Origin of the sequence: Bacillus sp. TH22 (genome assembly GCF_016651015.1) — a bacterium.
Lineage (GTDB): Bacteria > Bacillota > Bacilli > Bacillales > Bacillaceae_G > Bacillus_A > Bacillus_A mycoides.
In genome coordinates this window covers 287,929-345,599 of the sequence record NZ_JAEKER010000002.1, presented here as the reverse complement: position 1 = coordinate 345,599, position 57,671 = coordinate 287,929, and the positions used below count along the sequence as shown (strand labels likewise).

Here is a 57,671-nt window from a genome sequence, read left to right as displayed (position 1 = left end):
AAAGATATTGGTACAAACGGATATGTGGGACAACTTGTTGATATGAATGGATATAGTGATAATGGAGAGGTTATTGTACAAATTATTAATTATGGAGATATCATTCCAGAAGAAGATTTACCACCTTCTAACAATCAGCATCACAAACGGCTTAATAGATTATCAAAAAGAAAAAAGCTCTGCACTATGCAGGCTTTCTTTATGATTTCACTGTTAAATTATTCATAAAATTTTCTATAGAATTCGCCTGGAATATACGGAAATAAGGAGATTGAACGTCGTAATGTTTGTCAGTAATGATAAGGATTGAAGGAAAGAATTTAGAAGCTTTCGGTTGCCAATATTCATTATGCCATTCTTGGTTATGGAAGTATAACTCATATCTATTTATCTTATCTTGCATTAGCTTTTTACTGTACACTGACTTTTGAACTTCAATAAAGAATGGCGATCTACGCCATATTGTAAAAGCATCCGGCTCCATATATTCTTTCCTATACTTTGGTTCAACTTGGAATAGTTTAGGATTTTCATAATGAACGAGTTGTTTGTATACGTCCACAATACCAAGGAAATGAGGGATTTTTTGACTCGTTTTTCTGATAGAACTGGGTTGTGGAAAATAAATGTATGGGTGCTGCAATACGTTAGCATCAACATAGCCGTCTCTTCTTAATCGTTTCATAACCGTATTACAACAAGTTACCGCATTCTTTAAGCCTTGAAAATGCAAGTCAATAATATCGTCACGGGACATGCATCTAAATCGATTCAAATCATTCAGGATTCCTTTATCTCTACTCTTCATCATCTAACACCCCAAATAGCGGCATTTCTTCCTGCAAAGAATTATGGAGTATCCTCTCTCCTTTAGACATGCGATACGGTTCAACAATTTGTTTCGCCTTACTTAATTCCAAATAAGGAGCTTGCACTTTCTTTAATCCATTTCGTTTTAAAATCATTTGGCCAGATTGCTCTAAATGCTCTGAACCAGGAGTACCCATGATATTACTATTAATTGCACTATCACATTTAAAGCCGATTCTAACGGTCATATTTAGCTTTAACTTACCATCCAACACTTTCGCATCTGGCCGCTGCATACTAAGCATAAGAAACACCCCAAGTGATCGGCCGACTGCTGAAATCTTTTCAATTGTAGTCATACACTCTTTTTCATCTTTTAGCATGGCCACTTCATCAATAGCAAGTAGAATATATGGTTTTTGATGATCTGGATTTAACTTGTTGTACGCATCAATATGATCAACCTCATATTCTTCCATAAGTTTTCTTCGTTCTCTAATTTCCTTCCACATCTTTTGAAGCATTATTTTCATTTCAATTTCTTCCATACAAACTTCTTTTACATGCTTCACTCTTCGCAAGAAATGAAATTCAGAGTTTTTTAAATCTCCAAGATACAAATGCAACGTATCAGGAGACATATATTGAATGAGTGTGGATAGTACAACACGTACCATACTACTTTTCCCGCTTCCCGTTTCACCTGCTATTAATAAGTGTGGTGTATTGGAATCAACCATATCGTACGTAATCGTTTTTCCAAATTGATCCCGGCCAACCACAACAGGAAGACGGTACCCTTTTAATAAGGGCTGCCATTCTTTATAACAGTAATTGTATGGTTTTAGTCCAGCATCTGAACGGAATACATGTAGTACAAACTTTTTCACATCCCCTTCAATCGTAAGATTCCGTCCTAATATTTGCTGAAAACAAAACCACTTCTTTTCAATCTTCTGTGGATCTAATCCGTTTGGTATGGTAAAAACATACCTCACGCTTTCTGCTGAAGAAGAAACATTATGTACCTTTGGATAAATAGGCACTTTTCCCCCACGCGTTTGATGTTCCGTATATAAACCTGCTTTTCCGAACACCTCCATAAGCTGATTCCTTAACCTTTGCGTACGAACCCACTCCTTTATAATCCCCATTACTCCCTTCCCTCCTTAAAACATGATTACGATACGAACAAATACATATCCAATCAAACAAACTCCACCAATTCGCGTTCCGTGATAAATACCTTCACTTACAAATTTAGCTGCTGATATATAGTCATGTCGCACCAAGTATTTTTCTAACATGACTGCTCCGATTAAAATCGTTCCCATAACTCCTAATGCAATGTAAGTATGTAATACCTGATCCGACATATGAAGGAATGCGAAAGGACTTAATGAATTGTATTTACGAATTTTCTTTTCTTTATCTTTGTATGACCGATCCATAAATTTGCGAAAAGGAATTGTTTCTTTCCTAGCACGCATTTAAATGCCCCCTTTATAAACAGAATTTAGAATGTAGATATTACATAGCTTCATCTACTTAATACCGTGGTAGTTTTACCTTGGTAGAAATCTTGATAAATACTATGGTAATCATTCGCAACTTACTTTGGTAACCTCGTATTCTTCTACCTTAATAAATACCGTGGTAGCTGCTTTGATACATCATATTGTGGACAGCTTGTACATTATGTAAAAAACTTTTGCCGTCTATGCGAATAGTTTTTTACATTTATGTCCACAATGTTGAAAATAGGTTCAGGAGGGATTTAAGTGTTTTGGAAATTCGGAGGGAAAAACCGAACGAAATTAGGTGATTTTTTAGATCGGAATGGCTTCACCCAAAATGATTTAGAAAAGATCGCGAAATTAAGTCGTCCTACAGTTTCAAAGGCGTGCAATGATAAAGAATACATACCTAGTCCAACTGTAATGAAAAAGATTTTAAAAGTTATTAGGCAAATAAAACCAAACGTTAAATCTACCGACTTTTGGGATATGTAAAAACTGGCTAACTAGAGTCAGTTTTATTTTTTTATAAAAACCCCTTCATAAGAGAACGTATATTCGTGTATAATAAGAACAGATGTTCTTATCGTTAAGGAGGCGTAAAGGTGTATGACTACTCAATTTTGCCGAATCGAATTGTTTTATGTGTAGATCTTCGAAGCTTTTATGCTTCAGTTAGTTGCATCAAGATGGGATTAGACCCACTACATACCAAATTAGCTGTAGTAGGAGATGTGAACAGAAATGGCTCTATTGTTTTGGCTGCAACACCACCACTAAAGGCATTAGGCGTTAAAAAAATGGCAAGGTTGTACGAAATACCACGGCGTAAAGACATTCTTGTGGTAAATCCAATCATGGGAACTTATATAAAATGCTCAAATTACATAACGAAATTAGCTCTACAATATGTTCCTATTGAAGATTTTCACCAATACAGCATCGATGAATTCTTTATGGATATTACAAATAGTATCCATCTGTTTGCGAATGAACCTTATGAATTTGCGCTGAAATTCAAACGTGAAATATATGAGAAAACAAGAATTGAATGCACGATTGGGATTGGACCTAATCCTTTAATGAGCAAGATCGCTTTAGATGTGGAAGCGAAGAAGACAAAAGACTGCGTCGCATATTGGAAGTACGAAGATGTCCCCATAAAATTATGGCCGATACGACCACTTAGTAAGTTTTGGGGAATTTCGAGTAAAACAGAAGTTAAGTTAAATCGAAAAGGAATACATTCAATTGGAGACTTAGCGCAATACCCGCTCAAATACTTAAAACAAAGTTTTGGAATTTTGGGCGAAGAATTACACTTACATAGCAACGGTATTGATTTTAGCCGCATTGCAGAAAAATACATACCAGCAACAACTTCAATTGGTAAAAGTCAAATACTCATGCGTAATTACACAATAGAAGAATTTCCGATTATCCTTCTGGAACATATCGAGGAAGTTTGTTATCGGCTAAGAAGACATAATAAACTTGCTCAAACCATACAATTTTCTATTGGTTATAGTAAAAATTATGCTGGCGGTTTCAGGAAAACTCACACTTTAAACCGACCTACCAATTTAACAATGGATATTTATCGAATATGTACATACTTTTTACATGAGTTATATACAGGTGAACCCATTAGATCAATTAATGTTTCTTTAACCAACTTAATCAATGAAGGCGAAGAACAAATCTCTCTTTTCGATAACATCATGCAACGGGAAAAAGAAATAAAATTAACTAAGGTGATGGATGAAATACGCACTAAATTTGGCAAGAACAGCATATTACGAGGAGTTTCTTATACAAATAGTGCTACAGCAAGATATAGAAACACATTGTTAGGAGGACATAAATCATGAACAACACTAATATGCCAAAAGGAAGAGGAATGGTAAAATGGACTCCATTTGCTGCGATGCCGGAACAATTTGCTGGTATCCGTGAGATCATTAAAGAAAAAAATAAAATAACGCGTCCAATATTAACACCAGAAGAAAAAGAACTTATTGAAAACTTATTATTATGCTCATTGCTTTCCGAAGAAGAAATATTGATTACATATTACGAAGATGGCTATCTGCTTACTAACTACATGACCGTGACTGATATTGATCCATTGAATTGTTCTATTATATGTACAGATGCTTTTTATAACAGGATTACTCTTAAATTTATGGATGTTGTTGATGCAAAATAAAAATAAAGGGTCTACTAGATTCTGGTGTAAATATATAATAAAGAACAAAAACAACAATAAATCTCTAACGGGATCTCCCCTTATACTATAAGATCAAATACTTGATGAATGAATTTATTCTGATTTTGAACTGACTGGTTGATATTATCCCCTTAAGGTAGACAGTGTAAAAAGACCATGAATACACATGGATGTTACACTTTTACTTGAAGGGGATTTTATTATGGTTAAAAAAGGGGATAAATTTCAAACTTATTCAGATAAATTAAAGATACAAGTTGTAAAAAATTATTTAAATGGTGAGGGTAGCCAATCAGCTATAGCGAAGAAATATAAGCTTAGAAGTAGAACACAGTTAATGAATTGGGTCCGGAAATATCAAAAAATAGGTGATATTTCAGACTTGCGGGGGCAAAAAATGGTGGTAATAACGGCTTAAAAAAAACTCTTAAAAGGTCGTCCTCGTACGAAGTTCGATAGTATGGAAGAAGAGTTGGAATACTACAAGGCGCAAGTGACTTACTTAAAAAAGCAGTATCCAAATCTATAGGAGATGTTCTTGCTCAAACGGCTAAGTACGAGATTATTGAAGAACTACGTTCTCGGTACAAAGTAACCTGGCTTGTCGTCATTGCGCAGTTAAATCGCTCTAGCTACTATAAGTGGCGTTCAACATGTAGTCAAAAAGGATAATACATTGCATGAACAGATTCAAGCAATTCACATAAAACACAAGGAATACGGTTATCCTCTCATGACAATCGCCTTACGAGAGGCTGGATTTTTTCAAGAAGCGCTTAGCTACTTTGACATCTCTCGTTTTACTAAATAAAAAGTCAATAGTATTCCCATCTGAATCGACTGCATGATACAAATACATCCATTGTCCTTTTACTTTGATGTACGTTTCGTTCACTCTTCATGATTCATTCGTTTGTTTGAGGTAACGTCGAATTCGCTTATCCAACTCAAGACCATATTGATGTACCCAACGCATAATGGTTGTGTGTGCTATAGATAAGCCTCGTTCCTCCATCATTTCCACCAAATCACGGAAACTTAGATTGTACCGTAGGTACCATCTCGTGGTTAATAGAATAATATCTGGTTGATAATCTTTCCACTTGAATAGATTTTGCTTTTCCACACTGATTACATCCTTTCTAGAGTACTAGTATCAGTATGTTCAAGTTTTATAGATTTCTTGCACCAGAACCTTATTACTCTCACTCTCCTCCTACACTTATTTTCACACTATTTAGTTAGCCTAAAGTCTTTTAATACCTTTATTTTAGAATCACTTGCACATGAGGCAAGAATGATTTAACGTAAAAGAAAATGTCAAGCACGGGTTATCGTTTCTTTATGTGTCTTTTAAAAATTGGTAGAAAAGCATATTGGTATAACTCAAGAATATCAAAATTCACTTCAACATACCTCTAAAAAAATATATATTGAAATCCTATTTGAATATGTCAAATAGGAAAGCTTATATTCTATAGTTAACAAAAATAAACCCTAACGGGTTTCATTTTTTTGAATTAAGCCGCTTGATTATCAGACATGGTACAATTGTAAACGACACCTAATATATCAAAGACTGTTTTCTTCTCATATCGATGAGATTTTCTCCCGTTTTGCTGTAGGAGGTTGAACAGGCGAATTAGAATCTTTGATAGCTCTTGGGTGTCTTTCTGTATAGCTTGGAAAAGAAGAAGAAAGTAATCTTTAATCATATATATGGCCTTATATTCACTCAGTTCTCGTTTCTTTTTCATAAGAAGTAATTGCCGCATTTGAAACATGGTAGAAGAACAGAGTAGAATGGCAATCAGTTTTCCATACAAATGGCATTCCAATCGTTCTCGTTTTATCTTTTTACAATGATGAATATGAAAGAATGATTTCCACGTTTTAAATAAAATCTCGATTTGCCAACGTAAAGAATACCAATCATGCACCTGCCCCATCGGGACAATATCTTTAGAGGTATTTGTCATATATACATTGATACCGCTAAGTCGTTTACTACGAGCAGAATACTTCATTCCTTTCTTTTTTTCTCTTACAGTTTGATCTTGTAATCGTTTTTGTTGTTGTTCTTTTGTTAGTCGATGAATAATCACACGAGTTGGGACTTTATCCGTCATTCCTACATAAGCGTTGGATATTTCATATGTTTGTCCTGGTTGAAGAGAGTTCATTAAAACCTCCATATCTATCTGGATATACTCTGTACCTTTCTTGATTCTGCCATCTTGAAAATAATCAGGATTAGGATTTTTTTGATAAATACGTGTATTCGATTTGATACGTGAGATATAATAAGCCTTTTTATCTTGTATATGTTGAAGATCTTTCAAATGGAAATAACCTAAATCTCGGATACATAAATCATTCGCTGTTACAGTTGGGGCACACAGGGAACCGTAGGTTCGATCATGTTGTTTACCTGGACCTGTATGAATATGAAGGAACTGTCCACTTAATAAATCATACTCAAGCTGAATCTTTACTCCCGCTGTATGGCTGCATCCTCCTGCACCTGGATAAACAAACGAAAAAAGATCTGGAAGTTGAAATGCAGTTGAATCTAAAATACGAATACGCTTGAAAACAGAAGTGTATGGAGAAGAAATCGGCATAGATGCGGCCAATTTTTTGCTTAGTAGTTCGACTAGTAGGTGTTGTAAAAGTTGGACGGCCGCCTTATTAAACCGCTGATTCAGTCCCTCAGGACTGATGAGTACTTCTGTTGATGCTTCTAAACAGCTAGATAACTGAGTTAAAGAAGTCATAGCTAAATTTTGACTCAACCATACACATAAAGCTACTAAATCTTTTGCTTGGTACTTACTGGTTCGTTGTACAAAGCCAACATCTCTAGCAAGATCCCGTAAGGTATTTGGAGATAAAAAACTTTGAATCTCTTGAGCAAATAGTTGTAATTCGTCATACACAGAAACAGACATAAAAAACGCCATCCTTTCCTATGATTCTACAGAAAGAATAGCGTATTTTTTCATTCTAGGGGGCATTTCTTTTTATTAGCTTGATAGCGATGTGGCTATGCCCCTTAAGGGGTATTTTTTATGCTGCAGGTTCTGTTGGAGCTGGTTGAAAAGGAGTTACTTTCCCGCCATCCATTTCACCATTCATCATGAATTGATTCATAAATTCACCAATCATTTTTTGCAACTCATCCATTGGAACAATGTTCTTTTCAGAAGTATCGAATGTGAATTTGATTGGTTTATCGATAGATTTGATATCAGAATGAATATTCATATCAAATTTAAATGTTTCTTTTTCATCTTTAGGATTTTTTGCTTCGAAATGAATTGCTGCATCCTGTTTTTTAATTATTTTTCCATCCATTGTATAAATTAAAGAAACAGAAGATTTACCAAGGTTTGCACCTTCCAATTCTTTCTTAAAGTCTGCAATTTCTTGTTTTGTTCCAGTGAAGTTTTTCATTGTAGACATTTCATCAAATACCTTTTCAATCACTGCTTTTAAATCTTTACCTGTTAATTTCACAGTATATACATCTTTTTCTTTTGTAAAGTTGTCTTCAGGAAGCGCTTTGATTGCATCTAATAACGATTTCTGTACTTTCTCTTGGATTTTCGTAGATTCTTTTGTATCTACTTCTCCTAAATCTTTCATATCCATTTTGATAACTTTTCCTTCTAGAGTAGAAAAACTATCACCAGGAATGCCAGCTAATTGTAATAGTGATTTTACATTATTCGCTTTTACATATAAAGCCTTTTTCCCTTCATCCATAAGCATTGGAATCGATATATCCATTTTCATTGCATCTGTTTTAATATTTGCACCAATTGCCAATGAATTTGGTATATACTTTTGAATATTATGTGCTTCATTTATCTCTATACAGTCAGCTGGACCCCAAATGCGTATATATATTTCATTATTCACATTAAATTCTGCATTAGTACTATGTTGAATTACCTCTAAATAATCAAAAGGTACATCTATTGAGGAAAAGTTTTTTAATTCTTGAATGGCTTCTTTAGTTGCTGGCGGCTCCTGGGTTTCTAATACAAAAATCTCATTTAATTTTTTTAGTATATGCATTAAAAATCAACCCTTTCATATTTCCCTTTCAATTTATCAAGCATTTTATACTATTATTTTAAAGTTTCTTTGAAAAATACAGCTTCTTCAAAAGATTAACAGAAAAACAGCCTACTCTTCGTATAAAAGTCGGCTTCTTTCTTATAGTTCGAGTTCTCCCATACGAAGAAGCTCAACTACTGCTTGTGAATGTCCTTTAACCACTAGCAAAAGATCATAGTTCTTATCTCCAACGCCATGCAATTGTTGTATCTTCCATATGAATAGCAGGAATATCAATTCCCAAATACTGTTTCTCACTCTCATCAAAAACAGACCAATTTTCGTCATCCAGAAATTCAGGGTCAATACTTTCAAAGTTAAACGCACTATCTTCGTTTACCATCTCGCGAAAATATTTTTGAAACGTTTTGCTATTCTCATATAAACGGATTGTTCCATACATCCATGGCATATCTACAAAAACATCTTTAATTTCACCTATCTCAATATCTTTAAAATACAACTTCATATTTGCACCTTCTTATTCATGAATTTCAAAGATATCTATCTTGAATATCTCACCATATTAAAGGAGGGTTATTTTTAATGCTTCCTCAAGCATTGTATTACAATCATTATAGATTTTCTTCACTGTACCCGATGGCTTATCCAATTCTAAATAAGTACCATCCGATAAGTTTTTACAAAACCACGCAATAATGGATTTTCCCCTTTCTTCATATCTTCTATCTCAAAATTTGAGATACCTACTTTTTTAAGTTCAAGAACCTTTTCCCGCTTCAAAGGTTCACTTCAAAATATAAACAGAAAAATAACCGACCTTTTATACAAAAGTCGGCTTTATCTATTATAACTCAAGTTCTCCCATACGAAGAAGTTCAACAACTGCTTGTGAACGTCCTTTAACCCTAGCTTTTGCATTGTATTATTAATATGATTACGGACAAGCCTTCTTGTTACTAAATAATGTTTCTTCAATTCTTGTTATCTAACCCACTCATTTTTCATTACTTTAAAATACAGCTTTTCAAATCCCCTAAAATACTTACTGTAAACGCCTAACGTTTCAATATATGTATTAATAACCTCGCTTAAATCAAAATGAACACCATCTTTAGCTAAGTAATAGCTATCATCCAGACTATATAAATCAAAATATTTAGCTTCCCAATACAACCCCCTGTTAACTAAAAGTCTGGTGGTACATTTAATTGATTCTTCAATCGTCAGTTCTTGTTTTTTTAGTTTTTTATGGATGACGGAAAGAGTTAATTTAACAGTGTATTCTTCATCAACTGTGCTACTAAACTCAAATAACTTCCCTTTAATATCATCTATCTTTGCGTTAGACATTAAGGATATCTCAATTATTTCATATGGCGGACTGTCACTTGCTTCAATCAATTTATCACACCATTGAATTACTTCAGCTTTACTCCACAACCCACAACAAATCCCTAAGCCATAAATACGAGTTAATTTTCGAATTAAATCCAAAGTTTCTCACCTGCAATTTCTCATATACTTTTTTGTTTAATTTTAACAGATTATTATTCATTCTGTAATTTATATATAATAAAGAACAAATCATCCATTATGAGTGCTTAACTTTTCTATCTTCAAAAACAAAGTCATCATCTTCATTAATACTTTCAATAACAACGTAGAAGTTAAAAGAAGCAGCATCAACTTACAAAAATGTGGTGTTAGTCGATTGGCATTCAGCAAGTGCCGGAAATACGGCATACTTTGAACCGGATGGCATACATTTAACGAAAGCCGGTGCAGAAGCATATGCTGCCCTTGTAGCAAAAGAAGTAAATCAATAGGGCGTACGGAAACGATTCTGATTATGAGGGGCTACTCTGGAAAAATATCCTCCAAGATAAGATAAATATAAACAAGAAACCTACCTATCTACGGATAAGTTTTTAGGTTCTGTTGCAAAGTTTTTGAAAATTTGAAGAGTACGGGTAAACTTTGTAAAATACTATACTATTGTGGGATCTGGTGCAAAAATGTTAATTAGAAATATATAAAAAAGCGCTTGGCTGCTTGTTTATCTCCTGATTTACTTAGATAAAATCAATTGTATTAGCCTCTGAATCTACTGCACGATATACGTGTGGATTTGAAATAAAGTTTAATCGTTTATTTGTTCTGTTATAATTTTAAGAGTAAATTATTCATCCATTAATTTACACCATCCATATCTGCAGTTATGGAAACCCTAATTACACATAAAAAGAGAGAAGAACATTGGTGGGTTCTTCTCTTTTTGTTTATTTTTTTAATATTACTATCCATCCGGTTTGTGCTTTTTCTTTTTATCTTCAAAATTAGGTAATAAAAGATTTTTGTTTTCCTGTAACTCAGTATTTAACCTGCTGTTCAAGGACAGTATGCTCCCGCACTGATTAAAGTTTCACTTTATAACCTGTTTGCAATATTTACACGTACCACGCCTCCGATAATAGTAAGCAATCGTAGCACCAAACAGAGCCACTCCCCAAATTGGCCATAATAACTCTGGACCTTCCAATGCCCATCCCCTATGATCTAGACCCCCTTTATTAATAACCCCCTGGATGTACATCAAACCTGCTGAAGTAACCATAATGGAAACCAGTGAAGCAGGAATAATCGCTAATGAAAGAGGTACACGCCTACCAGCAATAAATGGAAACCATTGCGGATAAATTTCTCCCCAGGGCTGAATAAGCCCTAACGTAAGAATTGTCCCTCCGAGAGCTACGGTAGCCAAGGACGCACCCATTAACCAAATTCCAGGTGAATCACGTTCAAAAGATTCAAGTAGTTCTTTGGTAGTTCCCAGTGGAATGCCCATCGCCCAACACCATCTTGTTATGGAATAACAGATAGGAATTATAATGGCAATGTAAGTGCACCATTTCCCCCAAGATGCTGCTGAGGATTGTGATGTCCATTTAGAGGGATTACTATTTCGGCCACAATACGGACAAGCATTTCGTGTTTGGCGTTGATATACTAAAGCAGTTGCACTCCATAGAAATGCTCCTAGCATACTAATATATTGATTTACAATCGTCCAGTACATCATCTGCTCAAAAAATTTCACTCCATGCGGAAAATCAAATGGTGCTCCAATCAAAAAGATAAATCCATATGCTGCTGACGCCAAGACACGGTAGTCAATAACTGCAAATAATAGAATTGCTACTAACATATACACAAACATAAGTAATACTATTCGTAAAAGTCCCTTGCCCCAGCCACGAATCATCATGACAGCTACAATGACTCCCATTAATCCAAATCCAACCATTATAGGTGCACCGGTTTCAGGCCTCAGACCAGCTAGCATTGAGTATTCAGATTGTGGATCTCCGATTCCAAATGGAAAACCCTTTCCTCCCAAGGCCCAATACTGACCTAATATCAAATACATCAACGACCAAACAACCGCCGTATACCCAATCCATTTGGGCCATAATGATAACCATCTAAAAGTATGAATTCCGGTTTCGCTTTTTTTCTCAGTATTTGACATCGTGAATGAACAACTCCTTTTATTAAAAAGTAATAATGCTAAAACCTTCTACAATATTTACACTGTCCTCGCCTTCTTTGATAGTAAGCGATAGTCGTTAGCCCAAATGCTATTCCCCATGGAAGCCAAAATAGTGAAGGCCCTAAATCTCCCCATTTTTGGATAAGTGCCAATGTCAGAATGGCACCGCATATAGGTAATTCACTGATACCAATTTGATAGCAAAAAATTCCGCTTTTCAGTCCTATCTTTCAATGTACCTTGTGAATAGTGATCATTCGGCCGTCGTATATGATTTAATTAAAAAAATCATATTCTTCAACTCCCCAGTGTATATTGATGAATAAGTTCATATTATGATAAGAAAGTTAATTTGAAACGGACCTCCAGAACTGTTTATAAACAGTTCTGGAGGTCCGTTTAGAAAAGAAATTCCATAATCACAGTTGTAAGGTAACAAACTGGAAATATTGAGCAATAAAAATACCAATTCCGCATAATGGAATTGGTATGAAAAATCTTCTAATCTATATTAATTACCTTCTTTCTCTATAGAATTATACTTGTGTTACACAAACTCACTTTTATGTTCATATTTATTTTTTAAAATAAACAGCACCAAAGTTTTCATTAAATCTCTTACACCAAATAGAAACTAAACCATATACACTTACATCTACCCCTTCAGGAATTTCGTAGTTTTGGTCTCCTTTATTTCCCTTTAATTTTCCCAATTCAATATACGGATAGTTTTTCACGTCTTCATTATTTTTCAAACGATTCGTAGGAACTAATACAACTCGCACATCCGGCCCATTAGATGTTGCAAAATTAGAAAGTCTTAAAACACGTTTTCCATCTGCTAATTGATGAATTTTTGCCGTTCCAGTTGTTTCATGGACACCGTTTTGAAACTGTCCTTCACTTATTACTCGATCACTTTGTTGCTTTGCTTCAATTGATTGTACCTCTTTTTGTGGCAATGCTTCATTCACGTGCTTATCAATAAATAATTTCTCTGGTCGGAACAATGACCATAAAATCCCCATTACAATTATCAAACCACCTATAAACCAGACATATTTTCTTTTCATAAAGTAAAAAACCTCCTGTAACATACTGTTTAGTAGTATGTTAGCAAGAAGGTCTTTCACTTTTATAACATAAATGTTACAAAAGTCTTTCAGCCGTCCTATTTTTTTCTGATACGATGGGAAGCGTAATCCAAAATTGACTTCCCTGCTTGCCGTCTGCGCGATCCCTCACAACACGTTCTTCCTTGTGCATTTCAATCAATAATTCTGCAATATCTAATCCAAGTTCAGGAGACTACTTGCAAGAGTCTTAGAATTTTTGTATCAAAACCATGAACAGTATAGTAGGAGCTATTCAGGAAACTAAAAAAGAGCAGTTATTGACACTCCCACCCCTAAAGGGGATGGGCTTTCCCGTTCGGAAAATCTGTAAAGAAAGGTATTACTTTTGAATTGTACAAATAGGGAGAGTAACTTCAACTGTTGTTCCTTTATTTACTTCACTCTCAATAAATACCTTTCCTTGATGTGTTTCGATAATTTTATAACAGACCATTAATCCTAAGCCAATCCCCTCTTCCTTAATACTGTAAAAAGGTTCTCCTAGATATGGTATACGTTCTTTTGGAATCCCACACCCTTGATCTATAAAGCGAATGCTTATTTGATCATTATCAAATTTATCAATTTGAATCAAAATTCCTCCTCCCGTTGGCATGGATTCAATTGCATTTTTTAAAATATTAACAAATACTTGTTTTAATTGATTTCCCTCACATGGAATCAATGGAATACCAGGTGTAAAATCGATTCTAATTTGTATATTATTCATCATTGCTTGAGGTTGCAGTAGCATTAAAACTTGATCCATTAGCACACTAATATCATTAGGTTGTATCTTTACCACCTGTGGTTTAGCTACCGTCATAAATTCATTTGTAATACTTTCTATACGCTCAATCTCTGATGATACTATATTTATATACCCCTGATTATTCTCATTTTCTGTTGATTTTAGTAATTGCATAAACCCTTTCATTGCGGTTAATGGATTATTAATTTCATGAGCCATTGCAGTCGCTAATTGTCCTACAACAGCAAGTTTTTCAGATTTCCGTAGTAACTCTTCTGTTTTTAACCGTTCAGTGATATCACGAGAGATACTTAAGAAAACTTTTTTGCCATTCAAGTTAAAAATACGGACACTAAACTCGGTTGTTATTGTTTTTCCGGTTGGAAAAATATGTTCATCTTGCAAAGTGAAAGAAGTCTGTCCCTCTCTAATTTTTTCTAACAACTGTATGATAATTGGAGAATCTTGTGGTACATTATTGGGAAATGGCATCGAGAGAAGCTCTTCTCTACTATATCCAAATCTGTTACATCCAACAGGATTTACCTCAATAAATCGACTTGGAAATTGATCCTCATTCAACTCTACAACATATACTGCATCAGTTGCTTGTTCAATTAGTGCACGATATTTCATTTCACTATCTCTTAATTGTTGATGTAATCGTTGCCGTTCTCTTTCTGCTTGTTTTCTTTCGGAAATGTCCCTACATATTGCAGATAAAGCTATCACATTTCCCCTTACATCTAGAATAGGTGAAACTGTCAGACTGACATCAAGAAGGCTTCCATCGTTACGTTGTCTAACTGTTTCTAATCTCGTAACTACAGATTCTCCAGTTAGAATTTTCTGTATATTTCCGAGTGATTCATCCATTAAGAAATCAGGCACACAAGGTAATCTTTTACCTATGATTTCGTGTGATGACCAACCAAATATCTTTTCATAAGCTTTATTAGCTTGTAAAATATGTCCCTCCCGATCAGATATGGTAATCGCATCTACATTATGTTTTATAAATGATTCCAGTAATTCTTTAGTTGCCCTTAATTCTGATTCTACCTTTTTCCTTTCGGTTATATCGACTGTAGAACCAACAACTTCAATAACTTGTCCATTTCGTTTAATCGGTCTAAGCGCAATAAGAATAATAGTTTTATCATTCGGCCAGGGTAATTCAAATATAATTTCTTTCCCTTCCCACGCCTGAAGATAATACTTCATTAATTGTGGAACTAAATGGGGAGGAATAATAGAAGCATCAATAGTACGTAAGCTTTTTCCTACCACCCGTTCAGAATAAATTCCGTTTTGATAATAAAACTGTCCATCACACAAAGTGTGTATAAAATGTTTATCCGTTTTTTTGAATTTAAAGATACCCCCTTGAAGCTCATGTACGGTATCTTTGAGTTCTTGCTTCGATTTTTTTAATTTTTGATTCGTTTTAGATAAGTCCTGTGTTAAGTAATATAATCTTTGGTAAGCTTCCATAAGAAAAACACCAATTAAAAGTCCTAAAGCTATAAATACTAATCCTGGAGTGTAAAGCACTGTAGTAATAAAGAATACACCTACTAACCACTTCATACCCACAAAAACAGAAAAGTATAGAGGTGCACTTTTAAATGGATGAAGGCTTTTGAAATAAGTTTTAAAAATAGTAAATAGAATACCCATACCGAAATAAGCCATCACAGGTGGTTCCCAATACCCACCAATGTAAAAGATGCGCATTATAATAATACTAATTAATGTAATCCAACCAGCAATGCGACCAAAGTAAATAAAAGAAAGGATAAGAGGAACAGCCCGGAGATCGTAGGAAAATCCCATGTACGGAAACGAAAAGAACATCAAAGTAACTGCGATGATCCCTCCATAGAATTTTTCAAAATATCGCCTGGAATGAATCGTAAACACTTGAATAAATATTGCTGCGCTAACAAGTAAAGAAAAAATAGAAAGATTGATGAAATAGTCTTTAATAATCATGTAATGTCCCTCCTTGCATTAAGTATATTCGACAAAAAAGCAGAAAATCCTACAAATAGTATAAACGGTTCAGGTGCAAAAACTTCAAAATACATGTAAGTAATCTTTAAATCTTGGACATACTGATACTATTACTCTAAAAAGCTGTACAATCGGTATAAATATTGAAGAATTAGTACTTCATACAAAGAAATTCCCCCTAAAGGATATTGACACGAGATTAACATATTGCAAAATCGAATTGAAATACAGACAAGAAATGAGATTAACATATCAACAAACATTAACATGTTGACATTAGGAAGCATTAAAATGTTAACCTCATGTCAACTCCCCTTACTATTAATGATGACTAGAAACTAACAATACATCGATAAATCATAGGTTTACTAGAATGAGAATTGAAATACAAAAATCCAAAGCATTTAAAAACCCTCAATATATAAAGAAACATTCTTTATATATTGATAAGAGAATTTCGAGCGGAAGATTAATAGAACATATAGACTGTAAAGTAAAATTACATCCAGTGTATCTGATTGTATTTAATAAAGTAATATCAGAATTACTTTGTAACATGCAACTTAGAGATTCCCGATTTACCATTAGATGCATAATTGAAGATTTAGTACTTCATATAAAGATATTCTTCTCATGGAGTATCGATATGACATTAACATTTCGCGAAGTAGGATCTAAATACATACCGAGAATGGGATTGACACATCAACAGACATTAACATGTTAATCCTCAGAGAATAAAAAATATCAATGTTATGTTAACTATCATTGGTTTTAATAAAGACAAGACATTAACAACAGATCTATAAAACTACAACTTTATTAGGATGAGAATTAAAATGCGAAAATCCACACTAGTTAAGAACCATGTTTTATAAATCGCTAGAAATTCCGCGCTGAAAATTATTAAAAAATGCAGACTATCAAGCAAATTACTGTCCATTATAGTGAATTCATATCAATAGAATACTATCTTAATTTGAGAAAAATTACTTTGTAATATAAGCTTTAGAAGTTTTAAATCCACTCTTGGGTATGTAATTGAAGGAACAATGTTTTAAGTATTGACATAAGATTGACATTCTACAGAAACAGGTCCGTATACGTACTAGAAATGTGATTGACATATCAAGAAACATTAACATGTTAATACTTAGAACAACACAATTGTTAATCTTATATCAACCATACTTAATTCTATCAATGACAAGACATTAACAAAACATTGATTGATGTAGATCCTTATTAGTAGCGCTATTAATATACCAGGTTCACAACGATTGAATATTATTTACAATTAATAAAGGCCGCATAGATCCTATTAGTAAAAGCTTTTTCTTTGTGATTTACACTTACAAAATAATCATTGAAGCTAATCAACAAAGCGAATAGTACTTTATAGTGTTTCAAACGACTAACAACCAATAAATTAACTATCCTATACAGTCATCTAATTAGAATTTAACGTTCATAGAGACCTATAATAGTTATTATCGAAAATTGCTTTACTAGTCTTGGGATCAGTTAAAAAGAGACACTGCCTCTATTAGTCAAACAGATATCCGTTCTATACTCTCAAGTGTTATGAATGAAACAGGCTCATACTGCAATTATTAGTAATATGGACTCTTTTTATCATATTTATACCTATTATTTTTGAAAGTTCAATGCTATATCCTCATAATTTATTTACAAATCGGTTATATTTACTTATCATTAATATTAAGTGAATAAAAATGTCAATCTCATAGCAACAATTTATAAGGATATAGGGGGCAAAGTTACCTAATTAATCCTATATAACATTGATGCATTTTAAGTCCCAGTTAACAAAACATTATCATTTAGCGGGAATAAACCACACTTTGTTAATGTGCTGTTAACACTTTGAATGTAACATATTAATGTTATCTTTCATGTTAATACTAGATAAGGAAGGGATTCCTATTAATATCGTCGAAAAACACTTAACATATCAATCTCACATTTCATGTTAATGTCATTTATCAGCACAATTACATACTGTTAAGGAGGTAATATTATGATTAAGCAGGAAAATCAATCAGAACAAACCATGGTAGATGATGAGAACTCATTACACGAAGACGCTTTTGAAAAAGCCTGGCGAATAACAGAGTTTTCTAAGTTAGTAGGTAGACACCATAATACTGTTTATAATTGGTTCAATACGTTAGAAGAGAAGGGATTGCACGGGACACTTAGAACCAATAATACAAATGAAAAGCTATATAATTCATTGGATTTAAATATAGCTCTTTTCATAAAACAGAAAAGGGATGAAAAGTGGTCTTTAGATGCCATAATCGAACTTTTGCCGCATCAATTCGAACTAAGGCCAGTATCTCCTGAAAACCACTCTAATGAAGTATTATCTCAAATTGATTTTCAAGACGCAGCTGAGACAATTGAAAAATTGGTGGAACAAAAAGTTCAAGCACATTTACAAAACATCGAAATACAATTCCAAGAGAAATTTGAAAATGTATTAAAAGCATTGCCTCAACCTGAAGATCCAATTGCTATGAAAGAACGTCAAAGACAAGAGAGACTTGATAACATAATAATTGAACATAGAGCTCGTAAAGAGTTAAGAAGACAAGCTGAAAAACTCTGGAATGAAAAGCCTGAGGAAGAGCGTGTGAAAAAAGTTGGTTGGTTTAAAAAAGAGGAAGATCTAGCAAAAAAACACCTTTTTATAGAGAATTATTTAAACGAAAATATGATAGAGTATATGAAATCTATTATGACATCAGAATAAAAAAGAGGCCCGGGATATTCCCAGACCTCTTTTTTTTATTTTGATGTACCAAACATTTTGTCTGGATCCATAAATGCAGCTAATTCTTCATCATTCTCAGCATCTGCTGATGGTTCCTCATTACTAGTTCCCATATCGATGTAATCACCAAAATTAATACTGAAATCATCGTCTTGATCTTGCATTTCAATTGTACTAATTTGAGATTTTTTAAACTGAATTTGACTTTGCTTCTCTTTAAATTCATTGAATTCTTCAACTAAACCTTTAGACAAACGGGACGGTAATGCATCAGTTTTATAGAACGTATACACACTGCCCATAAAATCATTTTTACTAATTAAATACCCATTAAATACCGTACCGTTGATTGGTAATGTATTCGTAACTTCTACTTTTGCATCATCCATAAATGAATCATCAATATTCTTTTGTTCGTCTAGAATTGCAAGCATTCCAAAATGATGCACCTTAGAAGCCTCCAACTCACCATCATCGTTCTTTTTCATTAATTCTATAGGAGGGTGGAAAGAGCTTCCTTTCAACGATTCTGAGAACATATCTACTATTTCTTTACTATTTTCAATTTGATTCATATTGCGAGAAATTTTATTAATAACTAGACAGCCAGTTTTCTCTAATAAAATACGTTTAAAGTCCTGAGAATCTAAAATAACAGATGTTCCTGCGCCATTAGAAGCTGTATTTAATTCATGGATGATTTCACCAATGCGCTGATTAGCATAGTCTCGTGAATTAGCAATACCTTTTTTCTCATTTTCGTTTAATCCTTTAAATTCATCATAGAAATGTTGGTTATCCGCGAAAACAACGAATGCAACACCTTTTGCTGGTTCATTTGCTAACTTCCAAATCTCTTGAGAGAATTTATTTACTTGTCTTAGTACATCAGGCCCATCGGCTCTTACAGGGAGTGTCACAACAATACCCATTTTAATAAAATCTTTACGCTCAATTGCATTATTGAATGCAATTCTTGCATACTTTTGTTGATTTGCTATTAATTCCTCTCTAGAAATTTTCATTGCCATACTTTTAAGTTCTTCAGCGATTATAGGTTTATTATGAAAAGCCGAGAATTCTTCAATTGCTTTAATGATTGTAGAAGTACCTGTTCCACCGCCTAATCCAGCAAAAAATAGTACCAATTCATCTGTTGGTCTTACACGCTCTGTGATGAATTCTTTTAACTTTTCTTTCGCTTCATCATTTGATTCTAGTACTTTTACAGCACGTTCTGGATTCTTCCCTAGTCCGCCTAATTTTAGTGATACTTGGTTACTTTTAGGCACATTTTTTAATTCTGCTAAATCACCATCGTTACTATTTAAAGCAAGACAGTTGTACACAGATGTTCCATCCGTATGCTTATATTCAGCAAATTTATCTACCATTCTAGTTCCAGCTTGACCAAAACCAACCATTGTCATTTTTACTGCTACTTCGTTTTTCAGAAAGTTCTTCGCCATTATTTTATCTCTCCTTTTTCTTATTTATTGGTTTGTTTACGTCTTCCTAGTTCAATTAACACCTGCTGTCCTCTAATTGTTGAGATTAAAAATTTATAAGGATGCATAATCTTTTCAGTTATTAATGACATTGAAGATAATGTACTAACACTTACTTCAGCTGATCTTCTTGATATATTGGTTCGTTCAACCTCTAATGAATACGATTTTCCCTTTAATTTCTTAACTCTCCTATCAATTACAACATTACCTACTATTTCATTTATTGAGATACCCCTCATATATTTCGTCTCTTGGTATTGTTTATTTACCTCAGATCCTATGTAATGAAATACATTATAAAGTATTTCGTCTTCTTCAAGAATGTCTGCAAACATGTTCACAACTTCATCAGGAAATTTAATTACTTTATACTTTTCGCTCAATACCTCGTTCAAGTTGCCTCCCCCTTAAAACGTTGGTTAATTATTCCTACGAATATATTACATTATTATAAAGCGTATATCAAGTCATTATATGCAGCACTTACATATAAAGCGTATAAGTCTTAAGTTAGGCCGAAATGTTGATATATAAACATAAATATATACGACGTATATGTACGATGTATATTGTATATATCAATTATAGGTTTCATGTAATTAACAATACCGTCTATAAAACTACAAATTCATTATTTAATTTGACATTCTTTTGAATAATCCTTTATAAAAAATATCAAACTACAAACATTTTAAGTAAAAAAACTTCACAAAGTATTCATACGCTTTATTTATAAGCTGTATTTATAAGCCCTTTCTATAAGATGTATATATAAACCTTTAAAAACAAAGGTTTTGTAGTTCCTATATCAATTTCATATTAACATATTTAACACGTTTTCTTTATACACAGCTTATATATAAGCTTTATATGTAAACTGTGCATGTAAAGGGTGTATATAATATTAAAAATCATTGCTTTTTTCATATCAAATGGTTTGATATGAACTTACTAATTTAATAAAGAGATCTTCCTATTCATTTTTCTTTATTTACGTTTTTTCTACCCTTTATATCTATTGATAAAGGCGATTTGTCAATGTCATGTTATAAGTTCACTTCTCTGTTATTAACTCACATAATTGCAAATTCAGTATCTCTAGTGTTAGGTTCTAGACATTCACTTGTTAATCTCATATGTACACCATCTTTATAATTAACATGTAGAGTCATAATATTAATAAATTCAACTAAATTTATTATATTTTTATTTAAATATAGATTTTCTAATTGAATTATATATATTACTGTAATACAGCTACTAACTTAACAAAGCAATAGATACACCAAATGGCGATTAGTTCTGTTCAAGAAATTGGACCTGTTGTTTATTCTGGCAAGAAAGAGGAAGGGGGGATTGCTGACAAAATGGAAAGTAGCTCAGGATACATTAGAAAGTGAAGAAATGTTGTCGCTTTTAAATAAAGTCACGGTGTTTATAAAAAAGTTGCGATGTTTTGCCCCTTTGGATCTGTTTATCTAAAGGGGTGTTTTTATAGTGAAAAGAATGTCTGAATTGAAAGGAGGATTAAAGAACTGTTGAGTAGCAATAAAGTTACTCCACTAAAGGGCCATATTCTCGAATAACACATTTGAAGGAAATTATTATAGATGAAGCTATTGAGAAAGCTTTAACTCAAATTAACTGGTATTTTATCCTAAGTAAAATGATACAATGTCAAAAAAACATCGAGCAAAGGGGAAGAGAAAAATGAGGTTTTGTATGGACTTTGGTGATACGAATTTTATTGGCGTAGCGAACACTAATAAATACGAATCATTTGTAGATGAAGATTGGGAGTTAGATAATCTCTTGCAACATTTTGGAGACGAGATGAAGCAAGGGCATATTTTAGTTTTTCAAATGACTGAGGAAGGAATTGAACATTCTTGGAGAGTAGAGGTTAGAAAAGGTACAGAAGAAATAACTCATAAATGCTTTAGGAAAGCAATAGGGTATATAGAAGTAACGGAAAATCAACTATATTTAGTGGATTATGACTGCCTTACAATGGCTGCTCAGTTTCAAAATCACAAATTACCTGATCAAAATTGTTCCAAATATAAGATTGAAATAGAAAATGGCTTATATAAGGTTGAGGTGGTTCAATATTATAATGTAGATGAAGATGAATATGTAGGAGCAAGCGAAACGGATATTTTGTTAAATTTCATAAAGGTATCGGCCAGTGACCCAATAGCTGAAAGGGTATTTTGGTGTGCATATTAAGTTGATAAGAGGGGACGATACCCCTTTTTGTTGAATTAACGGGATAGCTTTAGCAAAATAACTAAGGTGTCATTTTTGCATTTTCCATTATTCCGCAATCGGGCGCGATTATGGAGCAATACAGGCAGAAAATGATCAAACTTTTTTATAAAACCGAAACAAAAATCTGCTGGAGAAAAATCCATTTTGATCAATCTTTTTTCAAAATGGATTCTTTTTATTTATCGTAAAACTTGGGATTGCGAGGTATTTTTGATTAAACTTTATTTCAAACCAACAAATGTTAAATGGACTAATTTTGTACATTGGAACCGTTAAAAAAGAGGAAACCATTTCCAAAGTGGTTTCCTCCTTTTTTGCTTACATAGACTCGATTATCAGTTGTCTTTCATACCATTTGGTTAACTTATCATTAACACTGTTTGAGATGCGTTTCATTTTCTTATTACAGAATCTCGATAGTGTAGCAGGGGATAAGCCTAACTCATCTGCTATTTCGCGCATCGTCCTATTTTGATGCATATGTTGGTGCATAATTTTCTCTCTAATTAGCTCTTCAGTACTTACTGCACTATGAGCTACCGTATTTGTAATCAAATTATTTTCTTGCTTATCCGGAGTATCAGTTACCTTTTTCTTTGCCAAACTCCCGATATTATCCATTAATTCTTTTGGTGGTAAAATGATGATTCCTAATTTTGAGTAATAATTCTTAAACCAGTTTCGTTCTCCAATTCTTGATTCATCAATTTCCTCAGCGTATCCCCAATGTGAAATAACTTTTTCTTTTTCTAAATCTATTAATACATTTTCTAATTGCTCACGAATACGGTGTGGACGCCCCTTAGCTATATTAATGCCCATAACAGATAATAGTCCTTTTTCTCCACCAATTGAATATGGTCTTTTCAAATTACTGTACTGTTGTCGAATTCTCCACTGCCAAGATAAGTAGCGAATGAGTCGCTTATGGAATTTGTGACGATAACTATTATACTCCAATGCTTTTTTAGATAATAACGCTGTTGTGCTACTAGATCCGTATAAATACATCGACAAAAAGCTACCTGGCTTTATTCTACAAGATTCAATACCTACGTAATCATTGGTATTTTTATCTCTCCAAAGAACTACAGAATCTAAAACGAAAAGTCTTTTAATTATTTCACGTTTCATTTCAAATTGCTCACCAGTTTCTGCACGATCATTTAAAACCACGACTTCATTATCGTCATTTAAATAAATAAAGATACTCGCCAAAGCAGCTATACGTTGTGCAATTTTAATTTTATCTTCTGCACGATAATACTCTATACCATTTGCTGATGCTTTTGGAATATTACACATATCTAGTACATTTTCATAGCTGAAATCAATAAAATCATCTGGAGATTTCGCTTGATTCAACCACTGTATTGTAATTGTATCTAAACAGTCTGCGGTAAGATCATCCATGTTACTAATAACACCATCGACTAGTATTGACCATCTTTCTGCTTCATTGGTGTTTACTAGCCTTAAATCTTCATCCTTGTGTGATGATAGCTGAGCAACTCCGCTTGTATTTTTAGTTTCTAATGGTAAAACAGATACTGCTCCTACTTCATCTTCTTCAAAGTGATTCTTGGCTATACCATCTCGTAGTTGATAATATACCGCATCATTACTTACAGGATAGTAATCCTCTTGTAGATCAATTGAATGCTCTTTTAACTTTTCATCGGTTGTATTAGATATTATAGACGTTTCAACTTCTTCAGACGTACCTCCAAATTCTTGCTCTATTATTTTATCGAGTACATTTCGAATCTCAATTTTATATTTATCTAGATTTGCGTATATATGCAATAATGAAATCCCTTGTTCTTGTTTCTGGCCTAACCAAGAGACAAGAGCTGAAAATGAAGGGGATATATTAGCTGAAGTTACTACTTTGTCATGATTTCCCTGTACTTCCTCATAATATCTATTCCACTTTTCCCATAGCTGCGTGTTCTTTTCATACATTGGTGCAGCAAGTAAAAGGGCATCGCTAAACAACACTAATACTTTCTCCATATTCAAAAACCTCCTTACTAAGTTCCCACCAATTAGAATTATAAATTATAGAACTTGAGACGTTATAGCTATATGGTGGCAACATAGCATATAAGTTGAAACGTTATCAGAATAATCTATATCGAGAAATGATTTATCGAACAGTATTTGTCCTATCAAGTAAACATTCTTGTACTTGTATTATATAAGACTGTACTTATTTGTAAAATTACTACTTTACACTACAATCTCCATGCGGGAAACCCATTTGGTATTAAATAGTGTAAATCATACTTTTAAAGTGAAACGTAATTGTCCCTTTTCTTACAAATGAAATAAAACATTATAGCGTTATGATAACAATTACTTTCTTACCAAGAAACATCGATGATTTGCTGGTTTCATCTAAAAAATTATTTGTATCATTCTATACAATGATACAAATACCCTTACTTTTATGAAACGTCATAGCTACATTGTGGCAAGTACTCCTTAGAACTTGAAACGTTTTAGCTTTATAGTGGCAAGTATATTCGAAACAAAAAATACCGATAAACTGTTGATTTCCACTTCACAAGCATTAACGTTATTTCATACTTCGACACAGATACCTCTACTTTTATGAAACATTATAGCTGCATTGTGGCAGTTACTATTGAAAACTTGAAACGCTTTAGCTTTATGATGGCAAGTATATTCTGAACAAGAAATACCAATGAATTTTTGGATTTCATTTAACAAGAATTAACGTTATTCTATATATCCGCACGAATACCTCTACTTTTATGAAACCCCTTAGCTACATTGTGGCAGTTACTATTGAAAACTTGAAACGCTTTAGCTTTATGATGGCAAGTATATTCTGAACAAGAAATACCAATGAATTTTTGGATTTCATTTAACAAGAATTAACGTTATTCCATATATCGGCACGAATACCTTTACTTTTATGAAACATCATAGCTACATTGTGGCAGTTACTATTAAAAACTTGAAACGTTATAGCTATATGGTGGCAACAACTCTTTAAATCTGAAACATAAACGCACTAAAATCTGTTCATATAAAAAAAAATATTTTTTATTTAAATTAGTGCTAAACATTGATATAAAGCCATTCTTTAAAAAAACTAAAAAATCCCAATGAAATGCTATAGCTATATGATGGCAACAACTTTTTTTAAAAAAAACCTATGAATCCATATGTAACAAGGGTTTAGGTACATTTCAAGCGCAATGAAACATTGATTTCAAACATGAAACGCCATAGCTTTATGATGGCAACAATCTAAAAAAAACATGAAACGTATATAGCTATATGATGGCAATAGTCCCTTGACGTAAATTAACATGAAAACGCTATATCACAACATTTATGAATGAATTCTACACATTATTTAGTCATTTCAAAATATGAAACGTTATAGCTATATGATGGCAACAACTTTTAGACAAAAGTACTAAAAAACCTATCATATCAAGGTTTATGTGCTGTTTCATTCATTTCAGATACGTTTCATATTCAAAATACCTTATAGCTTTATGGTGGCCAAAAGTTTTTTTTTGTGAAACGTTGAATCCCTTGTGCCTCTAAGGCTGAGGCTGCGTTTCACATTTTTGATTTTCCTCTTAAAGAGACACATTTCACCAAGATTCGATTTGATATAATCAAAATTGAATTTTTATATCCTATTTAGGTAAAAACTGAAACTCATAATAAGAGGAGGTGAAAAAGATGGCTAAACCTTTCGTTATAAAGAACAAACGTAGTTTAAATGGTGAAACAACAACTCCAGTATTAGTAACAATTAAAGCATGGCAAAAATTAGTGGAAGCTTTAGAAGGCAAATACTATAGCTTTAAAGATACATATCTAGAAGATATCGTAAATTCAATGTCTTACGAGGAACGAATTGCAGATGAAGAAGGGTTTGTTGAAAAAGCCAAACCATCTTTTTCACTTCAAATGAAAAATCTCTTCACTAAAGCAAATGGTAGAAAGCATAAGCTATATGGTATTACTAATGCAGATCTAGAAGTATTTCTATTTCTACATAAAAAATGTAATACCTATGGTGAACTTTCTCATGTTTCCATTCACATGCTTTGGGAGGACTACAAAAACTATAAAGAAGCATTTTCACATATTCATCATTCACAATTCTATGTTGCGTTGAAAAAGCTAAGCTTACACAACATCATTGAAATTGAGAATGAGTACAGTGGTAAATATAAAATTACATTAACTGATTTTATGAACAAGGAAACGAATAAAGCGAATCCTTACACGTTTATCAGCCCAATTGTATTTACAAAAGAGTTCTTCGATTTATCCATTGCTGCTAAAAAGCTATTTATTGATATCGCAATGCAGCAAAAACGAGAAACTACTTTGAAACGTTCACTATACAAATTTGATGAACAAGGACAACAGACTCATTTTGGCGGTATGTATCGCTTCTTACATAAGAAATACCCACATCAGATACGTTCTGTAATGGCTGAATTAACAACTAAATCTACTGCTACTGGATCTTCTTTGTTTAAAATTTGCAAATTAGAAAAAGGGAAAAAGAATAAAAAGCAGTATACAACACTGCATTTATCTGTACACCCTGATTTCCTGTGTAATAAGGAAATAGGGGAAGAGTATCGCGATCCATTTACACCAAGACTTACATATAAACGTAAAGCTAAGTTCATTGAAGAATCATTAGTTGAAATGAATATTGCAGAATTTACAAAAGATATAAACCAATTTGTAAATGTCTTAAAACATTCCTGTCATCGTCAAATCCGCCAAGTGATTCGTGGATTACGTGAAATGATTGATAGACAAGAGGGTTTCCCTAAAAACCTTGTTTATACACTAAGCAAATTATTAAAGCAGTCTTCTCAATATCGCGTATTAGATACGGCTGCTAAAACAGGTATTTATTCTCTGATTACACATAATGTGCCGAGAGAGAAACAAGAAGATGCGGTATTTAAATTTGGTACTCACTTCGCTATATATTCATTACAAAATGTTAAGAAGTTATTCTGTAAAGCGCATGACCTTCTTCATGCTACATATGCGGTTCCTGTGACTGAAGAAGCATACCATCGTAATTATATGCAGTATCAAGAAGAAACACTATTTAGGAAGTATGCTTTTGAGCAAGGAGTAAATGTTAACGCATATACTGCATTAGAAATTAAAATTCGTGAATTATTAAAATCTAATGGCCCTAAAGAACATCATATTCCAAGTGATATTCGCGAACTGTTCATTGAAAAAATAGATAGATTGCCTAAGGAAAAAATCCGCGTAATTGAAGTTCCTAAAGACTTTAATTTAATCGATTTTCTTCATTCCTTAGAAGCTTATTACCGTAAAAATAGTGAAATACCATACACGGTAGATCAGCTGCTTCCTGCAATATAAAATTACATGCTCTCCTTTTTTGAAAAATCAAAGAAGGGGGGCTATTCGTGCTGAAATTAGAAATTATATTCGTACTATCCAAACATAAAAGAGAGAGATTCTTAAATTTGAGTTAGAATACCTCTCTTTTTTTATACACTTCTATACAAAATTCCTAAAATATAATCAGTAATTCACAATTATACTTTACTTTTTTCTGAATATTCGTTCTTTTGCCGGCATTTAATCTACTAAAAATCGTAAATATATATATTAATTCAGTGGATATCTTAATAATATTGTCCAAATGTGTACAATAAAATAGCTCAAAGCTTTATATATAAACGTTTTATATATAAAGCTACTTAAAATCAGAATGTTTTTTGTTAATAATGTTGATTTACTGAATTCTGTCTATAACTTACTTCTAAATGTTAATAAAATGTGGGTTATTTTATAGCGTATGTGGAAATCATGTTAATAATTTAAGCTAGACTACCATTAATCTTATATACACTTTCACTCATCAAAATGATGCTGATTATATGTAGGTTAAGTAATTCAACTTTATGATATTTTGTATATTTAGAGCGACGTAAAACGCAATAAATACATTTCCAATAAGTGTTTTTTTCGATTTTTTATGGTTCTATGACTTTGCAGACACTGTTATTACTGAGTTTGTAAGCCATTTTTCATAAGTATAATAGTTTTATCTTTATATTCTTTTTATATAAAAGATATATATTATATTAGGTTTTAACGTACTATCCGAAAAATGCACATCTCTTACTTATCTAAAAAATAATAGTCTTTCACTAAGTAAAAAATAAATTTAAATACGTGAAGATACTGATAGTATTATTTTAGAAAAGATGTGTAATCAGTATGAAAAGGAAAATTAGTTCAAATAGAATCATTATCAGTATGAGCTAAAGGGAAAAGATGTATTAATTGCTCAGACAACAATTATACGCTGGGTTTATCCATATAGACCTTAATTAGAAGAGACAATACAATATCATCTTAAATGAACAAACAACTCATGAGGAGTCGATAAAACCTATATTAGAGTAAAAAGACAACTTATTTTGTCGAACAAGTCTGTCTAAGATCAAAAACACTTTATGAATAAAGTGTTTGGTTTAGTTTCATAAGCTAAAAATGTAGAAAAAATTTCTACTCTATGTTTTTATAATTTAATTTTGTATCAGAACCATACAAAATTAAATTATAAAAATTATGGAAAACATTTGAAGTTTACAAGATTCCCTTTGTATATTGAAAATATGCCAAGCTTTCTAAAGAAATGACAATAAATATAGAATACTATATTTAATAAATCTTGTTTTAGAAATTAAAATTAAATAAACCTTGCAAAGTCTCAAAAAATAAAAAAGTTATCTCTGGCATGGGAATGGAGGGATTTTATAGGGTTTATTACTCTTTAGAATGTCATAGATAATATAACACAACTTCCTAGCTACAGCTCCTATACAAACATAATAGTGTTTTCCTTGATTTCGTTTCTTTTCATAAAAAGCTTTTAATACAGGGTCATGTTTATAAGCAGTAATAGCCGCTTGAAATAATGCTCTACGTAGATGGGAGGAGCCACGTTTGGACATAGACATACCAGTTGATTCGTATTGACCTGATTGAGAAATAGTGGCATCAATACCGGCATAAGCCACAAGTTTAGAAGGCTTGTCAAAGCGGCCTATATCCCCAATCTCACTTAATATGGTGGCACCTAATATAGGACCAATACCCGGAATAGTAGTGATTGGTGTATCTAAGTCACTTAATAGTTGAGACATTTGATTCTCACATTCTCTCAACTGAGTTTCAATAAAGCGGATTTGCTCCATCAACATTTTTAATTGAAATGAGAAAGCATCTTTACAAAAGGTGACACCAAATGAGTTTGAGGCTAATTCCATCAGTTGATTGGCTGTTTTTTTTCCAAGTCGGCAACGACTTGCTTGCTCAATTATTAGTGTCAAATCATCAATAGACAGTCTTTCATAATCGCTAGGAGATGTATAGTCAATTAGGAGCTGTGAAGACGTTTTGCCAAAGACATTAGAGAAAATACTTTGATATTCTGGAAAGGTTTGATCTAACACGACAAGCGCCTTGCGTTTTAAATCACTTATATTACGTACAAGAGAATTACGAAACCGGCTTAGTTGTTTTAAAGCGAACATTTTCTCGTCTACGAGTGGAGTTTCAAGGAAGCGGCCAAATCGTATGACATCGGCAATCATAGTGGCGTCAATGGCATCTGTTTTTCTCTTTCTAATTTCTGTTCCCTTTCGCCATGCATTGGTTTGGAGTGGATTCAGTACAATCACAGAAAAACCATGATCTAGTAGAAAAGAATAGACAGCTATCCAATAGTGACCGGTGGCCTCCATCCCGATTGACAGTTCTGTCGGAGAACTAATGTATCGGTAAAGCCAAGTTAATAAAGCTTGTCCACCTTCTTTATGATTGTGGAAAGGAAATGGCTTGGTAATAGGTTTCCCAGTGGAATCAATGATGGAAGCATAGTGCTTGTGTTTGGCAATATCAATACCTAAGTAGAACATAGTATACACCCCTATTTTGATGATTTTTAGATAGTGTTATCCTCCCCTGAACTAATAAGCGCTACTACCTCGTAAGAGATACGAAGAATGACCAATGGTCATCAACATCCAACTCATTCGTAAACTACTTATTAGACAGAGGTACCAATCTTTCAATCGAATACAAGGATTCAAGGTGGTGATCGGCAACACTCTATCTACAAATATAAGTATCTCATAAAGCTGGATACTCTTGGGTTTATAGGTGAATCCCATTCCTAAAAAACCTAACTTAATCATACGAGGTGGTGATATAGTGGCGATTACACAGAGAGAATTAAAAAAAGAAAAAGATATGGTAGCAAACCTATTAAGAGCCAATGGTCAGGATTATAACCATTGGCTTCATTTACATCATCAGAAATACATTGAAGAAAATCAAGATTTAGTAATGAAAGCTTTACAGGCTTATAAAGCAACATCAACAGAAGTAAAGGAAGACAGCAAGGCGAATGAATCAAGTCAGCTTAGTAATGTATAAGCATTTAAAAATGAAAAGGGAGTGAATGTATATGTCAATGTTGGAAACAGTAGCTCAAATGTTAGTGTTAGGTGATGCGATGGATGGCCTAGTTAATACAGGGGTTTCATTTATTACATGGATGCAAAGAGGAGCACAGGTTAGTACAGCAATTGTATTCTGTTTTGGCGCTTATCTATTAATATGGGGCGGTGAACGAGGAAGACATAAATGTGTTTGGTGGTTTATTGGTGGGGCAGTCGGACTCGTTATTGTAATGGGATGCCAATACTTAGCAGAAAGCGTAAATACTAATGTTAAATTTGGTCAAATCATGTTCCCGTTTCTTTGGATGAAATAGTGAAAAAATATAAATAAGGCAATGAGGAAGCTATGCAAAGGGTATGGCTTTTTTTGTTGCCTTTTTTCATTGGAATTTAAAGTGAATGTGAGAAAGGAGAAGCCATGTTTGTTATTTTTAAGAGTAGCAATGGAACAGAAATTGAGTCGGGTAAGCAATATTCGTTTCATGAAGCTTATAACTTAACGAAACGATTAGAACGTGTTTATAGAGAAGCTGGACGCCAAGAACATATTGATTTTGATTTGTTAGATGCTCATGCTAATGAAATTTATAACGGTACGTTATCACTTGGTTCGAGATATGCAGATCATATTTTTGATCACATTTCAAAAAAAATGAATGTGATGCAGTTAGATCCGGAACAAGAGGAACAAAAGAAGGAGCTGTTAGAAACGTTAGAAAGGGAAATCAATGATTCTCCTTTTCATGAAGAATATGAATATCAAGAAGAATTACCAGGAAAAAATGAGGAACCCTCCTATAGTCCACCACATGAAGTGAAAACACAAGTAAAGCCTGGAAAGGAAAATAGAAAAGGATTCAAGATTATTGCGAGTGTCATAGGAAGTGTGGTGTTAATTGGAGCTGGTGCCATATTTGCCTTTAAGTTATTCTCTTCCGAGCCAGTTTCGAGTGCAAATGCTGGTTCGGAACAATATGTGGTAAAAGGATTACAACAGGCAGCCATTCAACAGTATGGAGAAGCTGTTAAATATTTCGATAAGGTCAATTACACAGAATTAGATAAAGATAGTCAGAAGGCAGTTCTATTTACTTATTTATTAAATGGAAAGGCAAATAAGGCATTACAATATGAGCCGAAATTTGCAGAGAGTGTGGTTGCTTATTTTATTGGGATAGACAACATGAATAAAATCAATGAAATTGATGTCAAGAATGATGTGATCGACTTTGAAAAGGCAGCAGTTAATAAAAAATATGAAGAGGTAATTCAGCTCAAAGGGAAAGTCAATATGGATGGTAGGCGTGAAAAGCTCATTGTTGAAGCCTTTGTAAATCTAAAAAAATATGAAGATTGTTATTCTTTTGCCAAAACACAAGGAAATAAAAGCTTGATGAAAGAGGTTAAAGAATTAGAAAAGAGAGATGTTCAACAATCTACGATAAGCGAAGAGGAAAAGAAAGTTAAGATTGAAAAAATTGATAAAGATCTAAAGGACATCTAAGGGGGAAAAAATAACATGCCATTAAATTATGAGAATCTGTACAAAAAAATGGGGATTGTTTTTCTTGGTGGTTCATTGATATTGGGCACTACAGGTTGCAGTTGGTTTGGAAGTAAGGAATCATCAAAAAGTAAGTCAGCTATTACAAAAAAAGCAGATAAAAGTAAGCCAGAGGAAAAGAAAGAAAATCTGAACAAACAAGATTTCGAAGCAATTACAGAGAATGCAATTCAAAGTAAGGATAATGAAGTTGCTTATGTACTCGAAGAGCTGGATAAATCAAAAATTAACTTTAAAGAAAAATCTATTGTAAGTAATCTTCAAAATGGGGATGACACCACTTCTCGTGTTCTAGCACTCTTTGATAAAGAAACGACAGATAAATCAATTCAAGATACAGCAAAAGATAATGTGATTGCAGCTATTACGGATAATAAGCCACAAGTCACCGTAAACGGAGATCATTTTGCATTTGGCGATCAAAATATTGATTCTCAAGTAGCGAGTATAGGGGATATTCTTCCAACAGAGAAGAAACCAGACGCAATTGTGAACCCACCAATTACACCGGAAGGTGAGAATGGTAATACGGAAAATACAGGGACAGAAAAACCAAAACCACCTATAGAGCCACCAACAGAACCGGAGAAACCAACAAATCCAGAGAAGCCAACAGAACCGGAGAAACCAACAAATCCAGAGAAACCAACAGAACCGCAGAAACCAACAGATCCAGGTAAACCAACAGAACCGGAAAAACCAACAGATCCAGGTAAACCAACAGAACCGGAAAAACCAACAGAACCGGAAAAACCAACAGAACCGGAAAAACCAACAGATCCAGAGAAGCCAACAGATCCAGAGAAACCAACAGATCCGGAAAAACCAACAGATCCAGAGAAGCCAACAGATCCAGAGAAACCAACAGATCCAGAGAAACCAACAGATCCAGAGAAGCCGACAGAACCAGAGAAGCCGACAGAACCAGAGAAGCCAACAGATCCAGAGAAACCAACAGATCCAGAGAAACCAACAGATCCAGAGAAACCAACAGATCCAGAGAAGCCGACAGAACCAGAGAAGCCGACAGAACCAGAGAAGCCAACAGATCCAGAGAAACCAACAGATCCAGAGAAACCAACAGATCCAGAGAAACCAACAGAACCAGAGAAGCCAACAGATCCAGAGAAGCCGACAGAACCGGAAAAGCCAACAGATCCAGAGAAGCCGACAGAACCGGAAAAACCAACAGATCCAGAGAAGCCGACAGAACCGGAAAAACCAACAGATCCAGAGAAGCCAACAGAACCGGGAAAACCAACGAATCAAGAAAAGCCAGTTCTGAAACAAAATGAAAAGATGGTAGCGAGTAAATAAAGAAAAAAACAACTGATATTGTCAAAAAGGTACTCATAAAAAGAGTACCTTTTTAATTTAAAAATAAATGTAATCTGATTTTTTAATGAAAGGGGTCATATAGATGTTTGTTAATAGTTCAAATTTAGTACAAATTTCAAGTCTAGATAAAAGTTTAATGGTGGTAGGTCGAGTGGGAACAGGGAAAACGAGGGAATTGAAGAAAATGGCTTTAAGTTTATCAAAAGTTTTAGTGTTAGATCCATTGAAGGAATACGAAGAATTAGAGAAGCAAACAGAGGGGCATGTGACTTTACAATATTTAGATTGTGAATCAAATGAGGGATATAGGAATTTTAAAATTACAGAAGATGTGATAAATATAGCTAAACAATTTGAATATGTAATTGTAGATGAAACCAATTATTTATGTCAGGAAGATTTTATATACTTTCTTCAACAAATGAAGGATTTCGATATAAAAGTAATAGCGAGTTTTCAACAAATGCCAACAGATGCTCAAATTACTAAGAAATTTCGATACATCATATCTTTAGATGTAACGAATGATTTTGACAAGATAACAGAGTATGAAAAATATAATTATGATTCGGGTTTTGGTTTTAAGAAGTAAAGAAAAAATTAACTAGTTGTTTAATTTCTATTTAGGGAGGAATATAGAGGTGGAAAAATGGATATCACGTGGGGCTAAGGTAAGTTGGGGAATTTATATATTATTAGCAGCAATAGGTATTGGTCATATGATTTGGGGAATCAATGCTTTTGGTGATGCGTGGACAAAAAAGCATACGGTAATAGCGTTCATAGTTTTTGGTACATTTTATATCTTAATACTGATGCTTGAAATAGGAATTATGAATAAGAAGTTGACTAAAAAAGCATTATTATTGGAAGTACCATTGTTGATTGTAATTACAATTGGTTTACTTGACATAATGATGCTTTTAGAAGAGCATCCCATACGAGGACTTACGTTTTTAGTAGCACTTTTGATGTCCACACCGTTTGTATTTATCTTTCTTCGAATGGGATACAAACAATGGAAATTTTATAACGAATTAGAGGTTTTATTAGAGAAAGGAGAGCAAAAATGACAGAACTACTTACACAATTGATGATTATAATTGGAATGATGGTTCTTGTTTTTATTGTGTATACAGTCTCTTTACAACAAGTTACACAAGATATTGTACGTGAACTACTAAATCAGAAAGAAATAGAAAGAAAAAGTGTGGAAAATAATAAAAAAGATACCATTCAAATGAAAAGTTAGAGTGAACTGAGGTGATTTTCTGATATGTATAATGAAAAGATATCAATCAAATATAAATTAGCTGAAAAAGAAGTACTCATTCCATTGAGTGCTTTTTTGTTTGTTGGAATGTTTTTAATCGCTAATTTTTTACTTAACTTATCTTTAGAGCTGATAGAAACAACATTTAGTGATTTATTGCACCCCAAACCATTTCATATGGAGATAGGATTTCTTTTTCAAATGCCGATTGCAGAGCATCCAATTTACTACATGCTTGTTTTCCTTGTAGTGATTGGAACCATTGCAAGAACGGTGTACAAATTGAAATCTTCCTTTAAAAACTTAAATAATCATCAGAAAGGATCTAGTCGTTTTACAACAGTTGAAGAGTTGAAAAAGCAATACCGAGCTGTACCAGAACGAGAGGAATCATTTAAAGGTGGCGGTGGTGTTGTTATATCTCGATTAGGTGACAAGGTATTTATTGATGATAGCCCGGTAAATAATTTAATCATTGGTACAACACGGTCTGGTAAAGGGGAAACTTATGTATTTCCTACAATTGATGTCTATTCTAGAGCGGAACATAAACCATCCTTAATTTTTAACGATCCAAAAGGTGAGCTCTTCAGTGCATCGAAAGAAACACTGGAAGAACGAGGCTATCACATTGAAGTTTTGAATTTGTTAAACCCACTCGATTCTATGAGCTACAACTTGTTGCAGCTCGTCAAAGATGCCTATAAAGATGGGGATTATTCAACGGCACAGGCATTATGCAAAACACTCTCACACACTTTGTATTACAACCCAACTGTAAAAGATCCTTTTTGGCAACAGTGCGCTATGAGTTTGTGTAACGCCATGATTTTAGCAGTCACAGATAAATGTATTGCGGAAGGTACAGAAGAAAAAATCACAATGTATGCAGTTGCAAATATGTTATCAGAACTTGGTTCGAAAGAGGTAATCGTAGATCCGGAAGCAGATCCACAAAATGCATTAGATTTATACTTTGAAGGCTTACCAGCGGATAGTGTTGCGAAAATGCAATATGCAACCTCAAACTTCTCGAAAGGAACGACACGAGGCGGAATTTTCACCCAAACAATGAACGGACTTTCTATTTTTACATTTGATGAAATCGCTAAAATGACAGCGAAAAATAGTGTGGATTTAAAACGTGTAGGTTTTGGAAAAACGATAAAAGGAAAAGTCACACCTAGAAAACGAGTAGAAATTGTATTTCCAGATGGTTCAAAGGAGTCTATTAAAGCAGATATTAAAGGACGTTTTGCATTAGATTTTAAGAAAGTAATAAAAATTGGCGATACCATTCAATGTAATGAAAAGGGAAATAAGAAAAAGAAAACATCTATTTCCATTACGAAAATAGATGAAAAGACGGGTCATACAGAATTTGAAGTAATAGAAGAAAATGAAGATATACAAGTAATAACAGTAGATTATTTCGATAAACCAATTGCTATTTTTATGATTACACCTGATTATGATACTTCAAATCATGTCATTGCTTCTATTTTTGTAAGACAGCTCTACTTCATATTAGCTAAGGGTGCATCCCTTGCTAGGGATAATGAGTGTCATCGTGAAGTAGTTTTTTTACTTGATGAATTTGGCAACATGCCGAGTATAGAGGGAATGGCAACGTTAGCAACGGTTTGTTTGGGAAGGAATATCCGTTTTAATCTTATCATTCAAGCATATTCACAACTGAAAAATAAATATGGTGAGGATGCAGATACCATTGATGGAAACTGTGGGAACACCATCTACATTCTAACAAACGATCAAGAAACAGCCGAAAAAGTGTCCAAAAAACTGGGGAATAAAACAATTAACCTACCTTCCCGAAGTGGAAAAGGTCTTTCTACTGATAAAAATAAAACGGAAGGTCTAGATCAACGACCATTGTTAACACCGAATGAACTAATGAGTTTTAAAGAAGGGGAAAGTGCCGTTATTCGTGTGATAAAACGTCAAGATAATGAGCGGAAACGAATTAGACCACGACCAATTTATAATACAGAAGAAACAGCCTTAAAATATAGATGGGAATATCTCGGAGTAGAATTTGATACAGGTAAGTCCATTTTAGACATAGATATTGACTCCCTACATGATGATGTAGAACCTAAAGAACTCATTGTTGATTTTCTTGGAGAAAGAAAGGAAGAACAAAGTGAGAAAGAAACATCAGAACAAGAACAAGAAGTTTTTTCACCAGTAGAGACACCGCAGCCAGTAGAAGAACCAACAATGATGGGAATTGATGAAGATATTTCGGAAGAGGCATTTCAGCAGGTAGATAGCCCGTTTGATTCCCTCTCCATTGAAAATTGGAAAGAAAAAACGGTTAATGAATTTTTCGAATCTGATTTAGCGGTTTTGAAACTGGTTGATAAGTTCTTTTTAGCACAGTTAGGGAAATCAATAGATGAGGTTGGAAATCAAGAAATGGGCGAGTTTTACAGTGAATTTCAAATGTTAGCTCACAATGACCACATCGACAAAAGTGTTTATCAAGCAGTCGAAAACAAGATTAATCGAATCTTGCGTGATTTAGAAGAAAAAGAACAAGTAACAAGTTAAAAAGCACTCAAATAATTGAGTGCTTTTTTGATTCCAAACATAAAGGAGGAAGAGGGAATGTGTGTACCGACAATAACGGATAAAATGCAAATGATTTTAGATAGTTACTCGCCGTTTGTAACAGAAGAGAATGAGGTCATTCTTGGTCTAGAAGATGCGGTTCTTTTCCTTTCAGTAGATCGGGAACAAAAAGGGAAATTGATTATTCGTATCGACAGACTAAATGAAAGGGTGAATTGGACAGCAAAGGAAGTATTAGGGCAGTAGTAAGCAAGAGAGGAGGATAAATGGTGAAAGATGAAGAGATTTTAAAAACTATAGAAGCGTTCTCGGATTATCTTCAAGTAGGAGACATCGTGAATTATGTATTCCGTTGGATAGGATGGTTCATAATTGTAGGTTTATCTTTAATTGTAGATGCTTTAGAAGGTGTCACAGATGCCATACTGGGGATTAAAGGATTCTTTAATTCACCGGAAATACAAAATTTTGTTGATATGTTATATCCATTGTTTGTCGTTCTTTTAGCCATATCATTTTTATATATTGGCTACATGTTCATTATGAACAAACAAATGAACCGTTCTCAAATTATCATCAATATTTTTGTAACACTGAGTGTACTTTGTTTATTAAGTACTGGTATGACAAAGGTTGATAAGTTCACCGATGATGCCATAGCAGTTGTAAAATCAGAACAAAAGGGTTCTTTAAGTGATGAAATTATTAAGAAAAACATAACGGATATTGCAGTAATAGATCAAAATGGATGGAAAAAGAAAGAAGATATGAATCCGAAAAATAATATTCCTGAAAAGAATATTAGACAAATAGATATTACCGAAAAAATAGATAAGGATTTTGCGTTCACAAAGGATAAAAATTTATCGGATGATGGTCAGAAAATTTTGCAGAATAAAAGAGTAATGGATGCGTTAGGAGTTGCATCTTTAGCTGAATTAAAAGATGGATGGTTTGATTTCTTTCCCGAAAAGTATTATCGCTGGCATTGGAATTTTTGGAACATATTCTTTACTTTACTGATAACTGGCGCAACTTTGTTATTAGTAAGTATTAAGTTAGCTAGATTATTTTACGAATTGGCATTTAACTACTTGTTAGCGAACATATTAGCACCAGCGGATGTTGCAAATGGTCAAAAATTAAAAGCGGTGTTATCGAATATCCTCAATATATTTATAGCAACGATTATGATATTCCTATCTTTGAAGCTATATATAATGGGAACGGCGTTTCTCCATGACAAATTAAATGGTGTACCGTATCTGATTGCATTAGCCGCATTTAGTATGGCAGTTCTAGATGGTCCAGCAGTCGTAGAAAGGTTATTCGGTATAGATATTGGATTAAAGAGCAGTTGGGGCATGTTAGCAGGTGGTATAGCAGGCGGTTTCGCACTTGGTAAAGGAATTGGCGCTCTTGCAAACTCAAAACCAATGAAGAGTCTAGGGAATATGATTGGAAAAGGGGCGAAAGGTGCAGCAGAAGGAACGGGTGTTGCAGCAGCTAAAACGGCAAGTGCAGCAGCGATGGCAACAGGTGGCATGGCTGGTCTTATAAGTGGCTTGAAAAAAGGGAATGAGTCTGAAAATAAAGAGTCCTTGCAAGATCAAATGAAAAAAGCGGATCAAAAAAAAACACAAGGCAATGATGTAGCAAATAAGGAAAAGGAAAAAGGGGACTTAAATAAGGAAGAAAATAAAGAGAATGGTGGTGTTCCATCTATTCAAGAAGATATGAAAAAAGAAGGGAATGAAAACCCTGGGATGGCAAATGGGCAAGAATCGGGAACAACAAGTCTTCAAGATGAAATGAAAGAAGCTGGAAAAGCAAATGGAGCGAGTGAAGGAAATCCAACAGCAGGAACAGCAAGAACAGCAAGACAAGGAGCGAGTGGAGGAAATCCAACAGCAGGAACAGTAAGACAAGGAGCGAGTGGAGGAAATCCAACAGCAGGAACGGTAAAACAAGGAGCGAGTGAAGGAAATCCAACAGCAGGAACGGTAAAACAAGGAGCGAGTGAAGGAAATCCAACAGCAGGAACAGTAAGACAAGGAGCGAGTGAAGGAAATCCAACAGCAGGAACGGTAAAACAAGGGGCAAGTGAAGGAAGTCAAACACCAGGAACAGTAAGACAAGGGGCAAGTGAAGGAAGTCAAACAGCAGGAACAGTAAGACAAGGAGCAAGTGAAGGAAGTCAAACACCAGGAACGGTAAGACAAGGAGCAAGTGAAGGAAGTCCGGCACCAGTAGAAACATCAAGACCAGCACCAAGCGGAAATAGCCCGGCACCAATGGAAACATCAAGACCAGTATCAAGTGGAAATAGCCCGGCACCAATGGAAACATCAAGACCAGTATCAAGTGGAAGTAGCCCGGCACCAATGGAAACATCAAGACCAGTATCAAGCGGAAATAGCCCGACACCAATGGAAACATCAAGACCAGTATCAAGCGGAAATAGCCCGGCACCAATGGAAACATCAAGACCAGTATCAAGTGGAAGTAGTCCGGCACCAGTGGAAACGCCAAGATCAGTGCCAAGTGGAAGTAGCCCGGCACCAGTAGAAACATCAAGACCAGCACCAAGCGGAAATAGCCCGGCACCAATGGAAACATCAAGACCAGTATCAAGCGGAAATAGCCCGGCACCAATGGAAACATCAAGACCAGTATCAAGTGGAAGTAGCCCGGCACCAATGGAAACATCAAGACCAGTATCAAGTGGAAGTAGTCCGGCACCAGTGGAAACATCAAGACCAGTATCAAGTGGAAGTAGTCCGGCACCAGTGGAAACGCCAAGATCAGTGCCAAGTGGAAGTAGCCCGGCATCAGTAGAAACATCAAGACCAGTACCAAGTGGAAGTAGCCCGGCATCAGCCGATATTGTAACGGTGACACATAGTAGCCCGATTATTCCTTATGAAAGTGATAAAGAGGTGGCGGCTAGTAGAAGCCACGAAACACGGACATTAGGACAATATACAACGGATAAAGTTAAACATACGACATCATCCATGAAACAAAAAGTAAGAGGAGTGCAAGAACGAATTAATACTTCTGAGACGGTACAGAATACAAAGCGTTTTTATCAAATGGGTCAAAATACGGGTAAAAGTTGGAGAGATATCGTGAGCAAAAATAAAAAGAATACGGATAAAGAATAAGCGTAATCGTACGCTTATTTTTTATTGTCGAAAAGGAGGGAATCCCGATGAGAAGCTATCGGATTCCGAAGGAAATCAGTACAGAATTACGGATTAATAAAGTGCTTTATTTAATAGATTTCTTTTTATTAATTGGTTTATTAGTTGTAACGATGATTCTTAGGAACTTCGTACATGAGACCTTTCAGTTACCATTTATTATTTTCATGGTAGCTATTGCAATTATCATGATATGGCGACCAAGTACGAATCCTCAAAAACGAATGTATGAAGTGTTGATTATTACATTGCTAAGAAGAAAAGGCGCATATTGTGCCATTGATAACGATCAATAAGGGAGGGATCACATATGGCGTTATTCAGTGAAAAAGATGTAGAGAAAGAAAAGCCGAAACAAATAGAAAGACCGAAAAAAAAGGCATTTCTTTTTAACGAAAAAAATGTAAAGGAATCAATTTCTGAACCAAAAGAAATTGTTAAGGTAGTGCCCAACGAAAAGAAAGAGGAAGAGGAAGAAAAACCAAAAGTAGAAACAAAAGTAAAAAAACAGAAAAAGGAAAAGCCGAAGAAAGATGTTTTGAAAAAGAAAAACCCAAAACTTTTAGGCTTTTTCTCTAGAAAAAAGAAAGAAGTACCACCAAAGGTAAAGAAAAATATTGCGGAAATTATGCAAATCGTAGACATGACGGAGGATGGAATATTTGAGCTAAAAAATGAGGGGTTTTTAGAAATTCTTCAAGTCGAAGGTGACGATATGTTCTCTAAGAATAGCGACGAACAAGCATTTGTTATTTTCTCACATGCTTATTTTTATCAAGCCTACAAACAGTCAATTAAACTTGTTTTTTTAAACTTCCCATGTCAAACAACCGAACAACAACGATATATAGAGAAGAAAATTAAAGAATGTACCAGTCCTTTGTATGAACGAATTTTAAATCAGAAGTTAAAAGAACTTCAGTTTTTAGAATGGGGAAGAACAAATCGGGAAGCCTTCTTATTTATTTACGGAGAAACGGAATTGATCGTAAAAGAACGTGTGGATGCAGCAAAACGATATATCAAGCGCTCTACCGAACTATTAGAGGTGGATGAAGAGAAGAAGTTAGAGCTTATGTTTAAATTGTTTAATCAAAACGCAAAATTGGGAACGAAAAATATATGGTAGTGAGGGGGAAACAATATGTTTGCGTTCAAAAGTAAAAAGTCGAAAAAAGAAAAACAAGAAGAACTAAAAAAGAAAAAAGGTTACAACCCTTATTTAGTAGCTAGAGTTCAGCCACAAGGGGGAATCAGTTTTAAAGAAAGTTATGTGCAAACAGGTGATGGATTTGCTACTTGTATTCATATCTATGATTATCCAACAGAGGTAAATGATTTCTGGCTAGAGCAAATTATGAATATGCCAAATGTGATCACAACATTAGATGTAATGAGTGATGATCGAAAAGAAGTCGTTGAATCGATTAATAAATCCATGAGTGAACAAAGTGTAAGGCATGATACAGCAAAGGATAATATAGATCGGATTGATGCAAAAAATGAATTTTTAGAGCTGGAAGCTCTCTATACGGATTTGAAACAAGGTGAGGTCATGAAACGTATTCATATCCGTATCTATGTTTCCGCTAGAACTTTAGATGAGCTAGAAAAACAAGTAAAAGAAATCATGGAAACATTAGAGTCTTATAATTTTCGAGGAGCTGTCTTTTTAAATGAACAAGAGTATGAATGGGATGCACTCGTAACGAGCTTTGATACACAAAAAAATTATGTGAACCGAAGAAAAGGAAAAGAAATTCCGGCAGTCAGTTTGGCTGGTGGATGTCCATTTCACTATTCTTATTTGAACGATCCATACGGTACGTATTATGGGACAACGAAAACAAAAGGAAATGTTATTTTTGATATTTTTCATAAAGACAAACAAAGAAAGAGTTATAACGGTGTAATGGTTGGAAAACCTGGTGCTGGAAAATCAACCTTACTAAAAAAGAAAGCCGTGGATTATGCAAGTAAGGGACATTTTATCCGTATTTTTGATATTGTAGGTGAATTTGAGGAAACAGTACGTGACTTAAATGGAAAAACAATTGCATTAGATGGATCGCAAGGTCAAATTAACCCACTTCAAGTGTATAAGACAGCAGAAAGTGAGGAAGTTAGTTTCATTCAGCATTTATCCAAAGTGACAACTTTTTATCGCTTTATTGCACCAGAAGCAAAAGATGATGAAATTAAAGAGTATGAAAATTTGCTTCGAAAATTATATATTCGTATGGGATTATGGAATGATAAAAAGGGAGCAACAAATGAAATTACAACAAGAAAACCGAAAGAATACCCTATCTTCTCTGATTTTTTGAATTTTGTTCGTAACGAGTTATATCAAGATGTAGAAAGTAAAAAACACCATGAAAATTTAGGAGACAGTAGAATCCATCGTTTAGAATTAATTGAATTAAATCTTATGAACCTAGTAGAAGTGTATGCACAATTATTCGATGGACATTCTACAATTGAAGATTTCAAGAAAGAACAAGTTGTATCTTTTTCCTTACGGAATATATCCAGTTCTAAACCAGAAGTGTTTCAGGCGCAAATCTTTAATGTGTTAAATCTTCTTTGGGATGAAATGATTTCAAATGGTGCTCCTCAATTAAGAGCCTTTAACAAAAAGCAAATTGCTTTTGAAGATGTCATTCGATATTTCATTATTATTGACGAAGCACATCATATTATCAACACGCGAAAAGAGAGTGCTCACGCTTTACAATTTTTAATTAAATTTAGCCGAGAAGACCGAAAATATTTTGCTGGTCTTTTATATGCAAGTCATACAATTCGAGATTTTGTACCCGAAGGATCTTCACAAGAAATGATTGATGAAATTAAAAAGCTATTTGAACTTACACAGTACAAATTTATCATGCAACAAGATAATAACAGTTTAGATATGTTACGAAAAGTATTTGCAGGACAGTTAAGTGAAAGTGAGATTGCAGCCATTCCGCATTTGCCAACAGGGGATGTCATTTTAAGTATTGGGGCTGTAAAAAACATTCATTTTCATGTAGAAGTAACAGACGAAGAATTGATGTTATTTGGGGGAGGTGCTTAATACCATGCATCTAGTTTTAAAGATTATACCAAGGAAATGGCTCATCACTTTAGCATTAATTGTGATGGGTCTTTTTTCTTTTCTTTTACTTGGAGTTATGAGTATTTTTATTGCGGCAATGGGTGGAGAGAGTGGAACAGACGCAGGTGATATTACGTATACAGGTGAAGGGCAAGTCATGAATGTTTCACCCGAAGTTTTGAAATGGGAGCCAACCATTCGGAAGCATGCGAAAGCCTTTGGTGTGGAACCGTTTGTCGCTTTAATGCTTGCTCAAATGATGCAAGAGAGTGGAGGGCGTGGCAGCGATCCAATGCAGAGTTCCGAAGGCGCATTTAATACGAAATATTGTAAATCACCAAACTGTATTACAGATCCAGACTACAGTATTTGGGCAGGTGTACAGGAGTTTAAACATGCGATAGAAAGAGCCGGAGTAACGAGTCCAGGAGACATGGATCATATTAAAACAGCACTTCAAGCCTACAATTTTGGAACAGGATTTTTTGATTTTGTTGGTGCAAATGGTGGTAAGTATACGAAAGAATTAGCAATCAAATTTTCACAACAACAGTATCAAAAAGTAAAACATACTGGTATGTATCATTGTTTAAGACCGGAAGCCGTTCCATTTGACGCGTGCTACGGCGATATTTTGTACGTTGACGCAGTTTTAAAGTATTATCAGCCGGGTTCTGTCGTTTCTGGTGGAGGAGGAAATCCAGGAAGCGGAGGAAGTAGCGGTTCAAAAGTTGCCGATGTAGGTCGCCAATGGATAGGGCGTTCTACCTATGTATTTGGTGGAGGACGTAACACAAATGACATTGCAAGAGGGATTTTTGATTGTAGTAGTTTTGTACGCTGGGCATTCGAACAAGTAGGGATGTATACCAGCCCAATAGGAGAGGTAAGTACGGAAACATTAAATAGAATCGGTACAAAAGTATCAGCAAATGATATGAAACCGGGTGATGTTATTTTCTTTGATACCTACAAACATGACGGACACGTTGGCATTGTAATTGATAAAAACACATTCATTGGATGCCAAACAAATAAAGGTGTTTCCATTGAAGATTTAAATAATCCGTATTGGCAAAAAGTCTTTTCTGGTCATGTAAGAAGGTTCTAAAAATATGAAAAAGTAAAGGGGAAATTACAATGAAATTAATAGAAGCGCCAGTTAAGGGATTTGAAAATGCAGTTATAAAACCATCGAATTATTTGATTGAAAAAGATGGTGATAATTTTCTTTTACATCGGGAATTGAAAGCAACCGAGATAGCACACTTTATAGAGCACAATATATTTGACTATGAAGGGAAAACATATTTATGGGTGGTAGCAAATTTCCCTTCAGAAGAAGCGGCTAAAACAGGAATACAATCCTACTGGAATGCTACTAAACAACTAAACGATATTACGAAGTAAAGGAGAAAATGATATGAAAGATAAACGGAAATTCTTGTTTATTGTGTTTGCCATTTTAGTTGTAGGTGTGACAGCTTTTAATATCTATTTGAGCAAAAAATCAATGAGTGATGGCAAAGAAAAACAGTTAAAACTTTCAAATGAATTACTAACAAAACAAAATGAAGACTTAAAAAAACGACTTGATAAGGTGCTTCCTTCCGCACAAGAACAACAAAGAAGGGCGTATTTATCGACAGCCGAAACGTTTATTCAATTATCATTTCACCGAGAAAAAGAAGGGTACAGTGAGCGGAAAGAAAAAGCAAAATCCATTATGAGTGAAGAACTATTACAACAATTTTATCCAACTGATAAATACGAATTAGGAGATACGTATAAAACGAAACCAATAGAAATGAAGTTTTATTTACAAGAAAATGAACCCGATAAAGAGGAGATAAATGTGTTAGCTGAATTTATAAATGTCACGACAGATTCAACGCAAAATCGAGAAGAAAAAGTAAACAATGTGTTGCGAATCATCATAAAAAAAGAAAAGGAAACATGGCGAGTTACGAGTGTAGAAGAACTCAATATGAAAGTTTTATAACGAAAAAAGGTGGGGTGAGAGTGTGATAGGTGCAATTAGTAAGAAGAGTGAAAGAATCAATCTAAGAAAAAATAAGTCGTGGATCTACTTAGCAATTATCAGCTTTCTATTTTTGGGTTTTTTCGCTTTCTTGACATCTAAATTTTACATGCCGAACGATGAAAGATTGTTCCATACGGAAACAAATAAAGTAATTAAGTTGTCGGGAATGGGGAAATTGATTGTAGAACAAAGGGAATACAATCCACACAAAAACTTTATACAAATTCGCTTTCGGATAGAACGATATGAGGAAACAGGATTTATATTTAAGGCACAGCAAAAAGCAAATCCAGGTGTTCAGTTACCTGTCAAAGTATTGTATGAAGAGAACGGAAATTACGTAGTAGAAGTAAAGGAATTATCTCCGAATTGGGGAGCGCTAGCTTTTGATATTTATAATAAAAACAGTGAAAACGAACAAATGGATATTCGTAAATTCACACAAGATGTTAACGAATATGAAGAAGAAAATGCATCAACAAAAAGTCCGAATAAACTTGTTCAGTCGATTTTTACCGATCAAAGAAAAACAAAAGCAAATGATGAATTGTTAGCTGAAGACAAAAAAACATATGAGTTAGATTTTATAGAAAGAGACAAAAAAGATATTGAAACAAAGATCAAAAATTATGGAAAAGCAATCAAACTGGAAGAAGAAAATGCGAAGACAGTTTATGAAAAAGTAAAAGAACTAAAAGATGAAATGAAGTATCAAACCGATGCGGAAAAAACGGAAACGCAATCGAAAATAGCATCCTTAGAATCAAAAATAAAATCATCAGATAAGAACGTGGAATTGTTTAAAGGAGAACAAAAAATTGCACGAGATAAGATCAAAAAATTAGAGCAAAAGGCACAAGAAATTAATAAAAAGTAAAAATAGTCATGTCATCAGTGAGTACTCACCAGTGAAATTTGAGTACTCATTGAGTGCTCATCTGTTGGTTTTTATATCATCAGTGAGTACTCATCAGTTTAATTTGTGTCATCAGTGAGTACTCACCTAGAGGATTTTCTTGCCCCCATCGTTTCGCTAGGCTCCGCCTAGCCCCACACCCTCGGTGGGGGCAGAAACCCCTTATGCTCTTCTCACTATTTTTTGATCTCTACCCAGAATTACAGAAAGGAGCGGAAATTGTGAATCTAAAAATAAGAGATATAGATCCAGTTGCCTTAAAGAAAATAGATGAAATCGCAAAAAGGAAAGGAGTATCCAGACAAAAATTTTTGAAAGCTCAAATTGAAATGTTGGCATTTTTTCAGCAACAAAATAAAAGGGAAATGGAATTAGAAAATCTCATTGAAAAGAATATCCATATGATGAGTGATTGTTATAGCGCAATGGAAAAAATGAATGAGTTTATTCAAATGATGATGCAGGATGTTGAAAATGAATAATGCCGTTCCTGTTCAGTCTTCCGTCACACCAGGTGTTGTTTTAAAAACGAAATTTGTATTGCCAAGTTCGGATGCATTTCAGAACTATATTGATTATGTAGATCGGGAGGAAGCGAAAAGTGAAGTGAAGCTGAATCCGAAAATGTTCGAAACGTATCAAGACTATATGGGGAATTCAGAAAAGACATCGGCACTATTTACGGAACACGCAAATCGTTTAACAGAAAGTGAAAAAAAGTCCTTAAAGGAAATGTTTAAAACCGCCCATGAGAATGGAAGTATCATGTGGCAAGATGTCATTTCTTTTCATAATCCCTGGCTAGAGAAACAAGGAATTTATGATGAGAAAACAAAAACATTGGATGAAAAAAAGTTAATGGATGTAACACGGCTTGCGATGAAGGAAATGCAAAAAAAAGAGGGGTTGGAAAAAAGCTCTATCTGGTCGGCAGCCATTCACTTTAATACGGATAATATTCATATTCATGTAGCAACTGTTGAACCTTTTCCAACGAGAGAACGTGGCAAAAGAAAACCAAAAACATTGGATGCGATGAAGGGGAAAGTCGTAAATAATTTGTTAGATCGAAAGCAGGAACAAAAACAAATTAATGATCTGATTCGAAACAATATGGTGGGAAAGAAAAAAGAGGATTCCGTTTTTGATTGGCGCAATCAACATTTGAAACCGTTGTTTTTACGAATTTATAAACAGTTACCAAGTGATAAAAGACAGTGGCAATATAGCTACAATACAATTCAACCATTGAAGCCGGAAATTGATGAATTAAGCAGTCGATATATTCAACATCATCATAAAAAAGATTACGATCAGTTTCTCCAAAAATTAGATAAAGAAGTGCAAGTTTTTAAAGAAGCATATGGGGAAGGAAAGTATGATAAGAAGCAATATGAAAATTATAAAACGAATAAAATCAATGACCTATATAAAAGAATGGGGAACGCCTTTTTACAAGAAATGAAGGCATATGATAAAGAACAAAAGAGAATCCATCACATGAAAAAGTCAAAGCCGTTTCAAAAATTTCAACAGAATGTATCTATTCAGTATTCTATGAGGAAAGTGGAACGTGCTTTTAAAAGTGAATATGAAAGCTGGAAGAACCAAAAGTATTATGAGCGTTTGCAAAAAGAAAGTGCATACCAAAATGAGAGGGGTTATTAAATGAGTACAATTAGAAGACAGGTAACGATGGATCAAGAGACAGAGGATTATTTAAAGGATTACATGGAGGAACACGGAATTCGATATACAGGGGAAGCAATGGGAAGAATTTGCAAGGAACATGAAGCAGCCAAAAATACAGAATGGTCATTAAATTATATAACGGAAGTGGTATCGAATAACTTACACGATGTGTTAAAAAGTGAGCTAACAAAAATTCGTCTTGGTGCCAATAGTGCGGATAGAAATACGCAAATTTTAATTGAGTTATTAAATGGTTATTTCTTTTTAGAGGGCGTAGATAGCCTTATTACAACTGATAAACAAGAGATGGGAAGTGTGAAGATAGCAAAAGAAGTCGTAGCGGAACGAATTAGTCATGCGAGACAAAAACGCATAGATCATGAGGCATCAAAGAACAATGTAACGTAAGCTACATTGTTTCTTTTTATAAAAAAACAGGAGGTTATTTAGATGTTATTATTTCGTGAAGATATCGCATTAGGAGTCATTAAAGAAATTGGAGAAGATGAAATTGTGTTACTTGTAAAAGAGGAAGAACTAACAATTAAAATTACAAGAGAACAAGTGAGAGAACTGGCAATCCATGTCATGAATCAAGAAAATATGTTAGTTCCGGTTAATGTAAAAACTCATGAGCTTTTCTTTGATACAGCTGAGAGATGGAATGAAGAAGAAATGGAGGAATTGCAAAGAGCGAGTGAAAGAGTAGGAGAAGATCATGAGTAACAGTTATAAGAAAAAGTATCAAACGAAATCACCGGAAGAAAAGAAAGAAGCGGTGCAAGCTTTAACAAAAAAGATGGAAAAAAGCGTAGAAGGTTATTTTCGTACACCAGGAGATTTAAAAGATTATTTAACGTTTATGGCAAAGTTTTATCGCTATTCACCATCTAATATTTCATTAATACAGAGTCAATTCGAGGGAGCCAGGGCAGTGGGTTCCTTTTCTTTTTGGAAAGAAAAAGGATTTCCGGTTAAGAAGGGTGAGAAAGGAATTAAAATCCTTGTTCCAAACCGAACTGTAGCAAAATTTAAAGACAAAGAAGGCACTTGGAAAACAGTAACTAAAGCAAGTGAGGAAGAGAGAAAACAAATCGAATCTAAAAGTGTAGAAGTGATACCTGGTCGCTTATATTTTGCTGTCGGTCATGTGTTTGATGTGTCCCAAACGAACGCAAAAGCGGAAGATCTCCCTCGTATTTTTCCGAATCGTTGGCTAGAAGGAAGTGTAACAGATTACAAGAGTTTGTACAGAGGAATGGAAGCCGTTGCGGAAAAGAACGGTGTGAAAATTATTGCACCAAAAGCAGAGTTGGGTGTTGCAAAAGGTGTGAGCTATACCTTAACAAAAGAGGTTGCTTTGAATCCTAGAAACAGTGAATTACAAAATGTAAAAACACTTCTTCACGAATTGGCGCATGCCAAACTTCATACAGCAGAGACACATATGAACTACACAGCACCAGAAAAAGAGTTCCAAGCAGAAATGACGGCTTATGCAGTTTCTTCTTATTTTGGGATTGATACGAGCGAATATTCTTTGGGGTATTTAGCGAGCTGGACACAAGGAAAAGAAATGAAAGATAAAACGAAATTGTTAAAAGAAGTACATGAAACTTCAATTGAATTTATCGGAACAATTGAAAGCACGTTGGAAAAAGAAAAAGAAAAAACAAACGAAAAAGGAGTAGATCATATGGCAAAACAAGTGACTGAAAATAAAGATGGAAATGTAAGAGACAATTTCGAAATTTTAACAGGCATTCAACAAAATGCGCAGCGACTTATTGATGAAAGACTAGGATTAAATTTTGAAAAACATTGGGAAAACTATGAAATTCAACTTTCAGAAGATAGTCGTGTATTAGAAGAAATAAACCCTAATGTTCGTTTGAATTTAAGGGAGATGGAACAGATCGTTTATGAATTTGGTACAAACAGAGAACAAGATGCACTTAAAAAAATTACAGATACGTTAGAGCCATATTATGAAGCTGATTTGTTAGGAGATAGTTTCAATGATATACCACTTGCTAGGGTTTCGTTAGATCGTGAAAAGAGTTTAAAAGTCGATTGTGTTAATGAGTATGTGAAAGAAAACCATAAGGATTTTTGGTTTCAAAATTCAGTGAGCCTAGCTTTGAATGTAATTAATCACCGAATTTCAACAGCGCATAAAGAAGTAATGAATAATGATATTGAATATAAAGGACTATATCCAAAAGACGAATCAGAAGTGATTTATTGCCAAGAAACAGGTAAGCCATTACAGCAAAATGAAGAAGTTTTTCATGTTGAGGGTCATGGATATACAGTAGCAGAAGAGGCAAGTTTTAAAGGTCTAGATAAAGAGGATGGGTATTATACAACGATTGAATATGAACATGTAGAAGAAAAAATACTTGCACCAATTGGACTAGAAAAAAGCGATCAACCTAGTCTTGTAAATGAAAAACAGAATGGAAAAAATATTTTACTAGTGGAATACATGAGTTTAAGTAATACGACACAAGAGCTTGTTTCTGTTGCAGAGTTAAGGGAACAAGCAGATAGGAACCGTGCGTTTGAACCTGTAGAAGGTGCAGAGAAATTGAGTGATAAAGAATTTATTGATGCATTTAACGAGGCGAATCAAGAAAAATATGCAGCACTAAATCAGAATGAAATTAATCGACCAACTATGCTAGTTCAATGGAGCGACAACGAAACTTTTAAAAATAATCAACTGATCCCATTTGGAGAAGCCAATGAAAAAATGGCTGAAGTCATTTCAAGTATTGAAAAAGCAAGAGAAGAAGCTAAAGAAAGAGGTCAAACCATCCCTTACGATCAAGCTCGTTATCATATTGCCATTCCAAAAGAAGTTGATAGGGATTTTGGGAGAATGGAGCTTGTGAGTATGGATCGTATGAATATGGGAGATGGGGACTACAAGACACCGTATGAACAAGTATTAAACGAGAAAAGGTATCTATCGGATGAAGTGAAACAAGCGTTACGAGATGAGGTAGTGAATCATAGAAATAACAAAGAAATACCGATGGAAAAAGAACAAGAAAATCCATTAGAAAATTCGAAAGAGATACCCAACCATTTAGTTACAATTGAAGTGTTGGCGAAGGATATGCAAGATGAAGAGGTTGCACGAATCCACATGATGGATGCCGTTACGAAAGATATAAATTATTTATCTGTATGGAATCAAGATAAAACAGATCCGGAAGATTTATATGTTTCCCTAATGGAAAAGAACGGGAAACGTGAAAATGTCTATTTGGATAATATTTTGAAGCCAGATTTATATGAAAAAGTTCAAAATTCTATTTTTGATGGAAGAGGAAATTTATCATTTGTCATTCATGAAAAGGATGCAAATATGAGTCTAGATGAAATCGTAAAAGATGAACGGTATGGACTCTTAGTTGATAAAGCGGAGGCACAAAAAGATCACTCATTTAATGAAAAAGAAGTGGAACTGTATAAAGAAATGAAGAAGGATGGATATGCACCTATTGTCTCTTTAGATCAACAAATTCAACCTTCAAAAGAAAAAGAATCAACTACATTAGATAAGGACTTAAGCCGAAAATTCGAAGCATACAGACGTTCACAATATGAAGAAACACCAGATAATATTGATAGTATTGTCACTCGTGTGAAAGCTGAGGAGCGGTATTATACAACAAAGTATGTTTCGATTGATAATGAGCTGGTAAGCCAGGAACACGTTGTGAAATTAGAGAACCAGGTGAATGAGAAGCTTGGGAAAGAAGGAATAACGGTGAATCAGTCTACAACTTCAAAGGAAATGGATGTAGATAAAAAATTTCAGCCTTTAAACGGAAAACAAACGAATAATAAAGAAAAAGACAAGGAGCCAGAGCCAGGTAATGTAGAACAGTCGAAGGCTACAAAGAAATCAAGTAGAAAAAAAGAAACAATGGAAATGGAACGATGAAAAATTTTATAAATGGTAAATCAGATTAAATCATTTTTTGTTACTCAATTGAGAAACGGAAAGTGATTTTTTTATATCTAAAAATGAAAGAGGGTAAAAGGAAAAGCCCTCTTTCTCATTTGTAAAACGAAAGGAGCGAATGTCATGAATGTATTGCTGTTTGGGGGCTGTATGTTCCTTGTAGCTGTCTTTTTGAACATGTTGTTATTATTCGGTCACAGAGTAATGAAAAAGCGGAGAAATAAGAAATGGAAGCGTGAAACTGAAATTACAGATTAATAGGAGGTATTACGTATGGGGAAAACATTGTTTATTGCAGAAAAGCCGAAAGTAGCTGTTGAATTATTAAAATCACCTAGATTTAGAAACTCACAAAAGCATCCAGGAAGCAAGCCATATTATGGCTACTATGAAAATGAAAATTACATTATTAGTTGGTGCCGAGGGCATTTATTAGAACTAAAATATCCGGAGGAAATGGATGAAAGATACAAAGAATTTAATTTTAATCACTTGCCAATTATTTTAGAGCCGGAATATAAAGCGAAATCAGATAGTCTTGAACAAATTGAAATACTGGTTAAGTTGTTAAATCGTCCCGATGTAGATCATGTGGCAAACGCTTGTGACGCGGATAAGGAAGGTGAGCTTATCTATCGTGAAATAGTTGAATATGCAGGTGTGAACAAGCGAGAATCTCGCCTTTTTATCTCTTCCTATGAGGCCGCAGAGTTAGAGGGAGCATTGAACCGATTAGAACCAGGAAAGACTATGAAGCACTTGCTCAATCGGCTAAAGCAAGGCAATACCTGGACTATATTCTAGGAATTAATGTTACGAGAGGCTGTACATCAAAACTAGCAAAAAACCAATTCTTATTGGCTTCTGGTCGTGTTCAAATGTGTATCTTGAATGAAATCCGTCAAAGGGAAATTGCAATTCAAAACTATAAAGAACAAACCTATTACAATTTGAAGCTACTAACCGAAAATGGTTTATCACCAGTAATGAAAACAGAAGAACAACTGATAGATCCATCGCCACTACAAAAGCTTGGAGATAGCTTGAAAGGAACGGATGCAATCGTAACGGAATTTAAAGAAAGTACGAGAAAAAAGAAACCAAAATTATTGTATAACTTAACTGACATTTACAAAGATGCTCACGCCAAACTGAAGATAAATGCGGAAACAGCAAAGAAACATATTCAGAGTTTGTATGAAGAAGGTTTTATTACTTACCCTCGCTCTTCATCTAGGCATTTACCCACTGAGCAAGTGGAACGAGTGAAGGAAGTAATGGCAGCGTTAGAAAAAAGCTCCTATGCAAATCTTGTACAACAAGTAATCCCATCTTCTATTACGAAAAAACACTCTACATTTAATGATGAATTAGTCAGTAGTCACTTTGCCATCATCCCAACAACAAAATTATATGTCGGGACCAACCGAAATCCATTAGAAAAACAGTTATATGACTTGATTGTAAAACGATTTATCGGGAATTTTATGAAACCAGCAATCTATCTGGTGAGAGAAGTACATTTTATAGATCAAGAGGGCAACACATACAGTACAAAAGAAAAGATCCTCCAAGAGAAAGGGTTTCTAAGTGTGTTTCAAGAGGATATAGAAGAGGGATCAGTTGAAGCATTTCAGATACCTATTTTACGAGAAGGAGATTCTTTCAGAATCGTTCAGTATGACTTGATTGAGTCTCGAACCAAGAAACCAGCCTTTCATACGGAAAGTTCCATTTTAACCTTTATGGAGACAGCAGGGCGTAAATTAGATGATGAACATTTGAAAGAACTTATGAAAGGAAAACGGATTGGGACAGTCGCAACGGAAGAAACGTTTATTCCGAAATTGTTAGAGCGAAGCTATATTGATGTTACCAACAGTCAGATTCGAACCACTAATATTGGTCGTGCGTTTATAGATGCTTTTCCGGTAGATGAAATCAAAAATCCAGCTTATACGGCTGAAATGGAAGGGATGATCTACATGATCGAAAAGAAAGAAATGAAATATGAGGAATTTGTAGAGCAAACAAATACGTTTGTAAAAGACACGGTGGAACAATTAGGCGCAATGGATGATAAGGTGTCGGATAGCATTATTAATACTTGGAATCAACAAATTGAAGTGTGTAAATGCCCTTGTAGAAAAGGAAAAATCCTTCATAAAGGCAATTTTTACGGGTGCAGTAATTATCCGGAATGTGGAATCTCCTTACCGAAAAAAATTAAAGAAAAAGCGATTCCGGAAGCGCAAGCGAAAAAGCTGTTCGAAGATAAGAAAACAGATCTTTTAAAAGGATTTAAGTCCAATGAGAAAGAGTTTGCCGCTTATTTAGTGTTACATGAAGGAAAAGTAAAATTTCAGTTCCCAACACAAGAGGAGCTGTCATTTGGTAAATGTCCAAAATGTAAAAAAGGGGATATGCTTCATCGTAAAACATTTTATGGATGTACGGAGCATAAAAATGGATGTGATTTTATGTTACCAGCCAAGATGAAAGGGAAAGCAATCCCTGGTAATCAGATGAAAAAGTTAATTCAATATAAAACAACGGATTTTATCAACGGCTTTCAAGGAGAAAAGGGAGAATTTACAGCAGCTATCTATATGGAAGCGGACGGAAGTTTGAAATTCCGTTTTCCAACGACTGAAGATCGTACAATTGGCAAATGTCCATTATGTAAGAGTAGAGTTCTTGTAGGGAAAAGTAACTACTTATGTGAGAAATACAAAAAAGGCTGTGACTTCATTATTTTTGGTACATTCTCTGGTAAAAATCTAAGTAGTAACCATGTGAAAAAGTTATTAGAAAAGAATGTGACAGATCAGATCAAGGGGTTTATCTCGAACAAAAACGGGAAAAAATTTGACGCTCGTTTATCATACAGCGTACAGGAGAAGCGATTAAAATTCTTATTCGGCAAATAAAAATTGAATGCATGTAAACGAGGACTAGGAAATGGAATAGTCCTCTTTTTTATTTCATTTTATAGAGTAAAGGGGGGATTCCGTAATGGCACATGTCAGTACGGAGGATGCGATGAAAGCAAGAAAAGTTGACTTGGTTTCATATCTGGAAGCAAAAGGAGAAACGTTTAAGAAAGAAGGAAACTATTATCGTCATACGGAACATGACAGTCTCATCATTAAAGGGAATCAATACGCCTGGAATAGTCGAGGGGAAAAAGGATATGGAGCGATTAGCTTTGCGATGATGTACTATGACATGACATTCCCTCAAGCTGTGATGGACATTCAGAAGGGGGACTACAAAGAATTTGATCGTTCAAAAGCTGAAGAGGAACGCAAAAAAGAGCAGCAGCCTTTTAGTTATCCAAAACACTTAGAGGTGCCGAAACAAACAGAAATCAAGCAATACTTAATTGATGAGCGGAAAATAGATCCTCGCCTGGTGAACTGGCTGATTAAAAAGGATCTTATCGTCCAGGATAAGAAAAACAATGTCGTGTTCAAATGGAGAGAAGAGGGTGGCAAAGGGCAAGTAATTGGAATGAACCGTCAAGGCACTGTAAAAATGGAGAATAAAAGAGGCAGCTTTAAACAAATCGTCCCGAATTATGAAAAAATCAATGCAGGTTTTACGGTTGATGTGGGTAAGCCGGATAAGATCTATTTTTATGAAGATCCAATCGACATGTTATCTCATTGGAGCATTAAACAAAATAATATCCAAAACGCTCGCCTGGTTTCTATGCATGGTTTGAAGTCCAAAACAGTGATTGAATCTTTAATGGATGCGAAAAAAGAAGGGCACGATATTAAAGAGGTCATTATGGCAGTTGATAATGATAAGGCTGGGAGAGACTTCATTCAAACGATGAAATGCTTTGTAGATCTTAAAGAGGATATTCCAAAGAATGAAAAAGAAGATTGGAACGATGTCCGGAAGAAACAAGTGAGTGAGCAACAGGTAAAAGAAACAGCACAACCAAAGAAAGTAAAACCAATTAAAGAGGTGGAGAGAAGTGTCTAATCTACCAGAAATGCCAAACATATTACAAATTTTGATTTATGGTTTTATCCTTTATGTTCTTTTCCGTATTTGTAAATTTATGTACCGAAAGTTTCGGGAGCGAAGAATACTGAAGCGAATAGCTAAGTCCGGTATTCGCTATATAGACAAAATGGACGGACATCAATTCGAAGTATATCTAAAAGCACTCTTTCGAGAGTTGGGGTATTCTCCAACAGTCACAAAGCAGTCAAATGATTTCGGAGCGGATCTGGTATTGAAGGGAAAAAATCGTATTGTCATCCAGGCGAAACGATACGGGATGAAAAATAGAGTTGGCATCAGTGCCGTACAAGAGATATATGCAGCACAAGCCTATTACAAAGCACATGAGGGCTGGGTTGTAACAAACAGTGTATATACAAGACAAGCAAAAGAATTAGCGGAAGCTTGTAATGTAAAACTAATCGATCGTGTAGAACTTCAGAAATTGATTAATAAAATTAATCCCGAATATTCGGCTGAAGATGTGTATCAAGGGGTAACACCTGCAGAACGGAAATGTCCAACATGTAAACATAATTTAGTGGTTCGTAATTCAAATAAAACAGGAAATAAGTTTTTTGGTTGTTCTCAATATCCTACATGTACACATACAGAACCAATTAATACATGAGCTGTGATGAAAATCCGGCTCTTTTGTTATTTTTAAGAATTAATAAAAAAAACATACTCTCATCAAAAAACGGCTTCTCAGATTCCGTTATAACAAATGTTTATTTAGAA

The 57,671-nt window shown here is 34.3% G+C and carries 46 protein-coding genes and 6 pseudogenes; 34 read left to right on the top strand and 18 right to left on the bottom strand.

What is annotated here, in order from left to right; genetic code table 11:
• Nucleotides 1-199: 199 nt before the first annotated feature.
• From JFU18_RS29385 to JFU18_RS29375, 3 genes are read right to left on the bottom strand one after another with little or no spacing between them, the layout of a single operon-like run.
• Nucleotides 200-775 carry a replication-relaxation family protein gene (locus JFU18_RS29385; RefSeq protein ID WP_201033545.1) on the bottom strand — a complete coding sequence of 192 codons (576 nt, stop codon included), beginning with the start codon at nt 773-775 and terminating at the stop codon, nt 200-202.
• Between the two features lie 22 nt (nt 776-797).
• A complete protein-coding gene (locus tag JFU18_RS29380; RefSeq protein ID WP_201033465.1) occupies nt 798-1,964 on the bottom strand; it encodes an FtsK/SpoIIIE domain-containing protein in 1,167 nt (388 codons plus the stop codon).
• A gap of 15 nt (nt 1,965-1,979) precedes the next feature.
• Entirely contained in the window at nt 1,980-2,300 is a 321-nt protein-coding gene (locus JFU18_RS29375; RefSeq protein WP_002203240.1) for a hypothetical protein, read from the bottom strand.
• Nucleotides 2,301-2,591: 291 nt separating this feature from the next.
• Here JFU18_RS29375 and JFU18_RS29370 point away from each other — a divergent pair, with 291 nt between their 5' ends.
• From JFU18_RS29370 to JFU18_RS29355, 4 genes are all read left to right on the top strand, one after another.
• Nucleotides 2,592-2,822 carry a helix-turn-helix domain-containing protein gene (locus JFU18_RS29370; protein WP_201033466.1) on the top strand — a complete coding sequence of 77 codons (231 nt, stop codon included), beginning with the start codon at nt 2,592-2,594 and terminating at the stop codon, nt 2,820-2,822.
• 110 nt (nt 2,823-2,932) lie between these two features.
• Nucleotides 2,933-4,198, top strand: coding sequence for a Y-family DNA polymerase (locus tag JFU18_RS29365; RefSeq protein ID WP_201033467.1), 1,266 nt, complete (start codon nt 2,933-2,935; stop codon nt 4,196-4,198).
• On the top strand, nt 4,195-4,536 hold the full coding sequence (locus JFU18_RS29360; protein WP_002144322.1) for a YolD-like family protein: 342 nt from the start codon (nt 4,195-4,197) through the stop codon (nt 4,534-4,536). Before JFU18_RS29365 ends, JFU18_RS29360 begins: the two co-directional genes overlap by 4 nt.
• A 223-nt stretch (nt 4,537-4,759) precedes the next feature.
• Nucleotides 4,760-4,975, top strand: a complete 216-nt coding sequence (locus JFU18_RS29355; protein ID WP_242483563.1) for a transposase — start codon at nt 4,760-4,762, stop codon at nt 4,973-4,975.
• 339 nt (nt 4,976-5,314) lie between these two features.
• On the opposite strand, the pseudogene JFU18_RS29350 reads toward JFU18_RS29355, so the two are convergent.
• The 7 genes and pseudogenes from JFU18_RS29350 to JFU18_RS29315 all read right to left on the bottom strand — a co-directional run.
• Nucleotides 5,315-5,683 (bottom strand): annotated as a pseudogene (locus JFU18_RS29350) (IS6 family transposase); the annotation flags it as partial.
• A 394-nt stretch (nt 5,684-6,077) separates the two neighbouring features.
• Nucleotides 6,078-7,508, bottom strand: coding sequence for an IS4 family transposase (locus JFU18_RS29345; RefSeq protein WP_201035032.1), 1,431 nt, complete (start codon nt 7,506-7,508; stop codon nt 6,078-6,080).
• Between the two features lie 118 nt (nt 7,509-7,626).
• Nucleotides 7,627-8,640, bottom strand: coding sequence for an SMI1/KNR4 family protein (locus tag JFU18_RS29340; protein WP_242483564.1), 1,014 nt, complete (start codon nt 8,638-8,640; stop codon nt 7,627-7,629).
• A gap of 223 nt (nt 8,641-8,863) precedes the next feature.
• A complete protein-coding gene (locus tag JFU18_RS29330) occupies nt 8,864-9,151 on the bottom strand; it encodes a hypothetical protein (RefSeq protein WP_078177177.1) in 288 nt (95 codons plus the stop codon).
• Nucleotides 9,152-9,208: 57 nt separating this feature from the next.
• Nucleotides 9,209-9,352 (bottom strand): annotated as a pseudogene (locus JFU18_RS29325) (YrhA family protein); the annotation flags it as partial.
• 138 nt (nt 9,353-9,490) lie between these two features.
• Nucleotides 9,491-9,591 (bottom strand): annotated as a pseudogene (locus JFU18_RS29320) (hypothetical protein); the annotation flags it as partial.
• 36 nt (nt 9,592-9,627) lie between these two features.
• On the bottom strand, nt 9,628-10,140 hold the full coding sequence (locus JFU18_RS29315; protein WP_201033470.1) for a protein kinase: 513 nt from the start codon (nt 10,138-10,140) through the stop codon (nt 9,628-9,630).
• 170 nt (nt 10,141-10,310) lie between these two features.
• On the opposite strand from JFU18_RS29315, the pseudogene JFU18_RS29310 reads away from it, so the two are divergent.
• A pseudogene (locus tag JFU18_RS29310) lies at nt 10,311-10,472 on the top strand (acyltransferase family protein); the annotation flags it as partial.
• Nucleotides 10,473-11,068: 596 nt separating this feature from the next.
• On the opposite strand, the gene JFU18_RS29305 reads toward JFU18_RS29310, so the two are convergent.
• The 4 genes and pseudogenes from JFU18_RS29305 to JFU18_RS29295 all read right to left on the bottom strand — a co-directional run bounded on the left by JFU18_RS29305 (nt 11,069) and on the right by JFU18_RS29295 (nt 16,057).
• Nucleotides 11,069-12,175, bottom strand: a complete 1,107-nt coding sequence (locus JFU18_RS29305; RefSeq protein ID WP_201033471.1) for a hypothetical protein — start codon at nt 12,173-12,175, stop codon at nt 11,069-11,071.
• A 596-nt stretch (nt 12,176-12,771) separates the two neighbouring features.
• Entirely contained in the window at nt 12,772-13,269 is a 498-nt protein-coding gene (locus JFU18_RS29300; protein WP_201035033.1) for a DM13 domain-containing protein, read from the bottom strand.
• A 76-nt stretch (nt 13,270-13,345) separates the two neighbouring features.
• A pseudogene (locus tag JFU18_RS30155) lies at nt 13,346-13,495 on the bottom strand (sensor histidine kinase); the annotation flags it as partial.
• A gap of 156 nt (nt 13,496-13,651) precedes the next feature.
• Nucleotides 13,652-16,057: a PAS domain S-box protein gene (locus JFU18_RS29295; protein ID WP_201035034.1), complete on the bottom strand. Its 2,406-nt coding sequence runs from the start codon at nt 16,055-16,057 to the stop codon at nt 13,652-13,654.
• A gap of 2,062 nt (nt 16,058-18,119) precedes the next feature.
• Here JFU18_RS29295 and JFU18_RS29290 point away from each other — a divergent pair.
• Nucleotides 18,120-18,857, top strand: a complete 738-nt coding sequence (locus tag JFU18_RS29290) for a terminase gpP N-terminus-related DNA-binding protein (RefSeq protein WP_002204183.1) — start codon at nt 18,120-18,122, stop codon at nt 18,855-18,857.
• Between the two features lie 35 nt (nt 18,858-18,892).
• Here JFU18_RS29290 and JFU18_RS29285 read toward each other — a convergent pair whose 3' ends face one another.
• Nucleotides 18,893-20,347 carry an FtsZ/tubulin family protein gene (locus JFU18_RS29285; protein ID WP_033728762.1) on the bottom strand — a complete coding sequence of 485 codons (1,455 nt, stop codon included), beginning with the start codon at nt 20,345-20,347 and terminating at the stop codon, nt 18,893-18,895.
• A 20-nt stretch (nt 20,348-20,367) separates the two neighbouring features.
• Complete coding sequence (locus JFU18_RS29280; protein ID WP_002106934.1) at nt 20,368-20,784, bottom strand: hypothetical protein; 417 nt, start codon at nt 20,782-20,784, stop codon at nt 20,368-20,370.
• 1,327 nt (nt 20,785-22,111) lie between these two features.
• Between JFU18_RS29280 and JFU18_RS29275 the strand changes: the two genes are divergently transcribed.
• Nucleotides 22,112-22,618 carry a hypothetical protein gene (locus JFU18_RS29275; RefSeq protein WP_201033546.1) on the top strand — a complete coding sequence of 169 codons (507 nt, stop codon included), beginning with the start codon at nt 22,112-22,114 and terminating at the stop codon, nt 22,616-22,618.
• 360 nt (nt 22,619-22,978) lie between these two features.
• On the opposite strand, the gene JFU18_RS29270 is transcribed toward JFU18_RS29275, so the two are convergent.
• Complete coding sequence (locus JFU18_RS29270) at nt 22,979-24,676, bottom strand: helix-turn-helix domain-containing protein (RefSeq protein WP_201035035.1); 1,698 nt, start codon at nt 24,674-24,676, stop codon at nt 22,979-22,981.
• 1,713 nt (nt 24,677-26,389) lie between these two features.
• Here JFU18_RS29270 and JFU18_RS29265 point away from each other — a divergent pair.
• Nucleotides 26,390-28,081 (top strand): hypothetical protein, encoded by a 1,692-nt coding sequence (locus tag JFU18_RS29265; RefSeq protein ID WP_201033476.1) that lies wholly within the window; start codon nt 26,390-26,392, stop codon nt 28,079-28,081.
• A 1,379-nt stretch (nt 28,082-29,460) separates the two neighbouring features.
• On the opposite strand, the gene JFU18_RS29260 is transcribed toward JFU18_RS29265, so the two are convergent.
• Nucleotides 29,461-30,654: an IS110 family RNA-guided transposase gene (locus JFU18_RS29260; protein WP_201035036.1), complete on the bottom strand. Its 1,194-nt coding sequence runs from the start codon at nt 30,652-30,654 to the stop codon at nt 29,461-29,463.
• Nucleotides 30,655-30,949: 295 nt separating this feature from the next.
• Here JFU18_RS29260 and JFU18_RS29255 point away from each other — a divergent pair, with 295 nt between their 5' ends.
• From JFU18_RS29255 to JFU18_RS29130, 26 genes and pseudogenes are all read left to right on the top strand, one after another.
• Nucleotides 30,950-31,174, top strand: a complete 225-nt coding sequence (locus JFU18_RS29255; protein ID WP_001018798.1) for a hypothetical protein — start codon at nt 30,950-30,952, stop codon at nt 31,172-31,174.
• 31 nt (nt 31,175-31,205) lie between these two features.
• Complete coding sequence (locus JFU18_RS29250; RefSeq protein WP_201035037.1) at nt 31,206-31,514, top strand: hypothetical protein; 309 nt, start codon at nt 31,206-31,208, stop codon at nt 31,512-31,514.
• Nucleotides 31,515-31,618: 104 nt separating this feature from the next.
• Nucleotides 31,619-32,704 carry a hypothetical protein gene (locus tag JFU18_RS29245; RefSeq protein WP_201035038.1) on the top strand — a complete coding sequence of 362 codons (1,086 nt, stop codon included), beginning with the start codon at nt 31,619-31,621 and terminating at the stop codon, nt 32,702-32,704.
• Between the two features lie 15 nt (nt 32,705-32,719).
• Nucleotides 32,720-34,081 carry a hypothetical protein gene (locus JFU18_RS30150; protein ID WP_242486500.1) on the top strand — a complete coding sequence of 454 codons (1,362 nt, stop codon included), beginning with the start codon at nt 32,720-32,722 and terminating at the stop codon, nt 34,079-34,081.
• Nucleotides 34,082-34,184: 103 nt separating this feature from the next.
• Nucleotides 34,185-34,694, top strand: a complete 510-nt coding sequence (locus tag JFU18_RS29235; RefSeq protein WP_201035039.1) for a hypothetical protein — start codon at nt 34,185-34,187, stop codon at nt 34,692-34,694.
• Nucleotides 34,695-34,743: 49 nt separating this feature from the next.
• Nucleotides 34,744-35,175 carry a hypothetical protein gene (locus JFU18_RS29230; RefSeq protein WP_098412849.1) on the top strand — a complete coding sequence of 144 codons (432 nt, stop codon included), beginning with the start codon at nt 34,744-34,746 and terminating at the stop codon, nt 35,173-35,175.
• On the top strand, nt 35,172-35,354 hold the full coding sequence (locus JFU18_RS29225; protein ID WP_016093899.1) for a hypothetical protein: 183 nt from the start codon (nt 35,172-35,174) through the stop codon (nt 35,352-35,354). The genes JFU18_RS29230 and JFU18_RS29225 overlap by 4 nt, the downstream gene beginning before the upstream one ends.
• A 24-nt stretch (nt 35,355-35,378) precedes the next feature.
• The gene (locus JFU18_RS29220) at nt 35,379-37,949 is read left to right on the top strand and encodes a VirD4-like conjugal transfer protein, CD1115 family (RefSeq protein ID WP_201035040.1); all 2,571 of its coding nucleotides are present in this window, start codon (nt 35,379-35,381) and stop codon (nt 37,947-37,949) included.
• Nucleotides 37,950-38,006: 57 nt separating this feature from the next.
• The gene (locus tag JFU18_RS29215; protein WP_002090849.1) at nt 38,007-38,216 is read left to right on the top strand and encodes a hypothetical protein; all 210 of its coding nucleotides are present in this window, start codon (nt 38,007-38,009) and stop codon (nt 38,214-38,216) included.
• A 23-nt stretch (nt 38,217-38,239) separates the two neighbouring features.
• Nucleotides 38,240-41,137 (top strand): pLS20_p028 family conjugation system transmembrane protein, encoded by a 2,898-nt coding sequence (locus JFU18_RS29210; RefSeq protein WP_307838376.1) that lies wholly within the window; start codon nt 38,240-38,242, stop codon nt 41,135-41,137.
• A gap of 47 nt (nt 41,138-41,184) precedes the next feature.
• Nucleotides 41,185-41,472 (top strand): DUF5592 family protein, encoded by a 288-nt coding sequence (locus JFU18_RS29200; RefSeq protein ID WP_201035041.1) that lies wholly within the window; start codon nt 41,185-41,187, stop codon nt 41,470-41,472.
• 14 nt (nt 41,473-41,486) lie between these two features.
• Nucleotides 41,487-42,305, top strand: coding sequence for a hypothetical protein (locus tag JFU18_RS29195; RefSeq protein WP_201035042.1), 819 nt, complete (start codon nt 41,487-41,489; stop codon nt 42,303-42,305).
• A gap of 15 nt (nt 42,306-42,320) precedes the next feature.
• Nucleotides 42,321-44,258, top strand: coding sequence for a VirB4 family type IV secretion system protein (locus JFU18_RS29190; RefSeq protein ID WP_201035043.1), 1,938 nt, complete (start codon nt 42,321-42,323; stop codon nt 44,256-44,258).
• Nucleotides 44,259-44,262: 4 nt separating this feature from the next.
• Nucleotides 44,263-45,390, top strand: a complete 1,128-nt coding sequence (locus JFU18_RS29185) for a bifunctional lytic transglycosylase/C40 family peptidase (protein WP_201035044.1) — start codon at nt 44,263-44,265, stop codon at nt 45,388-45,390.
• Between the two features lie 29 nt (nt 45,391-45,419).
• Nucleotides 45,420-45,689: a hypothetical protein gene (locus tag JFU18_RS29180; RefSeq protein WP_201035045.1), complete on the top strand. Its 270-nt coding sequence runs from the start codon at nt 45,420-45,422 to the stop codon at nt 45,687-45,689.
• A gap of 13 nt (nt 45,690-45,702) precedes the next feature.
• Complete coding sequence (locus JFU18_RS29175; RefSeq protein WP_201035046.1) at nt 45,703-46,281, top strand: MerR family transcriptional regulator; 579 nt, start codon at nt 45,703-45,705, stop codon at nt 46,279-46,281.
• Nucleotides 46,282-46,303: 22 nt separating this feature from the next.
• Complete coding sequence (locus tag JFU18_RS29170; protein WP_201035047.1) at nt 46,304-47,200, top strand: hypothetical protein; 897 nt, start codon at nt 46,304-46,306, stop codon at nt 47,198-47,200.
• A gap of 260 nt (nt 47,201-47,460) precedes the next feature.
• The gene (locus tag JFU18_RS29165) at nt 47,461-47,721 is read left to right on the top strand and encodes a hypothetical protein (protein WP_002094785.1); all 261 of its coding nucleotides are present in this window, start codon (nt 47,461-47,463) and stop codon (nt 47,719-47,721) included.
• On the top strand, nt 47,714-48,907 hold the full coding sequence (mobP2, locus tag JFU18_RS29160) for a MobP2 family relaxase (RefSeq protein WP_061674695.1): 1,194 nt from the start codon (nt 47,714-47,716) through the stop codon (nt 48,905-48,907). The genes JFU18_RS29165 and mobP2 overlap by 8 nt, the downstream gene beginning before the upstream one ends.
• Nucleotides 48,908-49,339: a hypothetical protein gene (locus JFU18_RS29155; RefSeq protein ID WP_078178727.1), complete on the top strand. Its 432-nt coding sequence runs from the start codon at nt 48,908-48,910 to the stop codon at nt 49,337-49,339.
• 42 nt (nt 49,340-49,381) lie between these two features.
• Nucleotides 49,382-49,657, top strand: a complete 276-nt coding sequence (locus JFU18_RS29150) for a hypothetical protein (RefSeq protein ID WP_016093911.1) — start codon at nt 49,382-49,384, stop codon at nt 49,655-49,657.
• Nucleotides 49,650-52,889, top strand: coding sequence for an LPD25 domain-containing protein (locus JFU18_RS29145; RefSeq protein WP_201035048.1), 3,240 nt, complete (start codon nt 49,650-49,652; stop codon nt 52,887-52,889). Before JFU18_RS29150 ends, JFU18_RS29145 begins: the two co-directional genes overlap by 8 nt.
• Nucleotides 52,890-53,033: 144 nt before the next feature.
• Nucleotides 53,034-53,168, top strand: coding sequence for a hypothetical protein (locus tag JFU18_RS30285; protein ID WP_002090372.1), 135 nt, complete (start codon nt 53,034-53,036; stop codon nt 53,166-53,168).
• Nucleotides 53,169-53,183: 15 nt separating this feature from the next.
• Nucleotides 53,184-55,840, top strand: a pseudogene (locus tag JFU18_RS29140) (type IA DNA topoisomerase).
• An 85-nt stretch (nt 55,841-55,925) separates the two neighbouring features.
• On the top strand, nt 55,926-56,906 hold the full coding sequence (locus JFU18_RS29135) for a DUF3991 and TOPRIM domain-containing protein (protein WP_016093914.1): 981 nt from the start codon (nt 55,926-55,928) through the stop codon (nt 56,904-56,906).
• Nucleotides 56,899-57,561, top strand: a complete 663-nt coding sequence (locus JFU18_RS29130; protein ID WP_201035049.1) for a restriction endonuclease — start codon at nt 56,899-56,901, stop codon at nt 57,559-57,561. Before JFU18_RS29135 ends, JFU18_RS29130 begins: the two co-directional genes overlap by 8 nt.
• Nucleotides 57,562-57,671: the final 110 nt, after the last annotated feature.

Bases quoted from the DNA above. Each gene is read 5' to 3' on its own strand.
- JFU18_RS29380 (WP_201033465.1), bottom strand. From the start codon at position 1,964: ATGGGGATTATAAAGGAGTGGGTTCGTACGCAAAGGTTAAGGAATCAG.
- JFU18_RS29375 (WP_002203240.1), bottom strand. From the start codon at position 2,300: ATGCGTGCTAGGAAAGAAACAATTCCTTTTCGCAAATTTATGGATCGG.
- JFU18_RS29360 (WP_002144322.1), top strand. From the start codon at position 4,195: ATGAACAACACTAATATGCCAAAAGGAAGAGGAATGGTAAAATGGACT.
- JFU18_RS29355 (WP_242483563.1), top strand. From the start codon at position 4,760: ATGGTTAAAAAAGGGGATAAATTTCAAACTTATTCAGATAAATTAAAG.
- JFU18_RS29345 (WP_201035032.1), bottom strand. From the start codon at position 7,508: ATGTCTGTTTCTGTGTATGACGAATTACAACTATTTGCTCAAGAGATT.
- JFU18_RS29340 (WP_242483564.1), bottom strand. From the start codon at position 8,640: ATGCATATACTAAAAAAATTAAATGAGATTTTTGTATTAGAAACCCAG.
- JFU18_RS29330 (WP_078177177.1), bottom strand. From the start codon at position 9,151: ATGAAGTTGTATTTTAAAGATATTGAGATAGGTGAAATTAAAGATGTT.
- JFU18_RS29305 (WP_201033471.1), bottom strand. From the start codon at position 12,175: ATGTCAAATACTGAGAAAAAAAGCGAAACCGGAATTCATACTTTTAGA.
- JFU18_RS29300 (WP_201035033.1), bottom strand. From the start codon at position 13,269: ATGAAAAGAAAATATGTCTGGTTTATAGGTGGTTTGATAATTGTAATG.
- JFU18_RS29295 (WP_201035034.1), bottom strand. From the start codon at position 16,057: ATGATTATTAAAGACTATTTCATCAATCTTTCTATTTTTTCTTTACTT.
- JFU18_RS29290 (WP_002204183.1), top strand. From the start codon at position 18,120: ATGATTAAGCAGGAAAATCAATCAGAACAAACCATGGTAGATGATGAG.
- JFU18_RS29285 (WP_033728762.1), bottom strand. From the start codon at position 20,347: ATGGCGAAGAACTTTCTGAAAAACGAAGTAGCAGTAAAAATGACAATG.
- JFU18_RS29275 (WP_201033546.1), top strand. From the start codon at position 22,112: ATGGACTTTGGTGATACGAATTTTATTGGCGTAGCGAACACTAATAAA.
- JFU18_RS29270 (WP_201035035.1), bottom strand. From the start codon at position 24,676: ATGGAGAAAGTATTAGTGTTGTTTAGCGATGCCCTTTTACTTGCTGCA.
- JFU18_RS29265 (WP_201033476.1), top strand. From the start codon at position 26,390: ATGGCTAAACCTTTCGTTATAAAGAACAAACGTAGTTTAAATGGTGAA.
- JFU18_RS29260 (WP_201035036.1), bottom strand. From the start codon at position 30,654: ATGTTCTACTTAGGTATTGATATTGCCAAACACAAGCACTATGCTTCC.
- JFU18_RS29250 (WP_201035037.1), top strand. From the start codon at position 31,206: ATGTCAATGTTGGAAACAGTAGCTCAAATGTTAGTGTTAGGTGATGCG.
- JFU18_RS29245 (WP_201035038.1), top strand. From the start codon at position 31,619: ATGTTTGTTATTTTTAAGAGTAGCAATGGAACAGAAATTGAGTCGGGT.
- JFU18_RS30150 (WP_242486500.1), top strand. From the start codon at position 32,720: ATGCCATTAAATTATGAGAATCTGTACAAAAAAATGGGGATTGTTTTT.
- JFU18_RS29235 (WP_201035039.1), top strand. From the start codon at position 34,185: ATGTTTGTTAATAGTTCAAATTTAGTACAAATTTCAAGTCTAGATAAA.
- JFU18_RS29225 (WP_016093899.1), top strand. From the start codon at position 35,172: ATGACAGAACTACTTACACAATTGATGATTATAATTGGAATGATGGTT.
- JFU18_RS29220 (WP_201035040.1), top strand. From the start codon at position 35,379: ATGTATAATGAAAAGATATCAATCAAATATAAATTAGCTGAAAAAGAA.
- JFU18_RS29215 (WP_002090849.1), top strand. From the start codon at position 38,007: ATGTGTGTACCGACAATAACGGATAAAATGCAAATGATTTTAGATAGT.
- JFU18_RS29200 (WP_201035041.1), top strand. From the start codon at position 41,185: ATGAGAAGCTATCGGATTCCGAAGGAAATCAGTACAGAATTACGGATT.
- JFU18_RS29195 (WP_201035042.1), top strand. From the start codon at position 41,487: ATGGCGTTATTCAGTGAAAAAGATGTAGAGAAAGAAAAGCCGAAACAA.
- JFU18_RS29190 (WP_201035043.1), top strand. From the start codon at position 42,321: ATGTTTGCGTTCAAAAGTAAAAAGTCGAAAAAAGAAAAACAAGAAGAA.
- JFU18_RS29185 (WP_201035044.1), top strand. From the start codon at position 44,263: ATGCATCTAGTTTTAAAGATTATACCAAGGAAATGGCTCATCACTTTA.
- JFU18_RS29180 (WP_201035045.1), top strand. From the start codon at position 45,420: ATGAAATTAATAGAAGCGCCAGTTAAGGGATTTGAAAATGCAGTTATA.
- JFU18_RS29175 (WP_201035046.1), top strand. From the start codon at position 45,703: ATGAAAGATAAACGGAAATTCTTGTTTATTGTGTTTGCCATTTTAGTT.
- mobP2 (WP_061674695.1), top strand. From the start codon at position 47,714: ATGAATAATGCCGTTCCTGTTCAGTCTTCCGTCACACCAGGTGTTGTT.
- JFU18_RS29155 (WP_078178727.1), top strand. From the start codon at position 48,908: ATGAGTACAATTAGAAGACAGGTAACGATGGATCAAGAGACAGAGGAT.
- JFU18_RS29150 (WP_016093911.1), top strand. From the start codon at position 49,382: ATGTTATTATTTCGTGAAGATATCGCATTAGGAGTCATTAAAGAAATT.
- JFU18_RS29145 (WP_201035048.1), top strand. From the start codon at position 49,650: ATGAGTAACAGTTATAAGAAAAAGTATCAAACGAAATCACCGGAAGAA.
- JFU18_RS30285 (WP_002090372.1), top strand. From the start codon at position 53,034: ATGAATGTATTGCTGTTTGGGGGCTGTATGTTCCTTGTAGCTGTCTTT.
- JFU18_RS29135 (WP_016093914.1), top strand. From the start codon at position 55,926: ATGGCACATGTCAGTACGGAGGATGCGATGAAAGCAAGAAAAGTTGAC.